The 57,671-nt window shown below is 34.7% G+C and carries 49 protein-coding genes and 3 pseudogenes (1 of these 52 only partly in view); 48 read left to right on the top strand and 4 right to left on the bottom strand.

Annotated elements, in window-relative coordinates; translation table 11 throughout:
• Nucleotides 1–1,382: the 3' portion of an NEAT domain-containing protein gene (locus tag ACMZ42_RS18735; RefSeq protein ID WP_415732357.1), read on the top strand. 2,197 nt of this gene lie to the left of the window's left edge; only the last 1,382 of its 3,579 coding nucleotides appear in the window; its start codon lies off the left edge, out of view; its stop codon occupies nt 1,380–1,382.
• A 653-nt stretch (nt 1,383–2,035) separates the two neighbouring features.
• Here the strand turns inward: ACMZ42_RS18735 and ACMZ42_RS18730 are convergent.
• A complete protein-coding gene (locus ACMZ42_RS18730) occupies nt 2,036–2,362 on the bottom strand; it encodes an antibiotic biosynthesis monooxygenase (RefSeq protein WP_415732356.1) in 327 nt (108 codons plus the stop codon).
• A gap of 206 nt (nt 2,363–2,568) precedes the next feature.
• On the opposite strand from ACMZ42_RS18730, the gene ACMZ42_RS18725 reads away from it, so the two are divergent.
• The 4 genes from ACMZ42_RS18725 to hemH all read left to right on the top strand — a co-directional run bounded on the left by ACMZ42_RS18725 (nt 2,569) and on the right by hemH (nt 6,510).
• A complete protein-coding gene (locus ACMZ42_RS18725) occupies nt 2,569–3,543 on the top strand; it encodes an ABC transporter substrate-binding protein (RefSeq protein WP_415732355.1) in 975 nt (324 codons plus the stop codon).
• Between the two features lie 23 nt (nt 3,544–3,566).
• Complete coding sequence (locus ACMZ42_RS18720) at nt 3,567–4,595, top strand: FecCD family ABC transporter permease (RefSeq protein ID WP_415732354.1); 1,029 nt, start codon at nt 3,567–3,569, stop codon at nt 4,593–4,595.
• Entirely contained in the window at nt 4,582–5,373 is a 792-nt protein-coding gene (locus tag ACMZ42_RS18715) for an ABC transporter ATP-binding protein (RefSeq protein ID WP_415732353.1), read from the top strand. Before ACMZ42_RS18720 ends, ACMZ42_RS18715 begins: the two co-directional genes overlap by 14 nt.
• A gap of 222 nt (nt 5,374–5,595) precedes the next feature.
• Nucleotides 5,596–6,510: a ferrochelatase gene (gene hemH, locus ACMZ42_RS18710; protein WP_415732352.1), complete on the top strand. Its 915-nt coding sequence runs from the start codon at nt 5,596–5,598 to the stop codon at nt 6,508–6,510.
• Between the two features lie 92 nt (nt 6,511–6,602).
• On the opposite strand, the pseudogene ACMZ42_RS18705 reads toward hemH, so the two are convergent.
• Nucleotides 6,603–6,831, bottom strand: a pseudogene (locus ACMZ42_RS18705) (IS30 family transposase); the annotation flags it as partial.
• A gap of 666 nt (nt 6,832–7,497) precedes the next feature.
• On the opposite strand from ACMZ42_RS18705, the gene ACMZ42_RS18700 reads away from it, so the two are divergent.
• The 14 genes and pseudogenes from ACMZ42_RS18700 (at nt 7,498) to ACMZ42_RS18635 (ending at nt 19,966) form a co-directional block, all read left to right on the top strand.
• The gene (locus tag ACMZ42_RS18700; protein ID WP_415732351.1) at nt 7,498–8,028 is read left to right on the top strand and encodes a hypothetical protein; all 531 of its coding nucleotides are present in this window, start codon (nt 7,498–7,500) and stop codon (nt 8,026–8,028) included.
• A gap of 962 nt (nt 8,029–8,990) precedes the next feature.
• Nucleotides 8,991–9,668, top strand: a complete 678-nt coding sequence (locus ACMZ42_RS18695) for a response regulator transcription factor (protein WP_415732350.1) — start codon at nt 8,991–8,993, stop codon at nt 9,666–9,668.
• A 400-nt stretch (nt 9,669–10,068) separates the two neighbouring features.
• Nucleotides 10,069–11,100 (top strand): siderophore ABC transporter substrate-binding protein, encoded by a 1,032-nt coding sequence (locus tag ACMZ42_RS18690; protein ID WP_370076778.1) that lies wholly within the window; start codon nt 10,069–10,071, stop codon nt 11,098–11,100.
• Nucleotides 11,101–11,119: 19 nt separating this feature from the next.
• A complete protein-coding gene (locus ACMZ42_RS18685) occupies nt 11,120–12,136 on the top strand; it encodes an ABC transporter permease (protein WP_370076780.1) in 1,017 nt (338 codons plus the stop codon).
• Entirely contained in the window at nt 12,133–13,197 is a 1,065-nt protein-coding gene (locus ACMZ42_RS18680) for an iron chelate uptake ABC transporter family permease subunit (protein ID WP_370076782.1), read from the top strand. Before ACMZ42_RS18685 ends, ACMZ42_RS18680 begins: the two co-directional genes overlap by 4 nt.
• On the top strand, nt 13,194–13,946 hold the full coding sequence (locus ACMZ42_RS18675) for an ABC transporter ATP-binding protein (RefSeq protein ID WP_415732349.1): 753 nt from the start codon (nt 13,194–13,196) through the stop codon (nt 13,944–13,946). The genes ACMZ42_RS18680 and ACMZ42_RS18675 overlap by 4 nt, the downstream gene beginning before the upstream one ends.
• Nucleotides 13,947–14,332: 386 nt before the next feature.
• Nucleotides 14,333–15,220, top strand: a complete 888-nt coding sequence (locus tag ACMZ42_RS18670; protein WP_415732362.1) for an aminoglycoside phosphotransferase family protein — start codon at nt 14,333–14,335, stop codon at nt 15,218–15,220.
• A 139-nt stretch (nt 15,221–15,359) separates the two neighbouring features.
• Nucleotides 15,360–15,767 (top strand): GNAT family N-acetyltransferase, encoded by a 408-nt coding sequence (locus ACMZ42_RS18665; protein WP_415732348.1) that lies wholly within the window; start codon nt 15,360–15,362, stop codon nt 15,765–15,767.
• A 132-nt stretch (nt 15,768–15,899) separates the two neighbouring features.
• Entirely contained in the window at nt 15,900–16,373 is a 474-nt protein-coding gene (locus ACMZ42_RS18660) for an 8-oxo-dGTP diphosphatase (RefSeq protein WP_415732347.1), read from the top strand.
• Nucleotides 16,374–16,463: 90 nt separating this feature from the next.
• Nucleotides 16,464–17,054, top strand: coding sequence for a histidine phosphatase family protein (locus tag ACMZ42_RS18655; RefSeq protein WP_415732346.1), 591 nt, complete (start codon nt 16,464–16,466; stop codon nt 17,052–17,054).
• Between the two features lie 170 nt (nt 17,055–17,224).
• Entirely contained in the window at nt 17,225–17,827 is a 603-nt protein-coding gene (locus tag ACMZ42_RS18650; protein WP_415732345.1) for a nucleotidyltransferase domain-containing protein, read from the top strand.
• Between the two features lie 465 nt (nt 17,828–18,292).
• Nucleotides 18,293–18,445: pseudogene (locus ACMZ42_RS18645) on the top strand (ISL3 family transposase); the annotation flags it as partial.
• A 103-nt stretch (nt 18,446–18,548) separates the two neighbouring features.
• Nucleotides 18,549–18,869: pseudogene (locus ACMZ42_RS18640) on the top strand (thermonuclease family protein); the annotation flags it as partial.
• A gap of 332 nt (nt 18,870–19,201) precedes the next feature.
• Nucleotides 19,202–19,966 (top strand): SDR family oxidoreductase, encoded by a 765-nt coding sequence (locus tag ACMZ42_RS18635; RefSeq protein WP_415732344.1) that lies wholly within the window; start codon nt 19,202–19,204, stop codon nt 19,964–19,966.
• A gap of 306 nt (nt 19,967–20,272) precedes the next feature.
• Here the strand turns inward: ACMZ42_RS18635 and ACMZ42_RS18630 are convergent, their stop codons facing one another.
• Nucleotides 20,273–21,439: an MFS transporter gene (locus ACMZ42_RS18630; RefSeq protein WP_415732343.1), complete on the bottom strand. Its 1,167-nt coding sequence runs from the start codon at nt 21,437–21,439 to the stop codon at nt 20,273–20,275.
• A 93-nt stretch (nt 21,440–21,532) separates the two neighbouring features.
• Between ACMZ42_RS18630 and ACMZ42_RS18625 the strand changes: the two genes are divergently transcribed.
• The 3 genes from ACMZ42_RS18625 (at nt 21,533) to ACMZ42_RS18615 (ending at nt 24,374) form a co-directional block, all read left to right on the top strand.
• A complete protein-coding gene (locus tag ACMZ42_RS18625) occupies nt 21,533–21,907 on the top strand; it encodes a MerR family transcriptional regulator (protein ID WP_370076790.1) in 375 nt (124 codons plus the stop codon).
• A gap of 215 nt (nt 21,908–22,122) precedes the next feature.
• Entirely contained in the window at nt 22,123–23,103 is a 981-nt protein-coding gene (locus ACMZ42_RS18620; RefSeq protein ID WP_415732342.1) for an aldo/keto reductase, read from the top strand.
• Nucleotides 23,104–23,117: 14 nt separating this feature from the next.
• Nucleotides 23,118–24,374 carry an MFS transporter gene (locus ACMZ42_RS18615; protein ID WP_370076794.1) on the top strand — a complete coding sequence of 419 codons (1,257 nt, stop codon included), beginning with the start codon at nt 23,118–23,120 and terminating at the stop codon, nt 24,372–24,374.
• Between the two features lie 185 nt (nt 24,375–24,559).
• On the opposite strand, the gene ACMZ42_RS18610 is transcribed toward ACMZ42_RS18615, so the two are convergent.
• Nucleotides 24,560–25,432, bottom strand: coding sequence for a glycine betaine ABC transporter substrate-binding protein (locus ACMZ42_RS18610; RefSeq protein ID WP_415732341.1), 873 nt, complete (start codon nt 25,430–25,432; stop codon nt 24,560–24,562).
• Nucleotides 25,433–26,744: 1,312 nt separating this feature from the next.
• Between ACMZ42_RS18610 and ACMZ42_RS18605 the strand changes: the two genes are divergently transcribed.
• From ACMZ42_RS18605 to ACMZ42_RS18480, 26 genes are all read left to right on the top strand, one after another.
• Nucleotides 26,745–28,238 carry a helix-turn-helix domain-containing protein gene (locus ACMZ42_RS18605; protein WP_415732340.1) on the top strand — a complete coding sequence of 498 codons (1,494 nt, stop codon included), beginning with the start codon at nt 26,745–26,747 and terminating at the stop codon, nt 28,236–28,238.
• 36 nt (nt 28,239–28,274) lie between these two features.
• Nucleotides 28,275–29,573: a protoglobin domain-containing protein gene (locus ACMZ42_RS18600; RefSeq protein WP_415732339.1), complete on the top strand. Its 1,299-nt coding sequence runs from the start codon at nt 28,275–28,277 to the stop codon at nt 29,571–29,573.
• Between the two features lie 15 nt (nt 29,574–29,588).
• Nucleotides 29,589–30,587, top strand: a complete 999-nt coding sequence (locus ACMZ42_RS18595) for an HD domain-containing phosphohydrolase (RefSeq protein ID WP_415732338.1) — start codon at nt 29,589–29,591, stop codon at nt 30,585–30,587.
• Between the two features lie 470 nt (nt 30,588–31,057).
• Nucleotides 31,058–32,776, top strand: coding sequence for a methyl-accepting chemotaxis protein (locus ACMZ42_RS18590; RefSeq protein ID WP_415732337.1), 1,719 nt, complete (start codon nt 31,058–31,060; stop codon nt 32,774–32,776).
• Between the two features lie 211 nt (nt 32,777–32,987).
• Complete coding sequence (locus ACMZ42_RS18585; RefSeq protein WP_370076806.1) at nt 32,988–33,557, top strand: manganese efflux pump; 570 nt, start codon at nt 32,988–32,990, stop codon at nt 33,555–33,557.
• A gap of 249 nt (nt 33,558–33,806) precedes the next feature.
• The gene (gene isdC / locus ACMZ42_RS18580; RefSeq protein WP_415732336.1) at nt 33,807–34,412 is read left to right on the top strand and encodes a heme uptake protein IsdC; all 606 of its coding nucleotides are present in this window, start codon (nt 33,807–33,809) and stop codon (nt 34,410–34,412) included.
• A complete protein-coding gene (locus ACMZ42_RS18575) occupies nt 34,412–35,881 on the top strand; it encodes an NEAT domain-containing protein (protein WP_415732335.1) in 1,470 nt (489 codons plus the stop codon). The genes isdC and ACMZ42_RS18575 overlap by 1 nt, the downstream gene beginning before the upstream one ends.
• A 265-nt stretch (nt 35,882–36,146) precedes the next feature.
• The gene (locus ACMZ42_RS18570) at nt 36,147–37,421 is read left to right on the top strand and encodes an NEAT domain-containing protein (RefSeq protein ID WP_415732334.1); all 1,275 of its coding nucleotides are present in this window, start codon (nt 36,147–36,149) and stop codon (nt 37,419–37,421) included.
• Nucleotides 37,422–37,436: 15 nt separating this feature from the next.
• The gene (gene isdE / locus ACMZ42_RS18565; protein WP_415732333.1) at nt 37,437–38,354 is read left to right on the top strand and encodes a heme ABC transporter substrate-binding protein IsdE; all 918 of its coding nucleotides are present in this window, start codon (nt 37,437–37,439) and stop codon (nt 38,352–38,354) included.
• 132 nt (nt 38,355–38,486) lie between these two features.
• On the top strand, nt 38,487–39,452 hold the full coding sequence (locus ACMZ42_RS18560; RefSeq protein WP_415732332.1) for a FecCD family ABC transporter permease: 966 nt from the start codon (nt 38,487–38,489) through the stop codon (nt 39,450–39,452).
• Between the two features lie 6 nt (nt 39,453–39,458).
• The gene (locus ACMZ42_RS18555) at nt 39,459–40,229 is read left to right on the top strand and encodes an ABC transporter ATP-binding protein (RefSeq protein ID WP_415732331.1); all 771 of its coding nucleotides are present in this window, start codon (nt 39,459–39,461) and stop codon (nt 40,227–40,229) included.
• Between the two features lie 12 nt (nt 40,230–40,241).
• On the top strand, nt 40,242–41,000 hold the full coding sequence (gene srtB, locus ACMZ42_RS18550) for a class B sortase (RefSeq protein WP_415732330.1): 759 nt from the start codon (nt 40,242–40,244) through the stop codon (nt 40,998–41,000).
• A 387-nt stretch (nt 41,001–41,387) separates the two neighbouring features.
• Nucleotides 41,388–41,915 (top strand): YceI family protein, encoded by a 528-nt coding sequence (locus tag ACMZ42_RS18545; RefSeq protein WP_415732329.1) that lies wholly within the window; start codon nt 41,388–41,390, stop codon nt 41,913–41,915.
• A gap of 142 nt (nt 41,916–42,057) precedes the next feature.
• Nucleotides 42,058–42,984 (top strand): NAD-dependent epimerase/dehydratase family protein, encoded by a 927-nt coding sequence (locus ACMZ42_RS18540; protein WP_415732328.1) that lies wholly within the window; start codon nt 42,058–42,060, stop codon nt 42,982–42,984.
• 356 nt (nt 42,985–43,340) lie between these two features.
• On the top strand, nt 43,341–44,624 hold the full coding sequence (locus tag ACMZ42_RS18535) for an AAA family ATPase (protein WP_415732327.1): 1,284 nt from the start codon (nt 43,341–43,343) through the stop codon (nt 44,622–44,624).
• Nucleotides 44,625–44,760: 136 nt separating this feature from the next.
• A complete protein-coding gene (locus ACMZ42_RS18530; RefSeq protein WP_415732326.1) occupies nt 44,761–45,336 on the top strand; it encodes an RloB family protein in 576 nt (191 codons plus the stop codon).
• A gap of 672 nt (nt 45,337–46,008) precedes the next feature.
• A complete protein-coding gene (locus tag ACMZ42_RS18525) occupies nt 46,009–47,652 on the top strand; it encodes a glycerol-3-phosphate dehydrogenase/oxidase (RefSeq protein ID WP_370076830.1) in 1,644 nt (547 codons plus the stop codon).
• A gap of 56 nt (nt 47,653–47,708) precedes the next feature.
• Nucleotides 47,709–48,272, top strand: coding sequence for a glycerol-3-phosphate responsive antiterminator (locus ACMZ42_RS18520; protein ID WP_370076832.1), 564 nt, complete (start codon nt 47,709–47,711; stop codon nt 48,270–48,272).
• A 156-nt stretch (nt 48,273–48,428) separates the two neighbouring features.
• Nucleotides 48,429–49,232, top strand: a complete 804-nt coding sequence (locus ACMZ42_RS18515) for an MIP/aquaporin family protein (RefSeq protein WP_370076834.1) — start codon at nt 48,429–48,431, stop codon at nt 49,230–49,232.
• Nucleotides 49,233–49,362: 130 nt separating this feature from the next.
• Nucleotides 49,363–50,859, top strand: a complete 1,497-nt coding sequence (gene glpK / locus ACMZ42_RS18510; protein WP_415732325.1) for a glycerol kinase GlpK — start codon at nt 49,363–49,365, stop codon at nt 50,857–50,859.
• A 576-nt stretch (nt 50,860–51,435) separates the two neighbouring features.
• Nucleotides 51,436–51,702: a hypothetical protein gene (locus tag ACMZ42_RS18505; protein ID WP_370076838.1), complete on the top strand. Its 267-nt coding sequence runs from the start codon at nt 51,436–51,438 to the stop codon at nt 51,700–51,702.
• A gap of 433 nt (nt 51,703–52,135) precedes the next feature.
• Nucleotides 52,136–52,417 (top strand): hypothetical protein, encoded by a 282-nt coding sequence (locus tag ACMZ42_RS18500; protein WP_415732324.1) that lies wholly within the window; start codon nt 52,136–52,138, stop codon nt 52,415–52,417.
• A gap of 557 nt (nt 52,418–52,974) precedes the next feature.
• On the top strand, nt 52,975–53,190 hold the full coding sequence (locus tag ACMZ42_RS18495; protein WP_415732323.1) for a hypothetical protein: 216 nt from the start codon (nt 52,975–52,977) through the stop codon (nt 53,188–53,190).
• A 519-nt stretch (nt 53,191–53,709) separates the two neighbouring features.
• A complete protein-coding gene (locus ACMZ42_RS18490) occupies nt 53,710–54,276 on the top strand; it encodes a GNAT family N-acetyltransferase (RefSeq protein WP_415732322.1) in 567 nt (188 codons plus the stop codon).
• A gap of 239 nt (nt 54,277–54,515) precedes the next feature.
• Nucleotides 54,516–54,944: a cysteine peptidase family C39 domain-containing protein gene (locus ACMZ42_RS18485; RefSeq protein WP_415732321.1), complete on the top strand. Its 429-nt coding sequence runs from the start codon at nt 54,516–54,518 to the stop codon at nt 54,942–54,944.
• A gap of 494 nt (nt 54,945–55,438) precedes the next feature.
• Entirely contained in the window at nt 55,439–57,520 is a 2,082-nt protein-coding gene (locus tag ACMZ42_RS18480) for a catalase (protein WP_415732320.1), read from the top strand.
• Nucleotides 57,521–57,671: the final 151 nt, after the last annotated feature.

Genomic DNA, 57,671 nt, shown 5'->3' with positions numbered 1-57,671 from the left:
CTAATAATAATAGTGGTTCAACAAATGGAAGTTTAACTAATAACAGGACAAATACAGGGACTACAGGAAACTTTAGTCAAGAAGGAATAGTTAAATTTGAATTTGCAAAGAATGCAAAAGAGATAGCTGTATTCCTACAAAAAGCAAAAACAGTATTTGAAGATAACAAATACAAAGTTACTCTTTCATTAAATATTGAAAATAACTTACAGAATTTTATTGTGAAACAGAATGGTAAAGAGATTGCAAAATGGTCGAATAAAGTAGCTTCATTAGTACCTATTGCAATTGCAAAAACAGCAACGCTTTCATTTGAAACTGATACACTAGACAACCTTGTTTTTGAAGCCGCAACGACGGATAAGACAATTTCCACGAATGTAACAGCAACGACGACAAAGCCAAATGAAAAGAATACTCGTCAGTCAATTACGTATAAAATGGAGGCTGATCCAAACGGTAATATGGCTGATTTTATTACAAACTACTTAGCACCATACTTTACGAAAGCTGAATTAGTTACGATTGACGGTAAACGTTACATCGAAATGACACTAATTGGTAAGGCTTATGGCTTTGAAACGCTTGCTTATATTGATGGAAATGGTAAGCAACAAAATATTGAAGTGATTAGTTCGACAGGTGAAAAAATGGATCAAGTACGTGTTGTACGTTTACCATTAGTTCGAGATAGCAATGGCGTAACGAAAATATTTGTCGATTCAGGGAGCTTAGGGTATGGCGCGTACACATTATTCTTTACGTTTGATGTGCCAGCTTTAGAGGAAGAAACAAATAACTCTAATAATTCCAATAACTCTACTAATAATATTAACAATTCTTTTACAGATATCGATAATGTATTCAGTAAGGATGAAATTTTAGCTTTATACGCTGCTGGGATTACAACAGGTACAACAGCAACAACATTTAGTCCGAATAAAAATATAACTCGTGCACAATTTGCAGTGATGATTGCTCGAGCTTTAAATATTCAATCAACTAAAGCAACTGAGTTTAAGGATGTTAAAGGTCAGTGGTATGAAAATGAAGTACAAGCACTTGCAGAGGTAGGTATTGTAACAGGTGTAAATGCAACAACATTTAACCCAACAGCAAATATTACACGTCAGCAAGCAGCGGCAATGATATTACGCATGCTTGAATATAAAGGCTATAAAGTAACAGTTGATGAAAATGCTTTATCGTACAAAGATGCTAATAAAGTATTTGACTACGCAAAGCAAGCAGTATCGGAATTACAAGCACTAGACATTATGACGGGGTCTAATGGTTATTTAAACCCACAAAATAATTTAACACGTGCTCAAATGGCGAAGATTTTAAAACGATCACTAGAATTAGTCAATTTAATTGATTAATAATTAAAGTCAGGTACTATTACTATCCCATAAACTCTTTCTAAAAGTTGGATGAGGCGACTATGCTTTGTGCTCCTATGAAGTATTTAGCTCGAGCTATTGCCGCAGGAATCTTGCGCACGTTGCCTCATCCAATAAAAAATGCAATTCAAGTTGACATTGAATTGCATTTTTTAAACTTTTAAACAGCATAGTTTTTGTGAGTTTGGAAAAAACCTAAAAAAGTACACTTAAATTCATGTATGTACTTTTTTAGGTGATTTATGGAAAAAACATGTGAGCAATTTATTTTTTTATTTGCACCTGTGAAGGGGAAGCGTTCTAAACATAAAATTTGACCAATAAGATATCTTGCAAAAGTTGAACAACGCTTAATTTATTTTGAAACCTTAAGTCCGTCAATACTTAAGTAACGCTCAGTTAAAACTGTTGTCTTTGATGAAGGACCTACAATATCTATTGTAGGTGGGTTTTATAAGAGAATTTTAAAAGCGTTCTTAAACGCATCGAGTTAGGATATTAGGCCTGTAAACCCGATAAATAACGTCTGAGAACGTGTAGTTATGATTCTTGTATTTTTACTGACATGTATCTCAAAGATTGATTTAGACATTGGAACATCTTCAGCCTTTTAAGAAATTCATATACTGATATTACTTTACTAAAGTAGCAGCAATTTCAGAAATAACAACTCGGTTGCCTATTATTGGAGACGATTCGCTGTTTTCTTTGTTACCGATCTCTTCACGGCGGTGTAAATTTTTAAAGTCATCAGATTCGCGCCAAGCTTTGAATTGCTCGACTGTATCCCAGAACATCATAACGTTCATTTCATCGTGATCTTCTGGTTCTGAGCAAACGTTCACTTCAACTTTATTAAATCCTTCCCAGTTTAATAAAGTTTTATCAGATATAAATAATGGTGCCATTTTATGAGCAAAGCCTTTTTTTACTAAAAAACGGTTAGTAACTGTAATCATTATAATTACCCCTTTAGATGATTTTAATTGATAGTGATTATCATTATCAATTAAAACATACATTAATTGGCTGTGCAATAAAAAATTTAAAAACAACAAAAAAACGTTGGTTGACAATCATTCTTATTTAAAATAGAATCATAAACAATTACATGAGAATGATTATCAATTTCAGTTATAATAAAAAGAAAAGGTTGGTAGTTAAAATGAAGAAGTTTAAATTTCTGTTAGTAGGTGCGTTAGCATTATCATTAGCAGCATGTGGAGAGGAAAGTAAAACAGCAGATGTTAATACTTCAACAGACCAAGTAGAAATGGAACAACAACCACTTGAAACTGGGGAAACGGTAACATTAATAGATGATCTTGGAAATAAGCATGAGTTTGAAGCAATGCCGGGTTCAGTTGCAACGCTAAATCCAGGAATGATGAATATTTTGCTTGAGTTAGGTGCAAACGTTACTGGTCGACCAACGATTACTTCCGATATGAAGGCAGAAGTAGAAGCGATTCAAGAGATAGGTAGCCCACATGAACCATCATTTGAGCAAATTGCTGCATTGAAAGCGGAAATACTTATTGTGCCACCAAGCTTCCAGCGTTTCGCTACAACGGTAGAAGCAACAGGTACGAAAATTGTCTACTCAAACATGAATTCAGTAGATGATATTAAAAAAACGATTAAAAAGTATGGAGTGTTATTTAATAACACAGCAACAGCAGAAAAATTAGTTGCACAAATTGATGAGAAAATTACAGAAGGTGCTACAAAATCAACGTTAGATGCTCTAATCGTTTACGGAGCACCAGGTACATATTTAGCCGCGCTTGATAATTCGTTATACGGAGATATTTTAAATAAAGCAGGTGGTAAAAATATCGCAGCTGATTTACCAGCGACAGATAAATATCCAACTTACGCAAATTTAAGTGTAGAGAAAATTGTTGAGCGTAACCCAAAAGTCATCATGTTAATTACACACGCGAATCCAGCGATAGTAAAAGAAGGTTTTGAAAAACAATTGAAAGAAAATGCAACATGGAAAAATCTTGATGCAGTAAAAAATAATCAAATCATCATTTTACCAGCAGAATTGTTTGACAATCCTGGCACGCAAGTCGTAGAAGCCATTGACTATATGCGTGGCGTTTTAAAGACAGCAGACGAAGCAGTGAAATAATTTTTTATAGTGGGGAAATAACGATGATAGCAGAAGAGGAAAAATATGCACACCCTCTTGCTAAGAAACGAAGAATGGCGCTAATTGTATTACCGCTACTCTTAGTCATAGTGAGTGTCGGTAGCCTTATGATAGGGCAGGTTTCGTTTTCAGTAAGTGAAGTGTTTAGTGGGATTTTTAGTTCAGAAGATACAATGGCACGACGAATCGTATGGGAAATCCGTATGCCCCGTATATTAACGGGTATCATTGTTGGTGTTTGTTTGGCTATTGCAGGTTCGATTTTACAAGGTGTCATGCAAAATCCATTAGCTGATCCAGGGGTTATTGGGATTACTTCTGGTGCTGGAATTATGGCTGTAGCAGTTATGGTTGTGTTTCCTGGCTATATTATCTATTTACCTATTGCAGCTTTTTTAGGTGCTTTTGTAGCTGCAATGATTGTATATTCATTATCGGTGAAAAAAGGCGGTACATCTCCAATGCGAATTATTTTAGTAGGGGTAGCCATTAATGCACTTTGCGGTGCAGGAACAAATGCACTAATGATTCTTTATAGCGATCGTGTACAATCCGTACTGCCATGGTTGTCTGGAGGTTTAACAGGTATTGGGTGGGTGCAATTTAATATGATTATTTACTATGTCATTGTAGCAATTATATTATCAATTTTTGCAATCAAGCATATTCGTATAATGCGTCTAGGAGATGAAATGGCAAGCCTTTTAGGACACAATGTTGAACGAAGTCGATTCTTTTTAATTGTATTGAGTACGTTATTAGCAGGGATTGCAGTAAGTGTTGCTGGTTTAATTGGTTTCGTTGGTTTAGTTGTACCGCATATTTTACGACTGATTATCGGTGGAGATCATAAGTATCTAATACCTAGTTCAGCTTTGGCTGGTGGCTTCCTTGTTGTTTTCGCTGATACAATTGCGAGAACCATATTTGATCCTATTGAGGTTCCTGTTGGCATTTTACTAGCATTTATCGGAGGACCGTATTTCCTCTATTTAATTCATAGAAAGGGGAATTCCATTGCTACGAACTGAGCACATTAATTATCAACATGAGTTCACCAATTTTCGGTTAGATAATATTACCTTGAAAATCCATGAAGGAGAAGTTGTTAGTTTAATAGGACCGAATGGCTCGGGGAAATCAACCTTATTACGTGTGATTTCACGTCTTTTAAAACCGAATAGCGGTACAGTATATTTAGATGAGCGAAACATTCATGAAATGAAGTCTAAAGAAGTGGCTAAAACACTAACGATGCTTCCACAAATGAATAGTCATCAATTAGATTTAACTGTGCGTGAGTTAGTAGAGTTTGGGCGTCATCCGCATAGCGGAGGGAAAACGGTCCTGTCAAAAGAGGATATAGAAATTGTCGATTGGGCAATTGAAGTAACTGGATTGAAACACATACAAAACCGGGTATTGCCTTCTATGTCTGGAGGAGAACGCCAACGTGCTTGGATTGCAATGACTGTAGCACAGCATCCCAAAGTGTTGCTACTAGATGAACCAACAACATATCTAGATATTGCACACCAATTAGAAGTGATGGAGCTCATAAAAGAGTTAAATCGTAAATACAAGATGACCGTTATAATGGTGTTACATGATATTAACCAAGCTGCACAAAATAGCGAACGTCTGATTGTACTAAAGAAAGGGAAAATACATTATGATGATTCACCACATTGTGTATTATGTAAAGAAATGTTCCAATCAATTTTTGAAATTGATGCTGAAATTTATATGCAAGGCGGAAATCCAATCTTTACCCCGGTAAAATTGTACTCAAATCCTCCTTGTAAATAATGTGTTTCCTATGATCAAAGGATATTTCTGTATAGAAATAGTATCCTAAAATCTATTGAGCAACTGCAACAAACATCACCTGAATTAAAGTAAAAGCTATTTTAGCCAGGTCTATATACACGAATATAAATGCTGCACTAAACAATATTTTTAGTTTATTAAGAAGGAATAGGAAAAAAGCTTAAAAATCAACTTAGTACAATAAAGTAAAGGAGCTTATAAATGATAGGTATAATTTATTACGCTTATGGCGCCCCGAAATCTTTAGACGATGTTACACCTTATTTTTCACATATTATGAACGGTAAAACGCCACCACCCCAAATGATTGAAAAAATTACAACACAATTTAAAAAATTAGGTGGTGCTGATCCATTAGCAGCAAATACCAGCCGTATTGCTAAAGGGTTGGAACATGCTTTACAGCAGCGCTTAACACAGACTGTAAAAGTATATAACGCATACAAACATACTGAACCTTACATTCCAGAGGTTGTTGAAACAATGATTGAAGACGGAATCACAACATTCATTACGCTACCTGTGAATCCGATTATGTCTTTGACAGGTGCTGGCGCGTTTTATGATGAAGTAAGTACGTTACTAGCCTCTCATGATGTTACTGTCATTCATGCGAAAAGTTGGCATTTAAACTCTGAATTACTGGCTGTTTATAAAGATCGCATTCAACGTGCTTACGAATGGATTCCTGCTGAAAAACGATCTCAGACTCATGTTTTATATACTGTGCATAGTCAGCCTATTAATCCTGAACGTAACGAAATATACGTACGCCAGTTTTCCGAATTATCAGAAGCCATTTCAAAAGCCACTCAAATAGACAACTGGCATATTACATATCGAAGTGGTCATGGTAAAGTTGACTGGCTTAGCCCAGATGTAAAAGATATGATTTATACATTATATGAAGAGGGTGCTCAGGGTTTCGTCACATGCGAACTTCTTTCGCTTTCTGCAGATATTGAGACCTATTTTGAAATCGGAATTGACTGTCAAAAAATTTGTGAAGAACTTCAAGTTGACTTTGCCCAAGCAGAATTTCCAGCTGATAGCTACGATACCATTCAAGCTTTAGCTGCCATTGTCGAATCATTTATTCCAGCAGAAATGCGCTAAAAAGCCAATCATGTCTGGCAGCTGCTAAATAAAGTTCGATAATTTATAAAAAAGACTGACCATTTAATATTGATTGATAATTTGTAAAAAGTAGATTGAGCTGAGCGATCCGGTATCAAAAAGCCCAACATACCACCGTGTCATTCGCTCAATAAATGTTGCTACACAACCTTTTGCTTTCCCACGTCTAGATACAACTGTATCTAATTCCCAATGTCCAAAGGTTTCACGTTTACGTACTTCTTTTGGGCGTTTAGAAATGGGTGTACCAATGTTAAATCTTCCTCTTGTTTCACGGGGCTTTTGGCGCTTTCCTTTTTTGACGGAGAACGGTTGATAGAGTGACTGTATATGGGGGACAATCGTTGCTTGGTATATGAAAAGTACCCCCTTTGATTGATAGGTTCATCATACTAGGAGGTGCTGCGTGATTAAATATGTTAATCAGGATTAAGGTGCTGGATGGATTTGAACCAACGATAAAAGAGTTGCAGTCTTTCGATTAATAATACCTTTATTTTCCTTTACCGAAAGAGACTCACAGGATTTTCACAGAAGATATGGCTATACTTCTCCATAGAGCATTCAAACTGATATTGAAACTGGTACAAAGACCATTATTGAAAGTGATGTCGTTCAGAAAAATGCAGCTAATAATGGAAAAATATATTACTTAGATCTAGATGCTTAGTATCAAGCAGATAGTGGTATCCAATCTTAGAAAATGAAAATCGCAAAATAAATTAGAAGCGTTTAATTAATTCAACTTCACTTAAGTAGAAAATCCATGGGGTATTAACTCGTGGATTTTTTTCCAAAAACATTGATTTTATGAAGGTTTATTAAATGCTTGCAGTATAGTTTCATTTATTTGAAAGTTTTGTATAGTTAAAAGTCAAATAAGTTATTTATATTTTGAACTTTTTACTGCTGTTCATTATAACTCGAAAGAGAACTAATGTTCTTGTTGTTTTAGGAGGATTGATTATGGGTGGTATAAAGTGGTTGTATATTTCTGAAGAAAATAAAATTTTTAAGGTTCCCAATCCTAAAAATGGGAGATTCAAAGAAATAAAGGAGCTTTCAGAGCAGGATGTTTTAAAGGTTATGCTGTACTACAGAACGAAAAATAGAAAACCAGATAAACTAGTAATGGTTGAATTTGACCGAATTACTCTTGACTCACAAGGGGGGTATGAGGTGACTGATGAAAGGAATAGAAGGATGCTACAAAATGCCTTTCAGTTTATATATAATACTCCTCAACAATTGGCAAATAGCAAATCACCATTCGAGTTGCCTCTAGCACCTAGCGTTCCATCCAATATTGAAAAAAAAGCTTTATATGAATTTTTAAATCAAAATTTCCCTAACTTAGGAAACGATGCTCCGGCAATTGTAGAAAATGCAATAAGCTCACTAAAAAAAATACATCAAAAAAAAATTGACTTAATTAAAGAGGCCAATAAATTAAGAAAAAGTAATTTAAAATTGTACTTTGAATCAAAAAAGGTTTAATGAAATTACGGATGATTTAGAAGTGGTTATTTGGCTTACAAAATATTTTAGAAGAGAAATTCGGGAAACCTTTAAAGAAAAATATAAAAGAACTATCCAGGCAGTTGGGACATGTCAGTAATAGAGATCACATGGAGAACTGGGATGTTAGAGTCATTTCTTAATTTTTGAAAGTGGTAAATTAAACGATCAATATATGTTTGAAGCAAGATATTTAAAGTGATTTATATTAAAATATAATTATATTAAATCGAACCCACTCATTTTGATTAGGCTATTTTCAAAACGACGGGTTTTTTAATTTTAAAAGTAAATTTCTACATTTTAAACTTAATGTGTTTGCAGTAAACAAACTTTGAAAAGGTGTACGCCATTCTAAACAATGGTCAAATATTACTGTAGAAGTTATTTGTTTAAAGGTTTCATTCTGAATTTAATGTAAAAATTCACCAATAAATCTAGTTTTGCTTCACGCAATTCTTTTAATTGTAAAGCCAATCTTCTCTCATAATCGTCTTGTCCATCTCCTAGTGTTTATAACAATCAACTACTGCTACTAGATTAACTTGAAGTCTAAACCTTGGAGCAATACCAATTTTAAATCAGTTTCTTTTGACATATACTATTGGCGGTATTCCGGTTACTTTATTAAACAATCTAGTAAAGTAAAATTCACTATTATAATTGAAGTAACCTGATCTTTAATGGATAGTCCAGCTCCAAGCATATTGAAAGTCTAATAAACTTCTGTCAAAAGATTCGCCAATATTTTGGTTAAATAACTGAAGCTTTTCTTCGGTTCAATTCCGTAATTTGTTATTTTATACATATTTATTGTAAATTCCCCCGAATATATCCTGATAAGTTGTTATAATAGTTTTTTTAGAAATTTAAGATTTATAAATTCGATATTCTTTTTTGTAATAAATTATTTTATGAAATGAATTAGAGGTGAACCATAGGTGAAGCAGGTGTTGGTAATTAAGAATGAACGGTCTTTAGCAAAGAAAATCGTAAGCGGCCTAAAGCAAGAAGGCTATTTCATTTTAACACTTCACAATGAAAACAAAGGGTTAAATATAGTATATGAGCAAGATTGGGATATTATCATATTGGATTGGGATTCGTTAAGTATACCTGGACCGGAAATTTGCAGACAAATACGGGCTGTTAAAACGACACCGATAATCATTGTGACCGATAATGTGTCCAGCAAGGATTGCATAGCAGGATTACAAGCAGGAGCAGATGATTATATAAGAAAACCATTTGTGAAAGAAGAATTAGTAGCAAGGATAAAAGTTATTTTAAGAAGAGGGGACCGTATCCAGCCAATCGAGACTACTTTCTTTCGGTTTAAAGATCTCTTCGTTGATGCATCCCGCAATATTGTGACAAAAGGTGGCGAAAATCTCCCGCTTACTAAGCGTGAGTATGACTTACTTTTATTTTTAACCAAGAATAAAAATAAAGTATTAAGCCGTGAAATGCTTTTGAATCAGGTTTGGGGATATGACGTAGCAGTCAATCCAAATGTAGTGGATTTATATATTGGGTATTTAAGAAAAAAGCTAAGGTGCGAGAAGAAAGACCGGTATATTCAAACAATCCATGGTAGGGGCTATTCAATGATTGAATAGTAAAAATAAGATAAGAGGTAAAGTACAATTTGTCACAATAATCAATATCTAACATAATCGAGAAAACACGAGTATAAACAGTTTCATCCTGTTTTGCTCGTTTTTTTGTTCTATTAAATCTGATAATCAAACAGTTTCTAGTAGATATTTTAAAGAGACGGAAACTATAAAAAGGATACTTCACGTATTACTTTTTTTGTAGCCAATTCATGCTTGAAAGCAACTTTCTTTATAAACTTATATCTTTCACAAGATTTTCACATAATTAAAGACTATACTGATTCACAGAACGATTAAATGAAAATGATTATCAATAGCAATTGAGATGGTTAGCGATTATTATCCAATTCAATCTATAGACTTCATCGTTTTCAAAATAAATTACATAAGGAGTATATGTATGAAAAAATCTATGTTTTTAAAATTAGTTGGAATTTTAGCAGTTTTGACTTTGATGTTAGCAGCTTGTTCAAGTAATAAAACTAATGAAGAGTCAAAGTCTAATGAAGATAATGGAAGCGAAGAGGTTGCTAAGCCTACGACAGTTGAAATCACTGATGCTCATGGAACTGTTACTGTCCCTGTAAACCCAAAGAATGTAGTTGCTTTGGATAATAGAACTTTTGAAACTTTAGCTGATTGGAACATTGACTTAGTAGCTGTTCCAAAGGATGTAATGCCTGCGGATTCACCATATGTAAAGGACGATTCAGTTAAAAATATTGGAAATCACCGCGAACCAAATCTTGAAATTATTGCAGCTGCAAACCCTGAACTTGTAATCGTTGGTCAAAGATTTGCTGGTTATTACGAAGAGATCAAAAAATTAGTACCAAATGCAGTTGTTATTGATCTTAATGTAGATGTTTCTGAGGAAACTGCTACGCCTGGGGAAAACTTAGTAAATGGACTTAAAAATTCTACAATTGCTTTAGGAAAAATTTTCGATAAAAATGAAGAAGCTAAACAAGTGGTAGCTGATTTTGATAAAGTTATCGAAGATGCTAAATCTGCTTATAATGGAAAAGATAAAGTTATGAGTGTTATCGTTGGTGGTGGGGATATTGGTTTCTCAGCTCCTCATTCTGGACGTGTTTGGGGACCGATGTATGAAATTTTCGGTTGGGCTCCAGCATTAGAAGTTGCTGATTCTACATCAGATCATAAAGGTGATGAAGTTTCTGTTGAAGCTATTGCACAAAGTAATCCTGATTGGCTTTTCGTATTAGATCGTGATGCTGCAATATCTGGTGAAGAAGATTCAGTTCCTGCTCAGGATGTTATTGCTAACGCACCTGCTCTTCAAAAAACAACTGCTGTTTCTAAAAAACATATTGTTTATGCACCAGCAGATACTTACACAAATGAATCAATTCAAACTTATACAGAGTTGTTTGAAAACCTTGCAAATACTTTAGCTAAAGCTAAGTAATGTAAAGGGGTATAAAATAGTGCTGAAAAATGTAACTTCTAGGGTTGAGATAAATTCTCAACCCCAGTTTTATAACTACAATAAGATATGGACAAAACCTTTTATATTAGCGATTATAGTTGTTATTATTCTAGGCATTATATCACTGTTTACTGGAGTGTATGATATACGTGGACAAGAGGATGGAATGGAAATGTTTTTCATAACTCGTGTTCCGAGAACAGCTGCATTAATGCTTACTGGAGCTGCAATGTCAATGGCAGGACTCGTAATGCAACTGATCACACAGAATCGTTTTGTTGAACCTACTACAACAGGGACTATTGAATGGTCAGGTTTAGGGCTGCTTTTCGTTTATTTATTATTTCCTGCTCCGACTTTAGTGCTAAGAATGACTGGTGCAATCATTTTTTCTTTTATAGGAACTATGATTTTCTTTTTATTTTTAAGAAGAGTTAAACTTCGCTCGTCTTTAATTGTCCCGATTATTGGATTGATGCTTGGAGCTGTTATTTCTGCAGTGTCCACTTTTATGGGACTTCTTTTTCAAATGACACAAAGTATTGAAACTTGGTTTGTAGGTTCTTTTGCGCCTGTTCAGGTGGGAAGATATGAATATTTGTGGCTAATTGTTATCGTTACTTTGTTTATTTTTATTTATGCTAATAGATTGACTTTAGCTGGACTAGGAGAAGATGTCGCAACAAGCCTTGGCGTTAATTACAACAGGATTGTTCTTTTTGGTACTGTTCTCATTTCTTTTGCAGTTGGAATTGTTGCAGCTGTCATTGGAAACTTACCTTTCCTGGGTTTAATTGTCCCAAACATTGTTTCAATGTATAGAGGTGATGATCTTAGGAGTAATTTACCTTGGGTATGTTTGATAGGAATGGGGACTATAACTGCCTGTGACATAATTTCTCGAACAATTATAATGCCTTTTGAAGTACCTGTTTCTTTAATACTTGGAACAGTGGGGTCAGTCGTGTTTATTATTATCTTATTGAGACAAAGAAAACCAAGGAGGCTACGATGAGCACATTGGAATATAGAAATAAAGAAAATGTCGAAATCGATTCTAGCCTTCATAATAAAAATAGATCAGCTAGGGCTTTTCGTTCTAAGAAGGAAGAAAGGCGTTATTGGATTTTGCTAATAACATTGATTGCTTTTGGCATCCTTTCTTCATATGGACTTTTAGTTTATAACAATCCAGTTCCGATTGATTCACCTTCTTTTATCCCAGTTGTTAAGAGAAGGATAGTAGCTCTTGTTGCAATGATTATTGCTGCAGTTTGTCAGAGCTTGTCGACTGTTGCTTTCCAATCCATTACGCATAATAGGATTATAACTCCTTCGCTTTTAGGTTTCGAATCACTTTACTCAACAATTCAAACTAGTACTATATTTTTCTTTGGGGCTAGTGCATTGATAAATTTTACTGGGATTGGATCATTTTTATTTCAAGTTGTTGTTATGGTCTTAATGAGCTTGATCCTTTATGGATGGCTACTTTCTGGTAAATACGGGAATCTACAACTTATGCTTTTAGTTGGAATTATTATTGGCACTGGGCTAAATTCTGTGTCAACTTTCATGAGAAGACTACTTGCGCCTTCTGAATTTGATATTTTACAGGCAAGATTGTTTGGTTCTGTTAATAATGCAGATTCTGCATATTTTCCTATTGTAATTCCTATAGTAATAATTGTAGCAATATTACTTCTTGCTCATTCTAAGAATCTAAATATATTGTCACTAGGAAAGGATGTTTCTACTTCTTTTGGAGTTAAATATCAATCTAATGTAATTTATACTCTTGTATTAGTTGCTATTTTGATGTCTATTTCAACAGCTTTGATTGGACCACTTACTTTCTATGGCTTTTTAGTAGCAACTTTGAGCTATCAGGCGGCGTCAACTTATGATCATAGATATATTTTTCCAATGGCTCTTGCTATAGGATTTTTGATAATAACGAGTGCATACTTTTTGATGTATCATGTATTCCATGCTCAAGGTGTAGTATCAGTTATTATCGAATTATTTGGTGGAATAATATTTTTAACTGTAGTTTTAAGGAAGAGGGCTTTATGATAAAAATTGATAATGTTAAAAAGTTCTATACGGATGAGGTAAAAATAGGACCTTTGGATATTGAAATACCAAAAGCGGGTTTTACTTCTTTAATTGGCCCAAATGGCGCTGGAAAGTCTACGACACTTTTGATGATTGGAAGACTGTTGGATATGGAGGAAGGTCAAATTCAGGTGGCAAATATGGATGTTTCCGAATCCAAATCGAAAGACTTATCAAAAATTTTGACTATATTGCGCCAAGAAAATCATTTTGTAACTAGGCTTACTATTAGACAACTAGTTGGATTTGGACGTTTTCCTTATTCAAAGGGAAGGTTAACTATAGAAGATGAAGTTATTATTTCTAAATATATCGATTTTTTAGACTTAACTGATTTAGAGAATAGATATTTAGATGAGCTTTCTGGTGGTCAAAGACAAAGGGCATATGTAGCAATGGTTTTGTGCCAAGAGACTGAATATGTACTTTTGGACGAGCCTCTGAACAATCTTGATGTTGCTCGTTCTGTTCAAATGATGGAGCATTTGAGACGTGCGGCTAATGAATTTGGAAGAACAATTCTGACTGTGATGCATGATATAAATTTTGCAGCCAAATATTCTGATAGAATTTGTGCTATGAAAGATGGACAAATTGCCGCTTTTGGAACAGTAGAAGAAGTTATGGACTCGGAAATTTTGACAGATATTTTCGAAACAAAAATAGAAATTATCGAAGGTCCTTATGGGCCACTCGCTGTTTATTAGTTACGAAGTTTTAAAAAAGAAGCATCTCAAAAAATGAGTATGCCAAATAACTAATAGAGAATTAAATTATTTACTGTAGCTTGCATAGATCATAATAGCTACTCTAGTTGAAGTTGCTGTCTGTATTTTACAGGTGGCAGCTTTTTCAAATGCCATTGCTCACGATAATGAATTGAAGTATTTCATAACGAGAAGTTTAGTGATCTTAATATACTCTGACATTTTTCAAGGAGTAATCAAAAAGGATTACAAAACCAAAATAACATAATATTGATAGTCGCTCGACCGTATAGTATCATTTTCATTCTTATTTGTTGTGAGAAAGGTGGATTGACTTTGCTAATTGAAAGTGTAATAGACCTCATATCGAGCCTTAAAGGGTATTCATCTATAAAAAAGTCGAGAAAGGATACTCACTAGATGAAAAATACATAGTTATCGTCGGCCAAAATCAATACTTTATACGAGTATCTGACATACAATATCACGAAAAGCGAACCATCGAATTTTCATTGCTTCAAGCATTAGAAAAACAAGGTGTACAAACGCATAAAACAATAGAATGTACTTTATTGATTGAGGCTAATCTTTCTGTCATGGTATTAAGTTATATTGAAGGATACCCTGCTGATGAATTCATGATGAATCTTTCTGAGGTGGCGCAATTTAATATAGGTCTTGCTGCTGGAAATGAATTAAGAAAAATTCATCAACTACATGACCATGCCCTGCAAATGATACACTGGGAAGAAGCTCAAAGAAAGAAATTCAGCTTTTACTTAAATGAATATAAAAAAGATAGCTATCAACTGCCAAGAGAGCATAAAATATTAAACTTTATTGAAAACAATTTCCACCTTCTTAAAGATCGACCTATAACTTTACTCCATGATGATTTTCATCTGGGCCATATCATCGTTCTAAACAACACGTACAATGGCGTAATTGATTTTAATGGCTATGATTTTGGTGACCCCTATCATGATTTTTATAATCTTTCTTTATTTAGCAGAAGACATAGTATCCCATTTTGTATTGGACAAATAGATGGTTATTTTACAGAATCTCCAGACAATACATTTTGGCGAATATATGCCCTTTATGCAGCGATGAATATCGTCTCTACGATTGTATGGACGAAAAAATATGATGAACAATCTTTCGATGATGCATTGGAAAGAATTCATCTCATTTTAGCAGATCATGACTATTTTAATTTGGATAAACCATTATGGTATAAGTCCATACCTATTGATAATGTTACAGGTTTATAAACGGGGATATGTCTACTATTGGATATTTTTAAACTGAACTAATACTTATAAAATTTAGTTCAGTTTTTATTTATGAGCAAAATCTACTCTTAAATTATTCAACTGACGGTGCAGTTTAATGTAAGAAGGGACGTGTTTTATGAAAGATATTAAATCGACATCTATTCAACCTAATGTAAGAGAACTTTTATCCTTCGCAACCTCTGAAAAGAATGTCGAGAAAGAATATGAATTATATATGCAATCTCCAGTAAGAGAGTTATATGGATATGACCTTGAATCTGAGGTTGCTGGTTGTATTGGAATAGAATTTTTAAGTCCAAGTTGTTGTGAAATAAAACATATCGTAGTATCTCCAAATCGTAGGGGAATAGGTATTGGGAGTAAAATGATTAGCTTTATTTTGGAAAAATATTCTTTTTCTTTTATGTTTGCTGAAACCGATAAAGATGCTGTGAATTTTTATAAAAATTATGGATTTAAGATAAAGAGTTTAGGTGAAAAATATCCGGGTGTGGAACGATTTCAATGTATTTTAAAAAGTTAATAGGACTAAGTCTTCTTCAACTATCGGGAGCTTTACTTCAAATAAGGAATAGAGCCTTTTTCTACTTAACGCAGTTTAGTTGAGAAGGTCATATATTTATGGTGATGTTTATGAAAAAATATGGAGGGAATTATGTGTAATTCTATTAATTATAAAATATGGACTGTTTGTATGATTCAAAGTGAAGAGAAGGTTTTACTTCTGGATAGACAGCACGACAATTTCAAAGGATTTATTCCACCGGGCGGTAAAGTTGAGTTTCCTGAAAGTATTGTAGAGAGTGCTATCAGAGAAGTAAAAGAAGAAACCGGGTTAGAAGTTAGAAACCTCATTTATAAAGGGCTTTATGAATATGTTAATCCAGTAGCTAAAGATAGATATATGATATTTAATTACATAACAAAGGATTTCGAGGGTGAACTTTTGAAAGATGCTCCTGAGGGGAAACCTGTTTGGGTAGATATAGAGAACGCATATAAACTTCCTATGCAGACATCGATACGGAGAAGATTTCCTTTATTTTTTAAAGATGGAACATTTGAGATTCAAGTTGAATGGAACCACGAAGAAAATAAAGAAGGGAAGGTTACTATACGTAACACATAAAATTTCTTATTAGACTAACGAGGGCAATTGTTCAATAGAGCAGTTTAGTTTTATACTTTTGGGATTTAAAAGATATAGGGGGAAAAAGACATGCAAATACTATTAATTCGTCACGGGGAATCGGAAGCAGATATTTTAAACGTACATGAAGGAAGAGCTGATTTTGAATTAACGGAAAGAGGTAGAAAGCAAGTGGGAAGTTTATCACAAAAAGTAAAAAATAATTTCCCACCAGATTTTATATGGGCAAGTACGTTAAAAAGAGCACGTGAAACCGCTGAAACATTAGGAGAAACTATTGGGTGCCCAGTGCAATTGGAAGAAGAGTTAATGGAGTTTAATAATGGTGTACAAGCTGGATTATCCTTTGAAGAAGCGAAAAAGTATCCGGAGCCAAAATTTTTTCATGACCGTTTTGAAAATGGAGAATCATTCATAGAATTTCGAATGAGGATTGAAACGATATTTTCTAAGATTGTAACAGGAAATAAATATGAACGAATTGCGATTGTTGCTCATGGCGGGGTAATTAATAATATATTACGTGCTTTTTACCAAATGCCAATCAACATGGATTATTATTTTAAAATTGGAGATACAGGAATTAGTTTAATTGAACTTACTGATAAGGAAAAGGTAATTCACTTTATAAATGATACGAATCATTTAGAGAATATATAAGATAAACTTTGATAAAAATTTTGTCCAACCTTTTAATTAAAACACACTATTTAATCAATAGAATCCCACCGTTAATTTTTTTCAAAACGGTGGGTTTTTATAACGAAAATCAACTTTTGCAGCATACTTTTAATCAAGTTTTATTTCAAAGCTATGAGGAGGACATTTATATGAGGACAGATATAGATAATTGGGAATCAATCACCGTAACAGAAATTTATAAGCTCTTTTCTATTATTCCAATTAAATGGGGTATTGCAGGGGGATGGGCTTTAGATTTACATTTAGGCAAACAGTCAAGGGTACATGATGATATAGATGTAATAATACTTCGAGAGGAACAATTGACTGCCTATAATCATTTGTCAGGTGATTGGATGTTATACAAAGCAGAGAATGGGAAACTTGTTCCTTGGCAAGAAGGCGAGTTTTTAAAAACCACAAATGACATCTGGGCTACTAAAAGCAATAGTTCTCCCTGGGCTTTTCAAATTATGTTAGTAGAGACAGAGCAACAATCCTGGATATACAGGAGAGAAAAATCTATTCGAAGAAGATTAGAGGAAATATTTTTAAGAACAGATGATGAGATACCTTACCTGAGACCCGAGATTCAACTCCTTTATAAAGGTGGCAGCTCAAAGGTTAGAGAAAAAGATTTTAAAGATTTACAAATTATGCTTCCATATTTACTGCCTGAACAAAGGGATTGGCTAAAAATGACTTTGAAAAGACAATTTCCAACTGGTCATTCGTGGCTTGATTATATCTAAGTGTGAAATATGATTCAAAATATAAATTGAGCCAAATGTTAATTAAATACTTCTTGAAGTGGGAGATTGCTACTGAATAAATATAAATATCTATTTGATTATTTGTTGACATTTCAAATGAAAATGATTATCATTATCATATAAAGAGTGTTCCTTGACTACAATACAGTGTAGAGAGGATGAACTTTAGCTACTTTTCTCCAGAGGTTTGCTAGTTCATGAATACGAACCTGAACCCCCCTCATATTTCGGGAACGTGAAAATTTCAGACGACTCACCTATGATAGGTAAGTCGTTTTTTTATGTTTATGAGCAAAAAATGGTTTTTATAATATTTTTTTGGGCGATATTGCTGAAGTGAAGAACTGATTACTAGCTTTTTACCATAAAGTAAAAGAGATAAAAATTACAGCATTCTTAAAAGCCATTCAAATATTGAAAAACTGAAAAGTAGAAAGTTTAAATAGCTTTAGTTTTTATTATTCAAAAGGCTTCTTGGAAGGCATAATAATAAAACAAAAGGTGAAGGGACGGAATGCATATAGCTTTAGACGTTTCGATCACTTTCGAGCAAAAATCTTATTGAAATTAAAGTATAAAGAAATCAGAGTTTATTGAGGTAAAGGTGCTGAAAGTTTACACCCCTAAACATTTGAACTAGAAACAAAAAACAGCCTATGATCATAACACAACAAGCTGTTTCTATAACAAAGGTGAAGCTCAACCTTATGCTAAAGAGGCAAAGGACTATACGATTAAATTGTTAGAACACGCCAAAAAGGTTGAAGCGGTTTACGATGTTGGACCAGAGACAGATAACTATGATCGCTTATTAACCTATGTCTTCATTGATGATGTAATGTTGCAGGAATCATTATTAAAAGAAGGACTTGCAGCAGTGCGCTTTATTCATAAACCAAACAATACGTTGGAGGATGAATTTAGAGAAATCCAGCAAGATGCTGAGAAAGAAAAATTAAATATTTGGTCACATCAAAATTACTTCCAAAAAGATGGTTTCCATCCGGAAGTATTAAAATAAAAGTGATCGATTAAGGGACTGTCCCAAAAGGCAATGAAAAATGCCTTTTGAGGACAGTCCTTTCTTTATTCAAAATATATAATAGTAAATAAATGTTTTGGCGAAATGTATTAAAAGAAATAACTATGTTGAACAAGTATTTAAACAATATGATGCACATCGTCAAAAACGTATTCAAGATTTATATAAGCAATGCTGGCAACCAAGAGATGAACTAAGTTATCTGAAGCAATCGCCCCCTTGAAACCGAATAGGAGAGCAACATTTCAAATAATGTTCCATGATATAACTATCTATGTAATATAACTATGTTTGAACAAGGAGATGGAAGCATGAGTAAGTTAGCAGGCAAAATAGCTTTAGTTACAGGATCAAGTCGAGGAATTGGCCGCAGTATTGCATTGCGTCTGGCACAAGAGGGAGCCTTTGTCGTAGTTCATTACGGGAAAAGACGACATGAGGCAGAAGCAGTTGTTCACCTGATCGAGCAAAGCGGAGGAAATGCTTGCGCGATTGGTGCGGACCTTAGTACTCTAGATGGCATTCAAGATTTATTTACTACTTTTGATGATACTATTCGGGAATATATGGGCGGTAACGGATTCGATATTCTTGTCAACAATGCTGGAATTGGTCAAATTATCAGTTTAGAAGAGACGACGGAAGAATCATTTGACGAGGTAATGAAAATTAATGTCAAAGCGCCACTTTTTGTTACTCAACAAGCTTTGCCACGTTTAAAAGATGGAGGACGCATTATTAATATTTCATCTTTTGTGACACGTGCAGCTTCTCCAAGTGTCTTCACGTACAGTATGACCAAAGGTGCTATCGACACATTTACGCGTCTTCTAGCCAAACAACTAGGGAGCCGTAATATTACGGTAAACGCCATCCAGCCTGGAATTATTAATACAGAGATGAATGCTGAGACTTTGGAAAACCTTGATGGACAAAAATATGCGGCTGGTCTTTCAACCTTCAACAGATGGGGAGAACCCGAGGATGTGGCAGATATTGCCGCCTTTCTCGCTTCCTCAGACAGCCGTTGGGTAACTGGTCAATTGCTCGATGCAAGTGGCGGATCTCATCTATAGAACCTGCAAGATAACGAATTTATAAGGATCTTCAAATGAAGTGACCCCAAAAAGTTAGACACATATTTTAAGCAGTTACTGAGGAATGAACTCTGTATTGGACAGGGTTCATTCCTTTTTATTTTCCTTTAATTCGTTTGTTATTGTAAATAGGGGTCCTGCCGCATTGCTAGCAAGTTAAAAAATCTGTTGTTCCCCAAAACGATAAAAATAAACTTCGGTAATATAAAAACACAAAATTTCCATTTAGGGGGTACTTTAAAATCTTAGCTTAATGGGCATGAGGGCGTCCTCCTATCCTTTTAGTTATAGCCCCTGAATTGAAGAATTTTCTCTACGGTTTATTGTTAGCGAATAAATAGCAGAGATTAAGGCTAAAACTACCATAATACCAGCTACCCACGTGTTGATAGTTACAGAATAGTAGTCTACAAGTAAACCACCCAAACCAGAACCTAAAGCTACTCCAAGATGTAAAAATGAAGTATTTAAACCTAATTGGATATCTGAGGAATCGGGAGCAGACTCAGCTAGATAATTTTGTACAGCTGGACTAAGAGCCCAAACCATCACACCGTATAGTACGACAACAATCAATAAACTGATCATTGATCCTGTAGAATAAGGTAATAGGAACAAGGAAACTGCAAAAAGTATAAGAAATGTGAGTATAGTTTTTGCTCCGCCAAATTTATCGGATGCCCAGCCACCTATCCAACCACCTGTTATTCCAGCTATACCAAAAACAAGTAAGACCATGCTAATCATATTTGTTGATAAGCCCATTGTTGTTTTAAGAAAAAGCGTGAAATAAGTATAAACTATGAAATGACCAGTCAGCTCCAAAACTGATATGAGCTGGATTGATGCGATTTTTTTACTTTTTAATGTGGCTATTTGCTTAAGTAAAGGAATGGCTGGTTGTGGTGGAACCTTAGGTAAAAACTTAATGATTCCTACCATAGAAACAATACTTAAGACTGAAACTAATACAAATGTCATTCTCCAACCGAAATTTTCACCGATAATAGTTCCTAATGGTACACCTAACACTAATGATGCACTTAAACCCATAAAAATTAATCCAATAGCTCTTCCTCTTAATTCCGTTGCAACAGTATTGGCAGCCATTGTTACGGAAGTGACAACCACGATAGAGCAGCTAGCTGCAAGAATAATTCTAGCTATTAATAAGGTTGTAAAATTCGGACTAACTACAGATAAAATATTACCTCCTAGAAAAGTTAACATTGCTATGAGCAGTAATTTACGTTTTTCTACTTTAGAAGTTAAAGCAATAAGTACTGGAGCCCCAAAGGCAAAAACCAAAGAAAAAACTGAAACTAACTGACCGACTGCTCCTACAGAAACATGTAAATCTTCTGCAATCATGTTGATTATCCCAGCGATCACCAACTCCACTGTACCAGCAACAAATGTGGCAAGTGCTAAAACAAAAATCCCAATATTCATTAAAAATTCCTCCTAAAAACTATTAAAAAATGAATCTGGAATCAAAGATACTCCTTAGAGTGCACTATAAAGCAAGTGTGTTATAATAAAAATATGGAAAAATTATTAACTATTCAGGATATATCCTCAATCACGGGTCTTAGTTCTTACACTCTACGCTACTATGAAAATATTGGTCTTTTATGTGAGATTGAAAGAGATGAAAATGGATATCGTAAATACTCAAAGAGCGATATTTTATGTATAGACTTTCTTATTATGTTACGTAACACAGAAATGCCTGTAAGAGATATGAAAAAATTTGCAGACCTAAGACGTCAAGGCGATTCTACCGTTACTGAAAGACGAGAACTATTAGAAGCTCATCAAGAGAACGTTCTTAACCAAATTAAGCAATTAGAAAATAGTTTAATTAAGGTTAATGAAAAAATTGACTACTATAAAAATTTGGAGGAAAAAGTTAAGTAATATAATCAGGCGTGTTGATTAGGGAAATCAGCGTCTTCTAAACAATTAAATGGATAAAAACGGTTAATCAACACATCTGTAATATAATTATATAAGTTTCTAGAGACCTTTCTAAAAGGTCTTTTTTTTTATGAGAAATGGGAAAAAATACATTTGCCTTAGAGTGCACTCTAATCGATATAATTTCATGCTGAAGAAAGATTGGAGGAGAAAAAATGAAATATCGATCTATTGGAGATTTAAGTGTTTCATCCTTAGGATTAGGATGTATGGGAATGTCAGAATACTATGGAACTCAAAATGATGAGGAATCGATTGCTACATTGCATTACGCCTTAGAACTCGGTGTTAACTTTTTTGATACAGCTGATCAATATGGAGTGGGGAAAAACGAAGAATTAGTCGGTCAAGCATTAAAAAATGTCAGACAACAGATAAACATAGCTACCAAATTTGCTTTTGAAAGAGATGAGAGTGGGAAGGTAATTAAAATTAACGGTAGCCCGGAATATGTAAAAAAGGCCTGTGAAGCAAGCCTAAGACGGTTAAATACTGACTACATCGATATATTTTATCTACACCGTGTAGATCCCAGCGTTCCCATAGAAGAGACAGTTGGTGCTATGAAGGAATTAGTTGAGGAAGGTAAAGTACGACATATTGGGCTTTCAGAAGTATCTTCTCAAACGATAAAACGAGCACAAAAAGTACATCCTATAGCTGCATTACAGACAGAGTATTCAATATGGACTAGAGATATTGAAGAGGAAATACTACCACTTTGCCGTAAACTAAATATCGCTGTTGTACCATATAGTCCTCTGGGACGAGGTTTTTTATCTGGAAAAATTAAGTCAGTCGATAAATTCGTAGAGAACGATTTTAGAAGGAACGCACCTCGATTTCAGGGAGGCAACTTCAATCAAAACCTTGCTTTGATTCGACAGCTAGAAGAGATAGCAAACCAACTGAATATTAGTCCGGCACAACTAGCATTAACATGGTTAATGTCTAATGGATTAGATATCGTCCCTATACCAGGGACAAAAAGGAGATCCTACTTAAAAGAAAATATTGCTGCAATAGATTTTGAATTGCCAAAGGATGTAAAGGATTTCATAGATAAAGCTATACCGGTAGGTTCAGCAGCTGGTGATAGATATCCTGTACATTCTATGAAACTATTAAATCAGTGAGAGAAGGTATATAATTGGAAGTTTGGAAAAAGAATATGTATATTTTGAGCATTGCACAATTTTTAGTCATGTCTGCATTTAGCTTAATAATACCTTTTATTCCAGTGTATCTTAAAAGTGATTTGGATGTTCACTCTCAAGCAGATATTCAGCTTTGGACAGGGATGATTTTTGGAGCTACTTTTTTATCCGCTTTTCTTTTTCAGCCGATATGGGGAAAGATTGCAGATCGAACGAGTAGGAAAACTATACTAATCCGTTCAGCAATTGGAATGGCATTTGCCACATTCTTAATGACCTATAGCACAACAGCTTGGCACTTATTAGTTCTACGTTTTATCTTAGGGATTTTTGGTGGTTTTATCCCTGCCTCTTCTCCATTCATCACAATGAATACGCCTAAAGAAAAAATAGGTTATGCGCTCGGTATAGCTCAATCTGGTGCTTATACCGGGAATATTTTTGGGCCGTTAATAGGTGGAGTTTTGGGACAGTGGATAGGATTTTATAAAATCCTTTATGTGTCTAGCGCTATGTTACTGATTTCAGGGGCACTTATATTATTTTTTTTAACAGAAATTAATAAACCTGAACCAAGTACATTGAAAATTCCGACGCCTAAGAGAGGACGTATTAATTTTTTCTCCGAATTACGGGAAATTACGAAAGGACCTCTAATTGGAACTTTGTTTCTAGTTGGATTTCTTATTCAGTTTTCAACGATGAGTACTTCACCATTTTTGGCTACATATGTAGAAAGTATGTGGAACAATGATGTCTTTTTAACAACGATGGTAGGTTTAGCGGTTTCTATCTCGGGTTTCTCTATTATAATCTTTTCTCCCATTTTAGGAAGGAAAGCAGATCAAGTGGGTTCTGAAATTATTTTGTTAATTTCGTTGTTAGGTAATTTTATTTGTTATGTTACCCAAGCTTTAGTTTCTTCTATATGGCTATTTCTGCTCGCTCGGTTCTTAATGGGAATATTTATAGGTGGTCTGCTTCCATCGGTCATAAGTTTAATACGAAAAAATGCACCTGAAAAAATGGAAAGTTTAACATTTGGTTATTATCATAGTGCTCTATTTTTAGGAAATCTAATTGGTCCTTTACTTGGGGGATATTTAAGTGGAATAATTCATATAAAAGGGGTTATTTTTTTGGCTGGTCTCCTCTTTTTAGTAAATAGTTTAATTTTAAAATTCCATTTGTTTAGACAAGAGTCCTATGTATCTTTACTTAAGAGAGTCATTTCCATCCGGAGGTATTAACATAATATAAAAAGCTCCATTTACTGATTGCTCAGTGAATGGAGCTTTTTATGTTAATTACGTGCATCGCTAGTGTACTCCAACTTTTTGCGTGAGCTTTTGTACGATATTATATGTAGGGCCTGAAATTCATATATCTCAAAGTCGAATTGTTGGACAGAGTATATAAAAGTCTATCATGTGTATTATTTTACATCTTTTGTCCACTCTGAAACTTTATCCTCATTATCTTTAATCCATTTTTTTGCGGCCTCCTTAGGATCAGCGCCTTTCATAATATCAAACATTACACTTTCAATATCTTCCGGAGTCCAATGGAAGTTATTAAGAACACTATACGCTCCCTGATTATCCTCTTTTAATCCTTTACGTGCAAATGTACCAATATATTCTTCGGCTCCGTATATGCCTTTAGGATCGTCTAAATATTTTAAATCAAAAGCGTTAAATTTCCAGTGTGGAGACCAACCTGTAACGATGATTTCTTCATTTTTCGCAATAGCTTGAGTAAGGGCTGCTGTCATTGCACCTGCTGATGAGGTAACTACATTCCAACCTTCAAGGTTACTATATTCTTTATAAGCATTTTCCGTTGTAGCTGTCATATTTGCTCCTGGATCAATACCAGTTATCGTTTTACCAGCTTCATCTGTTAAATCTGCGATAGAATTTACATCCATATAACTAGGGACAACTAAGCCAATTTTTGCACCTTCAAGGTTTTTACCTAAATCTACTATTCTATCTTTGTACTTTTCAACTTGTGGGGCATGTGTTTGTGGTAACCAGGCTGACACCATACCATCAACTTCTCCTTTTGCAAGAGCTTCCCACATAATTCCGTTATCTAGTGGTGTTAGTGTTACATCATACCCTAAATCCTCTAGAACTTGTCCTACTACGTTTGTTGAGGCAATTTCAGTATCCCATTCAACATAGGCTAAGTTCACGTCCTTTTTTTCTTTGTTTTTCGTGCCTTCATCATCTGAGCTACAAGCAGTTAATACGAACATTAATGCTAAAGCCAATCCTATCTTTAATAATTTACCGACTTTCATAAAATCTCCCTCTCTTTATTATAGGATGAGATATATCTAAATATTAACAAGTAACAACTTAAAGTTATCAAAAGGTTGTTACTTTTGTCAAATCGGCTTCAATAGAAAAATTGTTTAAACTCTCATTGTGAAGGGGGGAAATTATCCAAATCTACCTCGAATCTATGGAAAATGCGGAAATATATTAGGTTGCTTTACAGGTGAATTCAGATGAGTAAAGCGAGTATTTAATGTTTATTGCTATGGTTGATACATTTCGAGGTTACTAAAGTAAATAAAATATCATTGGGCTTTAGTTAGTGAAAGGCCCAAATGGCGCTGATTCTGACGAAACTTAATATTGCAACAAAAAAGATTATCAAAATTTGCTCGAAAACTAACAAATTTTGATTTTATCAATTTTATAATTAGTGATAGTTGAGTAAAATCTCATATGTGTAGTTTCAAAAGATATAACGCTATGCGATAAATGATTGGAAGCAGTTTCATCGTTACTTTTGATTCAAACGACAGCAGTAAAATTCCGATACCAACAAATGCTCATAAAACACGTGCCCAAATGGCAAAAATGATGTTGCTCGCATTTGGTGTAACGCCAGGAAGTTAGTAGAGATTAGAAATCAAGACATTGCATTAGGCGATGTAAACGATACTTTTTTGACCAAACGAAAACGTAACACGCGCACGGATTTACAGTGTTTATGTACAAAGCACTTGGTTTGTAAGTATTACCATGATGGGAGATGTATCATAATTTGATACATCTCTTTTCTGTTTGACAACGTGTTCAATTCTATATTTAACCTTGAAAGTCTATGGACGAAATTTCAGGAAAAAGCGTAAAGAAACACCCCCTTTCACGATAGAAATCCAATAGATGAGCTCAAAAAATGAAGTCTTAAGATGAAAAACTAGAATTGAAACACCCCAAAAGATAGATGTTTTGAATGGAAATATAGGATTATCAAGTTTTGCTTGAAATCGAACAAAAAGTGATTTTGTTTGTTGTAAAATGCTTGTTATAGTGTAAATAACCTTGAAAACATGAGGCTATATTCACAGTTTCCCAAAATGAGTGAATATGATGAAAATAAGCTGTAATTGTTGTTTAAAAGAGTATTAATGAAGTGTTTATTGGCAATATGTAGTAACTATAGTAGTTATAAAGTATCGAGAATATTGCTTTTTAATGTTTAGTGTCTTAAAAAACGGGGAATAGAATGTATTGATAAAAGATATATAAGTTAATCTAATACAAACTGTTAGTATGACACAGCTGGGTTTTACTGGTGGAAGACATTGAGGTGTTTTTATGTATAATTTTTTGGATCGTTCATCTTTACAAAAGGTGAATATTCTACATCATATTTATAAAGAACATAGGCTATATTCAAGTTTAGAGTTATCTCAAATGATGGATTTGTCTGAAAGAACAATTTTGAAAATAGTAGATGAAATAGCTATTGATTTAGAATTTATTACAAAATCTGCTGTTATCCAAAAAGAAGAGCTTAAGTGTTTTCAATTAATTTATAAAGATAATTTTTCTATGAAGACTATAGAAAGATATTATTTACAAAACTCATTAACATATAAAGCTTTTGATGAGATGTTTTACAATAAATTTTTTGATATTAACATGTTTGTTTTGGATAATTTCACAAGCCCTGCATCCGTGTATCGACGAATAAAAAAAGTTAAGCCTTTGTTAGATCAATTTCACTTGAAGTATACATCTTATGCGGAAGTCAGTCTTGAAGGGACAGAAAAGCAATTTCGTTATTTTTATTTCTTGTTCTACTGGAATTCGTGTTGGGGAGAGGAATGGCCATTTGCTCTAGTTTCTAGAGAAGAAATACTAGAATTAGTGGAGGAAGTAGACATCGCCTATTCCGAACAACTTTTATATTGGCTCGCCATTTGCTTATCACGCGCAAAACTAGGTTGCTTAATTGAATATCATCCAATGTATGCAAACTTTACGAAACATCATTATAACTATGAGTCATTATCGGAAAAAATCAAGTATATATTTAGAGAATGTACTGATTTATCAGATGAAGAAATTGAATTAGAAACAATGTTTTCATTTTCCATCATTAGTTGCATGCGTCATTATCAAAAAAAAGATAGTGCAGTAAGTTTATTGATGAACTTTGCACAGCATCATAATCAAGAATTATTTATACAAGCGACTATATATTGGATGGAGATATTCATGGAGCATTTTTCAGTTACTTTAGATTTAGAAGAATATGGGGCACTCTTTGTAAACTTACTGCATCTTCATTATGGTATTTTATCTTTTTCTGGTCCAGCTAATTTATTTAAAGAAGATCTTTATAAAAAGCGATTAGAAATGCATGAAACGGCTCAAATAGAAATCATGAATCAGTTTTATAATCGACTATTGGAAAATAAGTCTTTCGCCATCGTATTTAAACGCAAAGAAATATTAATTGGTCGATATCATAAATTACTCAAACAAACAATTGATTTTGTAGATAGAGACAAGATCAAATTAAAAATATTTTCAATGATAAATGACGTTCCTTATCTATTCAGTCAAATAAAACGTGTTTTTATTCATGTAGAATTATGTGCTGAAGATGAAGAGGCGGATTTAATTATAACAGATCGCTTATATTTAAATATTAACAAAGACATAGAAGATATATTTGTTTGGAATTCAGTTCCGGACAGAGAAGACTATGATAGATTAGCAAGAAATCTACAGGAAATCTATTTCGATAAATACCAACAGCCAAATAAGCTATTATTGAAAACTTTATTAAGTGAAGTTTAAAGAAATTAATCGATATTTTGGGGATGGGGGTTATTCATGTTTTGGAAAAGTAAAGAGAAAGAGATAGGTAACGGCCATTTATTACTCGACAGTAATATAAAAATGAATATTCAATATGGCAGTGATATAGAGAAACAAATAAAAATGATTAATTTTTCAATGGCAGAGTTACAAGTAATAAAAAACTTGCAGCCATTTATTAAAGAAGAAATAGATGACATTGTTGATCGTTTTTACAGGAATCTCAGCTTGGAAGAATCACTACAAACACTAATAAATAAAAATAGTTCAGTAGATGCTTTAAAGAGAACTTTAAAATCACATATTTTAGAAATGTTTTCAGGAATAATTGATGATGAATATTTTTTAAAAAGGGCTAGAATAGCACAAATGCATGTGAAAATTGGTCTACAGACAAAATGGTATTTATGTGCTTTTCAAAATTTGTTTATAACAATTATGGAGATTACCGAAAAGAATCTTTCTGAAAAGGAGCTTTATTCTACTAGTGTAAAGGCACTCTCAAAATTATTTAACTTAGAACAACAAGTCGTTCTTGAAGAATACGATAAAGAGATAAGTAGAATTAAAGAAAAGTTAGACGAACAGGCAGAAAAAACTAAAATTCAAGTGATGAATTCAACTGAAAATTTAGCAGCAATTTCAGAGCAAACTAATGCAGCATTCCAGGAATTACATATTCATTGCACAGAAATGGTAGAAAACGTGAATGCCGGAAAAGAGTTATCTGCGTTAGCAGAGGAGAGAGCGGAACATGGGAAGTTTCAAATAAATGAACAGGATCGTAATATGAGGAATGTTCATGAGGCAGTTCAAATAATCTCCAATGATATAGAAGACTTGTTAAAGATAACAAAGGAAGTTCAAGGCATTATTGATATTGTAACGAAAATAGCGGATCAAACTAATTTATTATCTTTAAACGCAGCAATTGAAGCTGCAAGGGCAGGTGAACATGGAAGAGGATTTGCAGTTGTAGCAGACGAAGTTAAAAAATTATCAGAAGTAACAAAAAAATCAGTCTCGAATGTAGCTCATTTAATTTTATCTACTGTATCTAAGGTAGAAAAGTTAGCTGCCTCACTTGACTTGATTAATCAATCTGTTCAAGACGGAAAACAAACAATGGAGCAAACTGACATATATTTTGAGCAAATTTTACAATCTATGAAAGAAACACAAGAACATAATGAACATTCACAAGAAAAAATTGATATTTTCGCTAATGTTGTCAATGAGTTAGGTAAAGCATTTGAAGAAGTTGCATTGTCGGTTGACCGGCTTGCTAGTTTTGCTAATGAATTAAACAATTGATGAGGAGTTGTTTAAATGTGTAAAAATATACCAAATGAATTAACGTATTATTTAAAATTGGGTGATGCTGTTGTAATCGTTGATGAAGATCAATTAATTATCGATGTAAATCAACAATATGAAACGATCACCGGCTATAAAAGAGAATTTCTTATCGGATTACCGGTAGAGTGTTTAAAATCGAGTGTAACACCATTCGTTATGTATAAATCGTTAAACAGTACATTAAAAAAAGGACAACCATGGTCTGGGACAATGGTGAATGTCAACAAATCATTAGAGCTAAGGTACTCATTTATAACGATTACGCCAATTGAAATAAAAGAAATTGTTTATTATGTAGGAGTAATGCGCTTAGCGGAACAATTATTGATAGAAGAAGTGAAGCAGAACCAAATAGACAAAAAGGAGCTATTTAAGTTGTTAGCTCTATCAAGTGAAATGCGCGATGTAAGTATAGCAGAACACCTTTTAAATGTGCAAAAGTTATTAGAGGAATTCTTACTAAGCCTCTTTGAAGATAGAACATATAATTTATCGTTAGAGTATATTAATAAAGTTATAGAATACAGCGTTTTACATGATATTGGAAAAACAAGTATACCAGAATCGATACTGTATAAAACTGGGCCACTAACAGTCTATGAAAAGAAAATTATGAAGATGCATCCTCTTATGGGGGTGGATGTATTGAATAAACTATCTGATGAAATGAACAATAAAGTTTTTAATGACAAAAAAATAGCTGAAAATATTATTAAATATCATCATGAGAATTGGGATGGAACAGGATATCCAATGGGTTTAAAAGGAGAAGAAATTCCTTTTGAGGCGAGAGTCATCTCAATAGTAGATGTATACGACGCTTTAATAAGTAATAGAGCTTATAAAAAAGCTTGGACAATAGAAGAAGCTCTTTCTTATTTAAAAGAACAGAAGGGTATTAAGTTTGATCCTAATTTAGTAGAAGTGTTTGTCGAAAAAGTTATTCATAAAAATAGTATTTTTCTATAAGTCCAAAACTTTGAGTTATAGGGGAAACTACAATATTTAATTTCCATAATTAATCTATATTGTAAAAAAGATGTCATTACCATAACGTGTGGGATTGATTCCCGGGCGCTAGGGGCGTCCGATGAGCTGCTTGGGGCAACAAATGTTTTCTGTGCGAAAGCGAAGCGGCAGCAACAAATGTTTTCTGTGCGAAAGCGAAGCGGCAGCAACAAATGTTTTCTGTGCGAAAGCGGAGCGGCAGCAACAAAAGTTTTCTGTGCGAAAGTGTAGTGCTAACGTAGCGGTAGCAACAGGATGTAGGTCACGAAGGCGTTTATCAGAGGACATGATGGTTTAACCTTCGTTCTCCTCCCCCCCAAGGAGTCGTCCAGTCTTCACTCCAATCAACTTATTTATGGCACGTTTAAACAATTGTTATCCACAACTTTTGGTGATGAGCCAAAATAATAATAAATATAACGGAGGATCATATGAAGTTTTTTAAAAATTCATCATTGGTTGGGAAATTCGGAATATTGAACACTGTTATGTTGATTGCAATTGTCATCATAGGGTTTACTGGAATCTATGGCGTTAAAGAAATGAATGATAATGCAAAGCATATTTATGAAGAAAATTTAACATCTGTCTATTTATTAAGCAAGCTTTCAATTAACCAGCAAAAAATAACTAATTTAAAGTTCAAAATTTTTTATAATTCACAAGATAACGACGAAAAAATGGAATATTACGAAAAAATAGCTGCTTTAGAAGAAGAAAATAGTCGCACATTTCAAGATTTAAAAAATACAAAAATGAGTAGCGAGGAAGAAAAGTTAAGTAAGAATTTAGAACAAGTACTTGAAAGTTATAAAGGTACATTAGAATCCATTTTTCAACAAGTTATCTCTGATGCAGATATAGAAGATGCTGATTCATTACTAACACCTCTATTAGAAATAGAGAAGCAAAGAGATGCTCTTATGGAACAAATAGAAAAAATTAATATTAAAAGTGCTGAAATAAAAAGCGAAGAAAATAATACAGCATATTCTAAAACTCTTTATAGAAACATCGTTATTATGGCTATTGTTTTAATATTTAGTGTAAGTTTCTTAATTTATTTAAGCAGATATGTTAAAAAGGCAATCTCCAATATTAAGGATGTTATATCTGCACTTGAAAATGGTGATTTATCACAACATGCCCCGGTGATATTTTCTGATGACCTTGGGAAAATTACTGAAGGGTTGAACAATTCTGTTTCGCATATTCAGGAACTTGTTTCTAGTGTTAGTAGCACATCAGCACAAATGAGTATTTTAAGCGAAGATTTAACTGCAACTATTGAGGAAATTACTGCTTCAATGGATGAAATTGATACAACTACAAAGGATGTTGCTATGGGTAGTACTACACTAGGTGCAACAACCGAGCAATTAAATGCTACTGCAATTGAGGTACTAGATAGTGCGGAAAAATTAAATGAGAAAACAGAATATAGTCTTGGTTTCTCGCAAAAAGTAAAAGAGAGAGCAATTGATATTAAGGAAACAGCTGTTCAAGCATACAGTACAGCTCGTAATCTATATGATGAAAAACAAAGGTTAGTTTTAGAGGCAATTCAAGCCGGAAAAATCGTATCCGAAGTAAAAGTAATGTCTGACACAATAGCAGATATTGCAGATCAAACCAATTTATTAGCATTAAATGCAGCTATTGAGGCTGCGAGAGCAGGGGAGCAGGGTAAAGGTTTTGCTGTTGTAGCTGATGAAGTACGGAAATTAGCTGAACAATCATCTGAGACTGTTCAAAAAATACAAACTGTTACTAGTGAAGTAGAAGAAGCATTTACGAATGTGTCTATTAATGCGCAAGAGCTTTTACACTTTATAGATAATAAAGTAACACCTGATTATGAGCTTTTCCAAAACAGTGGAATTCAATATGAAGAAGATGCTATGTACTTTAATAAATTAATAACTGAAGTGACAACATTTGTTGGAACGATGAAATATTCTATGCTAGAAATACAAAATGCAATTGAAAATGTATCAAATGTCGCAATAGAGTCATCTGATCAGTCGAATGATATAGCAAAGAGTATTTCAGAAACTTTACAAGCAATACAGCATGTAGCAGAGTCATCCGTTGAAACCGCAAATATTGCTGAAAAGATTTCCAAACAATTGAATAAGTTCAAACTATAGGATAACAGTACCCGCGGGTAAAAGACGAAAAAACGTAAGTAATATCAAGTCTTCCGCGGGTTAAAAGTGTTAAAGCATGTGAAATAGTCATTGTATCAATGGCAATCCTAATTTCTCAGCAATTAACTCTGTTCAAAACATAGATGAACAAAAATTTTATTCCTTCATATCCTATGTGAGAATGGATTTTACGTTATTGAGGAGGAAAAAAATGCATTGGATAGCCATCATTCTTATTGGGATAGCTGCCAACTTAGATAATTTAGGAATTGGTCTCGCCTATGGTATTAAGCGAGTGAAAATACCCATATTATCCAATGCGGTTATTGCCCTTATTTCAATGATCGTCACTTACGCAGCAGTAACAGCTGGAAGTGTAGTTATTAATTATATCTCTCCAGATTTCGCAAATTTAATAGGAAGTCTTTTACTTTGTGCCATTGGGATATGGACGTTATTATCTAGTCGCTTTTCTAAACAAGGAATATTGGGAAACCCGGAAGTATTTGATGAGGATAAAAATTATATAATTTCAATTCGAGAAGCAATGACGCTCGGCTTTGTCTTATCAGCCAACTGTTTAGCTGGAGGAATAGCGCTTGGAGCCAATGGTATTTCTGCAATCTGGACAGTTATTTCTATCGGTTTTTTTTCGTTCATCACAGTAGGCGCTGGTGTTCATTTTGGAGTCTTACTTACCAAGACTTTTATTGGAAAACACTCAACCGCTATTTCTGGTTGGTTGCTTATACTTATAGGGGTCATTGAAATAATTTCTTAAATTCAGTAGATGTCTAGTTGAGATGAATAAATAGAAAGAGGCTATTCTATATAATAGGAAATATCACATGTTTTTTTCGTGATATTTTCTTTTTTTGAGGCAATTTTGACATGTTGAGGACAAATTTGATTTTGTTATTGACATACACTGGCAATAACGATTATTCTTGGTAACAGAAGTATAATTGAGAATGATTTTCGTTTTCAATAAAATACTTTCAATTATGTTTTCATAGGAGGCGTACAACACATGAAGAAATTGATGATGCTCGTTATGCTTATAACTTTGCTTGTATTTAACATTGCGCTACCGCAAGCATCGGCTCAACTAGCTGACGGCACTCATTCGATAAAATATCAGGTCAATAAACCAGAGAACAACTCTGTATCCATTGCAAACGATTATTTTATAAAACCAGCAAAGGTCACATTGAAGAATGGGACAGCTACTGTTCAAATTACATTAAAAAATAGTGCATGGATCACAAAGTTCCAACCACCAGGTGGAGCAACTGTAGTAAGTGAAGATAAAGCAGCTGATACTCGTACTGTACAATTTACTGTTAAAGATTTAACGAAACCAGTTGTGACTTCTATGAAAATTGATATTGACGATATTAATTATCATCACGAATACAGCGTTTCACTAGTATTTGATGCAACATCTGTAGGAAGCACAACCATAACGGAAGCATCTGATTCGAAAACTACTAATGCTCCAGCAAATTCTTCTGAAAGTCATGTGCCAAATCCACAAACAAGTGATACGACTCCATATTTATTAATTGGAGCATTAGTTGGATCAGCATTTTTACTTTATAGAAAAAAACTACAAACAAAAACGGAGGGTCAATAATGGCTAAAAAACGACAATCACGCGCAACAAAAATAGTACTAGCTTCATTGCTAGTAGCATCACTTTCAGCACCATCATTTGCGTCTGCAAAGGCTGAAGTAACGACTACAAATACTGAACTAAAAGTAGAGGCTGTTAAATCAGAGAATACTAGCACTATTGTTGATTTCCAAATTTTTAAGCCTGGTACGACAGAACCACAACCTGCAATTAGCTCTCATCTTGTAACCCAAGGAACAATCGTTGAGAAGGATGGAAAATTTGAGGCGAAACTAACGGTAACAGCAAAATCTGCCCCAATGATTGCAGGCTTACAAACAAAGCAAGGTGATAAGTTTGTAGATGCTACTGAAGTGAAAAATACAGATGGAACAATTACATACAGTTTCCCAGTTGTAGCTGGTGAAGTATTACAAGCAAAAATTCACGTTGCCGTAGCTTCAGCTAATATGGATAAGTGGTATGATTTTGATTTAAAAGCAGTTGAAAATAAGGAAGTAACTACTACAGAGGAAAATGGTAAATCTGAGGAGGTTAAAGAAGAAGTTAAAGTAAATGAAGTAGCTGTCACGGTTTACAAAAACGGTACTTCTGAAGAATCTATGATGAAGCAATATATTAACCCAAAAGTAGACGTATCAGTAGTAAATGGTAAAAACATAGTTACTATGACATTTCCTCAAGGTCAATATGTTAAAGGATTCTCAGTAGAGGGAAAAGAAGCAACTTTAGTAAGTAAAGACGATGCAACAAATATAAGTAAGTATTCATTTGAAGTGGCAGACTTAAAAAAACTTGTGAATGCCCAACTGCATATTGTTGTGAATGAGCCGGACAAAGGCGTGAGCTATGACTCGAACCACCAAGTGCAATTTAGTTTTGCTGTGGAAGGCGCAGTGAGACCAGTGGTGAATCCATTTAAAGATATTAGCAATGATGCTAATAAAGAAGCAATCTTAGCATTATACAGTAAGGGAATTGTTAAGGGGCAAGATAATTTTAAACCATATGACAATATTACACGCTCTCAATTTGCGTTAATGATTGCACGTTCATTAAATTTATCTACTACAACAGATGCTGGATTTAAAGATACAGCGAAACTTGACACAGAACGTGTACAAGCAATCAATGCTTTAGCTAATGCTGGAATTGTTGTGAAAGCAGAGAACTTTAATCCAAATGGAACACTTACTCGACAACAAGCTGCAGTGATGATTTATCGTGCAGTAGCACATGTTGCAGGAAAAGAAATGAACTATGGTGATCCAAGCTTATCTTATTATGCAGATGGTGCAACTGTCACAAGTGAAGAAGCTAAAAAAGCCTTTGCGTTTCTATACGCAGGTAAAATCATGACTGGATCTGTAAATGCTGAAGGTAAAACTGTTATTAATGCAAGTAGCCCATTGAAACGCACACAAATGGCAAAAATTTTAAATGGTTCATTACAATACATGAATAAATAGCGCGGTTACAGCAACTTCCTTTCTCGCTTATTTGAGGAAGGAAGTTACTGTTATGTTAACTTCTTTCAGCAAGTGTTTTATGTAATGAAAGTGAAACGGCAGTTACAAGTGTTTTATGTAACGAAAGCGAAGCGACAGGTACAGTAGTCTCCCACCTCTATGATGGTGAGATGAATGCGGTTTTAAGTCACTTTTCAGCGGTTGTCCATACATCCACTGAACTTATGCCGAGGCATAATTGATAGATATTGGAGGGATTTAAACATTGAATAGAAAAATATTTCGAGGATTCATTTTCAGTACTATCTTACTGATGTTTTTTTCTCCATGTTTTTCGTTTAAGGCAAAAGCTGAAGAATCTGTATTAGTAAATGGGAGCTATCAAGTTGAACTAAGTTTTTCATCTCTAGATGGAGCAAAAGACAATATTTTTAGCGAATTGGCGACAGTTGATGTAAAGAACGGTCAGTATAAATTAAATTTAGCTATAAATAAGCCATTGAGTATAAGAGATATACATATCGAACAGTTGGAAAATGAGCTTTCGTTAAACATTCAGACTGAAAATTTAGTTCAATTTGATGTCAAGGATTTACAACAGCCTATTATCATTAAAGGCGAGATGGCACTTCCATCCTCTGAGGAATATTTCTTTTTTTTACAGGAGATTCAATTACAGTTAACAACCCTTTCAACAATTGTGCCAAAGGATGAGGAAGCTATTCCAGAAAGTGAAACCAAAGAATCTACTTCAGAAGAAACCTATGATAAGGAATGGTCATTAAATTACATATTGTTAGTAGATGGAAATGACGAACAATCTATTATGAATACATATGTAAATCCTGTTGCAAAAATAAAAGAAAAAAACGGCAAATATTATGCCCATATGACAATTTTAAAATCTATGTGGATAACAGGCTTAACCGTAGATCAACAAGGAAAACAGGTAGAGCCAAAGCTTATTTCACTTGAAGACGATGTCCGAATTGTCGAATTTGAAATTCACAATTTCGAACAGCCAATACGAATGTGGGTGAAGGTAGATATTCCTGAGATTTCGTATCATCATCAATATTTTGTAAATCTAAAATTTGATCAACAGCAGGTAGCAAAGTTTTTAAATACGCCTGCTGTGACAGCACCGGCTAAGCAAGTAACGAGTGAAAAGCCTTCCGTTATTGTTAAAGAAGAAGTGAAAAAGGCACCAGTGGTAGCACAACATGAGACGGTGGTAAAACCAACTCAGCTGACACGGCCAATTCCATCATTTCAGACTACTTTAACTGTGCCAAAGGAGGAACCGTTAGCATTTGATCGTACACTTGACGCGTCTATTGAGGATGCTGTTAAAGATGAAGCCAAGAAATCTGATGTTAAAGAGGAAACTACTGAAAAAGTGGTGAAGAATACTAAAGTCGATCAGCAGCTTGCTCAGCTGAATATCATAAAGATAGTTTTGCTTGTAGTAATCTGTCTTTTGTCGGGCTGGTTGCTCGTTCGTCGTATCAGAAATTCTAAAAAAGATGTGACTGAATAAGTAGGAGATGACTTTATGCAAAAGAATTGGAAATGTTGGTTGCTTATAATGGTGCTTATGTCATTACTTTTAGTAGTTGCTGGCTGTAATAATGGAGATAAGCGAGAAGAAACAGAGACATCTACTGAAAAGCAATCAGTTAAAACAGCTGAAGAGAATGAACATCGTATTATTGCAGGTACAGTTGTTATTGCAGAAATTTTAGATAAGCTTGATTTAGATGCTATAGCAGTACCTGAAACAGAAAAAACATTAGCAAAACGCTTTGATGGTCTCCCTACTATCGGTAATGCAATGGAGCCGGATATGGAGATTGTTAAATCATTAAATCCAACAGATGTGTTATCGGTGTCAACGTTAGAATATGACTTACAGGATAAATTTGAGCAGTTAAAAATTCCAGTTGATTTTTTAAACTTTCAAAGTGTAGATGCTATGCTTTCCGAAATTAGAACTCTCGGTGAACGTTATGATCGCGAAGCACAAGCCGAGGAGTTAGTGAATGGCCTGCAAAAAAATATTGATGCTGTACAAACAGTTGCTGGTAACAAAAAGGGACCTCGTGTACTAATTTTACTTGGCATTCCAGGTAGTTATTTAGTTGCAACTGAAAACTCCTATGCAGGTGATCTTGTGAAACGGGCAGGCGGTATTAATGTAATGGAAGGGCAGGATGCTGAATATTTGGCTTCAAATACTGAGTATCTGCACAACAGCGATCCTGATATAATTTTACGTTTATCACACGGTATGCCAGATGAAGTTGTAAAAATGTTTGACGAGGAATTTAAAACGAATGATATTTGGAAACATTTTGACGCAGTAAAAAACGGTAAAGTGTATGATTTAGAGGAAGAGTTGTTCGGTACTACAGCGTCTTTAAAAGTGCCACAGGCTTTAGGACAGCTAATGGAAATCTTTTATCGTGAATAGTCATTAGAAAGTGTCGCTCATATCGCAAGCATAGTCTTGCTATAGAGCGATCTTCTATTTAGTAGGGGATCACTTTGGGAGTGAATTGTACAAATAACATGACGGAATTTGAAAAGAAAAAGGAAGTCTAATATGACAAAAAAAATTATAAGCTTTTCAATTGTAATTGTATTATTACTAGTTTCAACAGTTTATGCAGCAACAACAGGTAGCATTAAAATGGGGTTCTTTGAATTTATTGGTGCATTATTTGATAAAGAAAATAGTCAAATGGATGCTATCCGCGATTTGAGATTTCCAAGGATCATTGTTGCGCTATTTGCTGGTGCAGCACTTTCTGTTTCAGGGGTCCTGTTACAATCTGTGATGCGTAACCCGTTAGCGGATGCAGGTGTTATTGGTATATCTTCAGGAGCGGCATTTGTACAGCTCTTAATTATTTCTTTCTTTCCAACATTATTTTTTATGACACCTGTATTAGCATTTATAGGTGGAGCATTTGCCTGCGCACTCGTCTTTGCGTTGTCATGGAAGTCAGGCTTAAGTCCATTGAAGCTTATTTTAGTCGGAATTGCTATTAATGCAATATTCACTGGGTTAACAGAGGCTTTCATTAGTTTAGGTGGCTCATTGAATACTTCAGCTACCAGCGTTGTAGGTTCAAACTTAACGATGCGTACATGGAAGGATGTATCAACAATCGTTACTTATGGTACTGTCGGATTAATAGCTGCCTTTGCGTTATATAGCTGGTGTAATCTCCTAGTATTACAAGATAAAACAGCGAAAAGCCTAGGCTTTCATGTAGCTCGTGCTCGTCTATTAATAGCTGCTGTTGCGGTATTATTATCGGCTGTTTCTGTTGTCGTAGCAGGGGTTATTTCGTTCGTTGGTCTGTTAGTGCCACATATTTCTCGTCGTTTAGTTGGGCACGATCATAAGGTACTCATACCTTTTACAGCTTTAGCTGGAGCATTATTAATATTAGTGGCAGATACGATTGGTCGCACAATTGCTACACCGATTGAAATACCAGCTTCAACCATTATGGCGATTATCGGTGGACCATTCTTAATATTCCTATTACGAAAAGAGTGAGGAGACATGGAAATACAAGATATTATCGTATCGCATGATAATACTCGAAATCATTTAGATGGAGTATCGACAATAATTCAAAAGGGCAAAATCACAACGATTATTGGTCCAAACGGCTGTGGAAAATCAACATTATTAAGTGTTATGTCCCGTAACAATAGGCCGATTTCGGGGAATGTATCATTAGAAAACAAGGATTTGGTGCACTACAAGCCAAAAGAGTTTGCAAAAAAACTAGCAATTGTCTACCAACAAAATGATGTACCAAAGGATTTAACAATAGAAAAATTGGTGAGCTTTGGACGTTTACCGCATCATACAATGCTAAAAAGAAATGAAGAAGAAGATACCAAAGCTATTGAATGGGCACTTGCTTGTACGAATTTACTAGAAAAACGAGATACCGATTTAGAAGCTTTATCAGGTGGGGAACGTCAGCGAGTGTGGATTGCTATGGCTTTAGCCCAACAATCTGAAATTTTATGTTTGGATGAGCCGACAACGTATTTGGATATTTATTACCAAATCGAGTTATTGGAACTTGTAAAATCATTAAATGAGGAGCATGGCTTAACAATCGTTATGGTGCTTCACGATATAAATCAAGCGATTCGCTATAGCGATCAGATCATTTTGATGAAAGCAGGACAAATAATAGCTGAGGGAGCACCACGTGACGTCATTACTAGGGAAGTTATTAAAGAAGTCTATGGAGTAGAAGCAGTTTTTAATGAGGATGAGCTGCTTGGATTTTACATGGTCCCTCTTGGAATATAAATAGGTGATATGATGAAAAAATGGACATCTAAGTTTTTAACATTTATATATTTAGCTATATTCTTATACTCAGGATTTTCATTAGCCAAATACTTATACACGTACTATGAGACTTCAAAATCACTGGAAGAAGTACAAACAATTTATCAATCAACATTGGCTACCCTTGAAGATGAAGCTGTGGAAACCTCATCAACGCCTTTTACGATCCGTCCACAATTCAAAGATTTAATAACTGTCAATAACAATATTGTTGGATGGATTTCTACAGACGGAACAAAGCTCAATAATCCAATACTGCAAGCTGAAAATAACGATTTTTATTTGAATCATAATTTTAAAGATCGAGAAAGCCGTGCGGGCAGTGTATTTATGGATTATCGTAATGATGTGCAGGATATAAACCGAAATACTATTTTGTACGGCCATGCCATGAAGAATAGTACGATGTTTGGGAGTCTTAAAAATTACTTAAATCAGCAATACGCAGATGAGCATCCTATCATTTATTTAGACACACTGTATGAAGGCTATGACGTTGAAGTCTTTGCTGCTTATGAAACTACAATTGATTTTTATTACATTGAAACAGAATTTAAGAGCAATGATGCTTTCCTAAAATTTTTGGACGAGATCCAAGCACGCTCTGCAATCGAAATGAATGTAGAGCTTGGACCAGAAGATAAAATTCTTACACTATCCACTTGTAAGGATTCTGTCATGAGTAACGACCATCGTTTTGTCGTCCAAGGTAAATTAGTGAAACGTTAATAAGATAGGCAGTATCCTATTTCATTGGAGAGCTTCTTTTTATATAGCCAAAAGTAGTTAGTGTATTTCTGTAGTCGAGAGAAATCAGTCGGGTAGCCTATAGAACTGCTAAAGTAGAACTCGCTACCTGTGAAGAAAACGCTTGGTATTATTGATTTTAAAAAAACTTATTAAAAATTACTTGACGCAATAAACTTATTAATATATAGTAAGTTACATAAAGTAATCAATTACTTTTCGTAACTGTCATTAACTAAGATGTACGCAAGAAGTAACTACAAATGTTTAACCCTTTAAATTTTAGGGGACATAATTAATGTAGTTACTTCATATTTTAAAATATATCTCGAATTCGAGATAAAAACAACCTAATTGGAGGAATTTAAAATGACAAAATGGAACATTGATTTAGGACACTCAGCAATTAATTTTCAAGTAAAACACATGATGGTATCAAAAGTAAAAGGTGTATTCGATACTTATTCAGCAGATATTGAAGCGGCAAATCTTGCAGATTTAACAACAGCAAACATTAGCTTTACAATTGATCCAGCTAGCATTAATACACGTAGTGAAGATCGTGATAATCACTTAAAAGCAGCAGATTTCTTCGATGCTGAAAAATATCCGACAATTACATTCAAGTCTACAAACATTGCAAAAAAATCAGATGATGAATATGCGGTTACAGGTGATTTAACAATTAAAGACGTAACGAAATCAGTAACGTTTGATACTGAATTTAATGGTAAAGGTACAAATCCATGGGGCCAAGAAGTTTATGGCTTTGAATCTACAACATCAATCAATCGTGAAGATTTTGGCTTAACTTGGAACGCTGCATTGGAAACTGGCGGTGTTCTAGTTGGGAAAGATATCAAAATTACAGTTGAATTGGAAGTAAACCCAGCTTAATTTTGTAAATGTGCTCGTTTTCATATCGAGCACATTTTTTTAAGTTAAAAAGTTGTTAAAAAATTCCACCTCAAATAAGTTGCTTGCATAATTTTAGTAATTACTGCATATAAAACATCATATTGTTTTTGGGGGCGATGGGATGAATGTATTAGTGACAGGTGGTTATGGTTTTATTGGTAGTGCAGTGGCGAGGCGTTTTTTTAAAGAGGGTGCAAATGTTTATATTATTGATAATTTAAGTACAGGTCATTTACGCAATGTCGACTTTGAGCATAAATCTTATCTATTGAATGTGGAAGATGAAGTTTGTGAGCATCTCTTTAAAGAAACATCATTTGATGTAGTCATCCATTGTGCAGCGCAAACGAGTGTTCAAAAATCGATGCAGGAGCCAGTGAAGGATGTTTTAACGAATATTGTAGGGCTTAGTCAGATGCTCTTCTTATCGTCAAAATATAAGATAAAGCATTTCGTTTTTGCCTCGTCAGCAGCTGTTTATGGAGATAGTCACTATCCACCGTTAGAAGAAACAGATGTTAGTGAGCCGATTTCGATGTATGGATTAAACAAAAGTATAGGTGAGACATACTGTGAAAAATGGCAAAAAGATTATCGTTTACCAACATTAATTTATAGATTTGCTAATGTATTCGGTCCAAGGCAATGTATGCAGGGGGAAGCGGCGGTTATTCCTAGCATGCTAAGAAGTAGTATTGAAGGAAAGCCCTTTACGATTTATGGAGATGGAGAGCAAACACGAGATTTCATATATGTAGATGACATTGCAGATGCTATTTACGCTGGTGTACAGGCTAGATTACAGGGCATTTATAACGTATCAACGAATGAGGCATGGTCGATTCATCAAGTTATTTTATTGTTACAGCATTTAAATCATCCTTTAGAAATTCAATATGCTCCTGCGAGAGAGGGAGATATTGAGCATTCATTTTTAAATAACGCTAAGTTGGCGAAGGCGATAGGATGGAGACCAAAAACTACTTTTGCGGAAGGCATAGAGCGTACATTGCAAGCATTTCAAAATGAAAAGATAGTGGGAATTTAATTAAATTGTAAAAGTATGTCCGTGTTGTCAAAATGTAAGTTTATCATTTAGCGACACAGATGAGATCCTGGAGAAGCGTAACGAAGGGATATCAACCCCAAGTTATAGTGATGAATTCATTATACCTTGAAGATTTATCGGAACAATTTTAGCTTTTATCAATATGGGCAAAATATGTAGATGGATATTTGACGATTTACCCTATTGTAAAGGGAAAATCGTCTTTTTATATTTTCGATTACGTATCATTCATCAGCAAATGCTCCGCATTATTGGTATTACGCGGAGTAATAGGTGTTTTTTTACGCCTATAGTATAATTAAAGGAATGTTGCGGAATTGAACGGAGGCTTACAAATGCTGGTAGATTTCAGAGTGAAAAATTGTTTAAGTTATAAGGATGAAACACTATTTTCGATGGTGGCGGGAAGCCGTATTCGAAAATTAAAGGATACACATACGATGAAATTTGACTCATTTCACCTTGTAAAAAGTGCCTTTATTTTCGGACCAAATGGAAGTGGAAAATCAAACTTATTCACTGCTATTAAAATTTTACGTTCTTTATTGTTTAACTTTGAAAATCTAAATAATGTTAAACAACTACGCTTGCCCTACCAGCCGTTTAAGTTAGGAAGTCAGCAGGAACAACCGACAGAATTTATGATTTCGTTATTACTAGATGGGGTACTGTACGATTATGAGGTACAGTATAATGCGTCACAGGTTCTTTATGAAAGTCTAACTAAAATGACAAAGTCTATGAAAGAGCAGCTTTTTAATAGACAATGGGATGGGACAGAATATTTGTATGAAACTGCCCACAGCACATCGCTAGAATTGACAAAATATACGCGTAATAATACAGCTTTCTTATCGGTATTAAATGTCTTTAATGATCCAGATGCTAGGAAAATATTTGATTGGTTTTTACATAAAATAATGTTTTTAGATGAAGCAAATCGGTTATCAAGTCATCCACTTATTCGTAAACTTGAAGAGGAGCCTTTTAAGAAAGAAGTTATAAAGTTACTAAAGATTGCAGACTTTTCTATTCAAGATGTAACGGCAAGACGCGTTGAACGAAGAGAGAAAAATACTATTGGCTATGACTTTGACACTCCAGAGGTTATTCAAGAGGTGGATATCGATTTGCACTATTTATCGTTCGATGAAGCAGGCGCGCCAATCGGAACAGAAACGATCAATTGGACCATGGATTCAAAGGGGACAGTCCGTATGCTGCATTTAGCATGTGCCATGGTCGATGCATACAATAAAGGGAAGACGATCTTTATAGATGAATTTGACACAGCATTTCATGTGTCCATCTGCGAATTTTTAATGGCCATTATGAACAGCAAGCGTAATGGTACGAATCAATTTGTTGTCACAAGTCATGAAATTGATTTATTAGATCAGCCACTACGTTCCGATCAAATATGGTTTGTGAATAAAAGCTTTAAAAATGAATCCGAGTTATACTCCTTATTTGATTTTACAGATTTACAGAAGAAACGTGGGGATATTTCCTATGCCAAGCGTTACTTAAAAGGAGAATTTGGAGCTACACCGGTTATTAATGAATATTTATCAGATCAATATTTAACTTCTTTCAGCGGGAATCCAAACACCCGCTGAAATAAAGGAACTCAGTCTAAGACGCCACGTCCTGTGACAATTTATCTGCAAAAACATCTGCCGGCCTAAGTACAAAGCCGATTCCGGAGGCAATTATGCTGAGGCAAAATTGATAGGAAATGGAGGTATCTGAACAGTGAGAGTGCGTCAACAAGGGAATCGAACACTGCGTAAAACCGTGTTAATTTATTGTGAAGGTGAAACCGAACGTATTTATTTTGAGCAAATGCGTATTTTAAAGCGCTCAAAAATGGTAAGTGTCAAAATAAAAAACGTCAAGCGTTCAGCAATTAAGCTAGCCCAGCATGCCTATCGAGATTCAAGCTATCAATATTTTGATGAGGTATGGATTGTTTTTGATAAGGATGATTTAACCGAAAAGCAATTAGAGGAAGTGAATGATTTTTGCGAGGAGAATAATATTCATATCGCCTATTCAAATGAAGCGTTCGAATTATGGCTACTGTTGCATTTTGAAGAAGTCGATATTTCCGAAAAGTATCCTCGAGCTGTATTAAATGACAAGATGGAGCAGCATCTTGGGGTAACACGTTATTTTCGTCATAAAGCGGATGAGTCAGTCATTGCACCTATCGCACTTCGACATGAGGTCGCTATTAAAAATTGCGCAGATATGATGGCACTTCGCAAGTCGGAAAGTCGTGACAATCCTTATTGCAACATACATGAAATGATAAAATACATATTTTAACTTCTTTCAGCAAAAAAGTCGTTCTTAGAGGATGTTAGCCTAAAATCATCGCATCCATGCGATAACGGCTAACTGACCTGCATCGGTGCTGCTGTCGCTGCGTTAGCACTACGCTTTCGCGCAAAAAACATCTGCAGGGCTAAGTACAAAGCCGATTCCGGACGCGTTGTTTATCTGCGCGAAAGCGAAGCGTCAGCTACAGTTATGCCGAGATATAATTGATTGCCATCAGCAGGTTTTCCGTCACTTAATGGAGGACCTACTGTTTTTATATCTCAAAAGATGGGGATAACAATTATTAAAAGTATGACATATATTAAGTTGATTGGAGTGGAACTTTTTCTATACGACGATTACAACTAAATTTATTTTATTCTCCACTCAAAAATGAAGATAAATAAATTTTTCGTATTTGGGAATAATATCTGAAGCCATGACAATTGAACAGTACATATGATACGCCCTTAAACCTATAAATGATTGAAAAGTGTATGTTGTATTCGTAATTTTTCCAGACGGTCTACCTTGCCTTTTCTTTCTAAACAGATTACAATGAAATTAAGTTAATATACTAGGTTTGAGCGATTGAGAGACCATTAAAAACATATGTACAGTTGTACATGTGCTTTTAATGGTCTCTTTTTTTCGCTTTAAATAAGGAGGAAATTCATTATGAGCACAGCTTCAGCAATACAACGTCAACAAACGATTGAAGAATTACAAAGTAAAGAATACGATTTATTGGTAATCGGTGGTGGGATTACAGGTTGTGGTATCGCACTTGATGCAATTGCTCGTGGACTATCTGTAGCGTTAGTTGAAATGCAAGACTTCGCAGCTGGTACTTCAAGTCGTTCGACAAAATTAGTGCACGGTGGACTTCGCTATTTAAAACAATTTGAAATAAAAGAGGTTGCAGATTTAGGAAAAGAGCGTGCGATCGTTTATGAAAATGGACCGCATGTAACAACTCCTGTTTGGATGCTACTACCATTTCATAAAGGTGGCACATTCGGTAAATTTTCAACGAATATTGGTTTACGTGTCTATGATTTTTTAGCAGGGGTTAAACGTTCTGAACGTCGATATATGTTAAATGCTACAAAAACAATGGAAAAAGAACCTTTAGTCAAAGGTGAGGATTTACGCGGCGGTGGTGTATATGTAGAATATCGTACAGATGATGCACGTCTGACAGTCGAAGTTGCCAAAGCTGCCATTGAAAAAGGTGCTACACTCATTAACTATACAAAGGCAGAAAACTTTTTATACAATGACCAAAAGAAAATTAATGGTATCGTAGCACAAGATTTAATTGCCCATAATACGTTTAATATTCGTGCAAAAAAAGTTGTGAATGCTGCAGGCCCATGGGTAGATGAGGTTCGTAATATTGAAGGGGAACAAAATGGTAAGCACTTAATTTTATCAAAAGGTGTGCACATCGTTTTTGATGAATCTAAATTCCCATTACGTCAAGCAGTCTATTTTGATACCCCTGATGGCCGTATGGTGTTTGCGATTCCTCGAAATGGGAAAACATATGTTGGAACGACAGATACATTTTACGAAGGCGATGCCAAGGAAATGAATATCCAACAAGAAGATCGTGATTATATAATGAAGGCAATTCATTACATGTTTCCAAAAGTTAACGTCACTGATGCAGATATCGAATCAAGCTGGGCAGGCGTTCGTCCATTAATTCATGAGGAAGGTAAAAATCCATCTGAAATTTCTCGTAAGGATGAAGTGTGGGAATCTGCTTCGGGACTTGTGACAATCGCTGGCGGTAAATTAACAGGTTATCGTAAAATGGCTGAAACGGTTTTAAATATGATTGCGCAAGATTTAGAACAACGATTTGGCATTGCATCAAAACCATGTTATACAAAGAATATTCATATTTCTGGTGGAGATGTTGGGGGCTCCCAAAACTTACAAGCCTTCGTGTCAAAACGAACAAAAATGGGTGTTGATATCGGATTATCAGAAGAGGAAGCAAAACATTTAGCACATCATTATGGTTCTAATGTGGATACTGTTTTTGAATATGCTAAAGAAGAACATCCTGTTTTACCACAAGGGCTATATGCTCAGCTACAGTACGGTATTCATCATGAAATGGTTGTTCATCCAAACGACTTTATGATTCGTCGTACAGCGTATATGTTCTTTAATATCGCCCTTGTAATACAATATAAAGAAGCGATATTAGATGAAATGGCAAAACAATTACAATGGTCTACTGAACAACGTACGCAATATGAAAAAGATTTAAATTTAGAAATAACAAGAGCTACAACTGCATTATAATAAAAAGGAAGGTCGTCTTAATGGCGGCCTGACTTTTTGAATAAAGGGGAAATCAAATGAATTTCAATGATCAACAAATTATTCCCGCAGCACGAACAGTAAAGCAATTTGATGAAATATTAAATAGTCGATTCGAATACATTGTTCTATTAGAAGTGCATATTAGTTTGCTCATGTCCATAAAACGAGAAGCAGATCGTAACGGTAAAAAATTAATTATTCATGCAGATTTAATTCATGGCTTAAAAACGGATAACTTTGCAGCAGATTTTTTATGTAATGATATCCGTCCAGCAGGTATAATTTCCACTCGATCTAATATGTTAATAAAAGCAAAATCTCGTGGGATTATTGCCATTCAGCGCGTCTTTTTAATTGATACGATTGCACTTGAAAAAAGCTTTTCAATGATTGAGTCAGCAAAGCCTGATTATATTGAATTATTACCAGGCATCATTCCTTCAATGATTTCAGAAGTACACCAGCGAACAAAAATTCCAGTTATTACAGGTGGACTAGTTCGCACTGTTGAAAGCATAGAGGAAGCGTTATCGGCTGGAGCAATAGCGATTACAACATCAAATAAGAATTTGTGGGAAAATTTCCAAAAATATCGTTGACTATGTATATTATTTTCTCTACAATGTACATAAGTTAAAAAGCGCGTGGTTAGGAAAAGGAACCCACATTTATTCATCTGCATTACAACATGCAGTTTGTTTAAGTGTGGGTTTATTTTTTTACTAAGTGCAATATTACAAAGGGGGGCTTTTTGTATGTCAACATTTACAGCTGAACTTGTCGGCACGATGATTCTTATTTTATTCGGTGGTGGCGTTGTTGCAGGTGTATCACTGCACAAATCGAAAGGTTTTGGCGGTGGATGGGTAGTGATTACATTCGCTTGGGGTCTAGGTGTGGCTATGGCTGCATATGCTGTTGGTGGTATTAGTGGGGCTCATTTAAATCCTGCTTTAACGATCGCGCTTGCTACAATCGGTAATTTCCCGTGGGAAGACGTACCTACTTACATTGCTGCACAATTGATTGGTGCATTTTTAGGTGGGGTACTCGTTTATTTTATGTATTTACCACATTGGAAAGGTACGAAAGATCCGGAAGCGAAACTGGCTGTATTTTCTACGATGCCTGCTATTAAACATCCATTATCAAATTTAATCTCAGAAATGATTGGTACATTTATACTTGTTTTAGGTATTCTAGCATTAGGAACAAATACAATTACGGATGGTTTAAATCCATTTCTAGTTGGTATGCTAATTGTAGTCATTGGGATGGCATTAGGGGGTCCTACTGGTTATGCAATTAACCCTGCACGTGACCTAGGTCCACGTATTGCTCACTTCTTCTTACCAATCCCAGGTAAACGTGACTCAGGGTGGTCATATGCATGGATTCCAGTTGTAGGTCCAATTATTGGTGGTACATTTGGTGCCCTATTTTTCCAACAAATTTTTGAAGGGGAAAATAGTATCGCATTTTGGGTATTTGCTATTATCGTAGTTATTATTTTTATCAGTGCTCAAATGACAGTGAACAATGTTAAAAGTGAAGAGTAAATCAATTATGCCTCGGCATAATTGTAGCTGTCGCTTCGCTTTCACACAGAAACAATGAGTCTGGAATCGGCTTTGTGCTTGCACAAAGAAGACGCTGAAAGAAATTAAAAAATTATTGGAGGTATGACCGATGTCAGAAAAAAAATATATTTTAGCTTTGGACCAAGGTACAACAAGCTCACGTGCTATTTTGTTTGATGAAAAAGGGAGCATTCTCCACGTTGCACAACAAGAATTCCCGCAATATTTCCCACAATCAGGATGGGTTGAACATCATGCAGAAGAAATTTGGTCTTCTATTCTTTCTTGTATCGCTACAGTGCTTTCTGCAAAAAATATTGAATCACATCAAATTGCTGGGATCGGTATTACAAACCAACGCGAAACTACTGTTGTTTGGGATAAACATTCGGGGAAACCAATTTATAATGCGATTGTCTGGCAATCACGTCAAACGAACGCTATTTGTGAGGAATTGAAAGAAAACGGTTACAATGATTTATTCCGTGATAAAACAGGTTTATTAATCGATGCATACTTCTCAGGTACAAAAGTAAAATGGATTTTAGACAATGTTGAAGGTGCTCGTGAAAAAGCAGAAGCAGGCGATTTATTATTCGGTACGATTGATACGTGGTTAATATGGAAGTTAACAGGTGGTAAAGTCCATGTAACAGATTATTCAAATGCTTCTCGTACGTTAATGTACAATATTTATGATTTAAAATGGGATGAAGAAATATTAGACATTTTAGGCGTTCCAGCTTCTATGCTTCCTGAGGTTCGTCCTTCTTCAGAAGTGTATGGATATACGGAGGAAGCGCTGTTCTTTGGTTCTGCTGTCCCAATTGCAGGGGCTGCGGGTGATCAACAAGCTGCTCTATTCGGTCAGGCTTGCTTTGAAGAAGGTATGGTTAAAAACACTTACGGTACGGGCTGCTTTATGTTGATGAATACTGGTGAAAAGGCAGTAAAATCAGAGAATGGTTTATTAACTACGCTTGCATGGGGCTTAAATGGTAAGGTTACTTACGCTTTAGAAGGAAGTATTTTCGTAGCTGGTTCTGCTATTCAATGGTTACGCGACGGCTTACGAATGTTCCGTTCTGCTTCAGAATCTGAGCAATATGCTGCGCGTGTAGAGTCGGCTGACGGCGTTTATGTAGTTCCTGCATTCGTTGGTCTAGGTACACCTTATTGGGATTCAGATGTACGAGGTGCAGTCTTCGGTTTAACGCGCGGTACTTCTAAAGAACATTTTGTACGTGCAACATTAGAATCGTTAGCGTATCAAACAAAAGACGTACTTGGTGCAATGGAAGCGGATGCCAATATTCCACTAACGAAATTACGTGTAGATGGTGGTGCAGTTGCAAACAATTTCTTAATGCAATTCCAATCAGATTTATTAAACGTTCCTGTTGATCGTCCGGTCATTAACGAAACAACAGCTTTGGGTGCTGCATATTTAGCGGGCTTAGCAGTTGGCTTCTGGAAATCACCAGATGAAATTAGTGAGTATTGGAATTTAGATCGCCAATTCACACCTAATATGGATGACTCACATCGTGAAGAAATCTATGCAGGCTGGAAAAAAGCTGTATCAGCTGCTCAAGCATTTAAATAATAGTAGTAACTAGTAAAGATAGCTAAATAGTGATGAAAAAAACCTTGATAGGCAAATTTGAAGCGGATCCGGTTGTTAGACAAAAATCTAACTGGGGTCACTTCAGTCGCCGATCAAGGTTTTGTTTTAGATAAACGATTTAGAGTTGCATTATGAAATGAATTTGGTTAGAGCCAGTTGTTCGCGATTTAACGATTACGGTAATTTTTTAGACTTATTATACCCAATGTCAGAAATGAAATCTCAGAAATATCCCACTTCCAATAGGTCCAATTTGAGATTTGAAAAAAGTCTGATACATTGCATAGATACATATAAGCAATATCGATGATCCTGACATAATTAAAAACCAAGGTTTCTTCATATCTCACCACGCAAACTTCGTTTTGGATAAATTAAATCTTTAAATTAGGCCGTTTTCTAAAAGAGTGTTGCTATTCAACTAACGGTGCAGTTTAGTTCAATAAGCAGTAATGGATTCTGTATATTTTAAATGGTAAAATTAATTAAAATTGGAACTGATGTTCATTTCGTTCGTCCTTATAGTAATTGTAGAAATTAAGGAGGCGGTAAACAATGCTCAGAAAAAAAGGGATATTATCAACATTATTTTCAGTAGTAGGACTTATTTGTGTAGCGTGTTTTTATTACTTTCAACTTAATACTGCTTGGCTATTCTTCGTTGGGGCTATTATGTTCGTCATAGGAATAATATTTAGTGTTCAGAGCTTTAAAAAAAGAGAAAAAGGATTTTGGAAGTATTCCCCTATGATTGTTTTTGGGATTTATGTCATTGGCGTTTCATTGTCAATCGTACTACTTGTGTTTATGGGCGAAACTTGAACTACTCACACTTATAGAAGTGGGAGTTTTCTGTCGGAAAATGATAAAAGGTTATATTATTTTTTTAATTTTCCTCTTAAACTAATGGGGTGCTTTAGTACGGGATTACCATGGTAATCCCCGAAAACGCTGTTTTTGGCTTGGTAGGAGATTCCTACGACCTTTACAAATATTTAGCTTTTATTTTCCAAAATAAGCAGCTATATTTGTTGTCGCTTCGCTCGAGTTTTAAATTAAAAAACAGGAAAGAATTGTTACCAAACGGCGCTTTGGGAACTAATGTTATACTTAAAAGTGTTTCGTGATATTAAAGTTGTTTAATTCATAAAGTCATTTGAAATTACAATGTATTAAGTTGTTCCGCAAACGGGTCATTTAACGGAGTAAGGATTATTTTACTCATGATCGAGATTGGAGAGGGCAGGTGGTTTAATTGTTTAAGGCAGCAGTATACTTGGTACACGGATTGATATTCATATTAGTAACTCTTATTGGTTTAGGCCCAGCATTTAGCGTTGCTGCACCAGACCTAGATCAAACTTATGGGGTTTGGGTTTCAATGATTGTGATTTTTAATATTCTTGTGTTGGTATCTGCTTTTGTACAGTTAAGGATAAAAAAAGTTTGGGTGTTTTTAATATCCACAATAGGCTTGATTGTTCTTTTTATTCTGACTATACAATACATATACCCTAACGTTTTGGATTTGTTTTAGAATGAATAAGGTAACAAATGTTTAATTAACGGGCCGCGATTGTTGAATATGTTTAACTTTTCTTTTTCAACTAATGGAGGATTTAGTGCAACCAGGATTTATAACGTATACATAACTAAACCTAATAACGTTTCTCCAAATGGAAGTTTGGGCACACATTAAAAAGTCATGAATGTTGTTAAATCAACGTTTTGGGCTTTTTGTATGAACATTAATTATGCAGCATTTTATGGAAAGGTATATAAACATAGCTACAATAAGACTTTTCAAAAATTTGCAGAAAATTCTACAGATATGCTATATGAATAAAAACGTGCATATATAGACAATATATAACGCTGTAAATCATTATTTTTTAATCGGTACTTCAATTTAAACTAACAAGAACTTTAGTTGAAGAAGCGTCGCTGTTCTTATTGAACTAACGGAGAAGGTTAGTTCAATAATGGGAGTTTTGTTTTTTTTTTTTTTTTGAAAAAAATGGAAATTCTATTACTTTTAAGCGTAATAAGGTAAAGGAATAGATTAGTTCAATTAAAATTTAGGAGGGGATGAAAATGAGTATCTTTAAAAAAAAGGATTTAAAAGGCATTTTATGGCTTTTCGTTATCGCTTTATTTGGAGTGTCTTTTATAACGTATACCTATAGTTATTTCAATACTAAAGAAATAAATTTACTCATCACTGGCTGTTATGAAAATGGTGGAGAAGTCATATTAGAAATTCGTAATAATCTCACAAGTAATTATTCTTTTGAGTGTAAGCCGAAATAGATTTAATTGTAAATATTCATAGTAACGGAGGAACTTAATTTAATTGAGTTCCTCCATTTCTTATTAAACTAACGGGTGCAAGAGTTAAACAAGATGTTGCTGCGGTAGCATCTTTTTTCTTATTGAGCTAACGGGGCAGGGTAGTTGAATAAGAAATCTGTTGACAATAATTACATTTTTAGATAAAGTATTGAAAAATTCTAAATATATCAAGCGTTGATGAGAAGTAATTAAGAGTTGATTATTTACAGAGAGCTCCTATTTTCTGAAAAGGAGTAATAGTGATAAATCTTAATAAAAAAGACTCTGAGTATCTTACCAATCTAATGAAAAATCAGGGATTGTGAGACGGGTTCAAAGATAGGATATGAACGTACCTGAAGAGGTTGATATGTTGACATATCAACAAACTGAGGTGGTACCACGAAGTTATAACTCTCGTCCTCAAGACGAATGTCTTGGGAGGGATAGTTTTTATATAATTTTTTAGTAATCAAAAATTTAAAAGGGGAAAATGAAATGCATAATCCTTTACTATTAGATATCCCAACACAATTAACAACGGAAAGATTAATTCTTCGTGCTCCAAATCATTCTGGAGATGGAAATATTGTTAACCAAGCAATTAGAGATTCCTTCACTGAATTAAAAGCGTGGATGCCCTTTGCTCAAGAAATTCCTAGTATTGAAGAAACAGAGATTAACCTAAGAAATGCTCATATCAACTTTTTAAAAAGAGAAAGCTTTCGTTTTCTTATCTTTCATAAAAATACTGATGAATTTATTGGAGCAACGAGCTTTCAGGGGATTGATTGGAATATTCCCAAATGTGAAATTGGATACTGGATTAATTCAACTTTTAGTGGCAATGGGTATATGACAGAAGCTATAAATGAGTTAATTAATTTCGGATTAAATCAAATCATATTTAGAAGAATTGAAATTAGGTGTGAATCAACAAATTATAAGAGTCGTTCCATCCCTGAAAAACTCGGATTTAAGTTAGAAGGAATACTAAGGAATGAGGATTTGTCAGCAGATGGATGTCGATTAACAGACACTTGCATTTATTCAATAATAAAATAACTTTGTGAATAAGTTCACTTAAACTATCGGGGGCATTACTTTAATTAGGAGTAGCCTTTTTCTTATTGTACTAACGGGGTAGGATAGTCGAAGAAGGAATTATCAATTCTTAGGAGAACTAATATATTTATTGGGAAAATTAGTAAGATTGTTTTTCGATTGTGCTAACGGAGCAAGTTAGTGAAAGAAGGACTTAGAATATTGTTGCGATATGGTCGCAAAGCAATGGGGGGAGTAGTATGTTTATAGTTAGAACAGCTATTTTATGGATTATTATATCAACTATCATTAATGCATATTTAATGACATTACCCATACCTGTTTTACGAAAAAGAGATTATCCGACTAACTTTCTAATTAAACGAAATAATAGGATAGATATACAAAACAAAAGGGAATGTGCAGCATTTTCAACATCATATGTGTTGCGTCATTTTGGAATGGAGGCCGATGGTGAAGAGTTATATACTAATTTCCCTAGTAAAATGAGATCAGGCAATGTATATCCAAAGGGAATCCGTACGGTGTTAAGAAAAAAGGGATTTAAAACAAGCTATTATAAAGGAAATGTAAATACATTAAAGTCCGAAGTTAGTAAAGGAACTCCCGTAATTGTTTTTATTAAAGTACATAAGAATCGTAATAATTTGCATTTTGTCCTGTCGTAGGGTATGACAAAGAGCATGTCTACCTTTCAGAATCATTAAGGCAACTGGTGAATTGTAATGATGATAACAATGGCTATAATCGAAAAGTTCCTATTGATGAATTTAAGAAATTGTGGAATGTAAAAAATATTAATATGCTTCTTTATAGCAATACTTACATAACCGTAGACGCCATACAGAGCTAATATTAATGACGAAGAATTTTATCCGGATACACGGTTAAATGATACCAAAAATTGATGTGGTCGTCTTATTATTTTTCTGGAACTTTTGTTGAAGATATTTTTACTCTTGCTAGTTGTGCTAACATTTCATATTTTTCTCTCCTCTTTTAATTAAAATGCTATATTACCTTCACTACATTTACAAATTAACTTCAAATCACTTTTTGTCGTAAATTAAGAAAAAATTGATAAAGTTCTTCTATAGCAACGCCTTGAAGCATGTTTATTCCAGACAAACATATAGTGTTATTGAGAATGATGAGTATTGGAATGAAAGGGGATTGCGTGGATAAATCTAAGTCGAATCAGCGCAAAGATTTGGAGGAGAATGCAAAGGATCAGCAGTTAGAGCGGTTTCGTGTCGATAATGAAGGGCAAAAGATGACGACGAATCAGGGGCTAAAAGTTTCGAATGATGAGAATTCGTTGAAGGCTGGAGTTCGTGGGCCAACTATTATGGAGGATTTTCACTTTCGAGAGAAAATAACGCATTTTGATCATGAACGTATTCCTGAGCGTGTTGTACATGCTCGGGGCTTTGCGGCACATGGAGAGTTTGAATTGTATGAATCGATGGGGGAATATACGAAAGCAAGCTTTTTACAGGACCCTAATAAGAAAACACCTGTATTTGTCAGATTTTCAACTGTAGTTGGAAGCTTAGGTTCGATGGATACTGCACGTGATGTTCGTGGTTTTGCGACGAAATTTTACACGGATGAGGGCAATTATGATTTAGTTGGTAATAATATACCGGTCTTTTTTATTCAGGATGCCATTAAGTTTCCTGATTTAATTCATGCGGTAAAGCCTGAACCTCACAATGAAATGCCACAAGCAGCCTCAGCTCACGATACGTTTTGGGATTTTGTGGCGAACAATCAGGAAATTGCGCATATGATTATGTGGCATATGTCTGATCGAGCAATACCTAGAAGTTTTCGCATGATGGAAGGTTTTGGTGTTCATGCTTTTCGTTTCGTCAATGATAAAGGAAAATCGAGGTTTGTAAAATTTCATTGGAAGCCTGTGTTAGGTGTTCATTCACTCATTTGGGATGAAGCGCAAATCATTGCTGGAAAGGATCCAGATTTTCAGCGACGTGATTTATGGGAATCAATTGAGATAGGTAATTATCCAGAATATGAGCTCGGTGTACAAATGCTTGAACCAGAGGACGAATTTAAATTTGATTTTGATATTTTGGATGCAACAAAGCTATGGCCTGAGGAGATAGTGCCAGTTAAAAAGATTGGGAAAATGACCTTGAATCGTAATGTGGATAATGTTTTTGCTGAAACAGAGCAAGTCGCCTTCCACCCTGGAAATGTTGTACCAGGGATAGATTTCACAAATGATCCACTTTTGCAGGGGCGGCTATTTTCTTATTTAGATACACAGTTAATACGTCTAGGGGGACCAAACTTTTCTGAAATACCGATTAACCGATCCATTTGTCCATTTCATAATAATCAGCGCAATGGCTTTAGTCGTCAAACAATTAATATAGGAAAAGTGAGCTATCATAAAAATTCCTTGGCCAATAATACACCATCAACTTCAACGGCAAGGGAAGGTGGCTTTGTCCATTATGAAGAAAAGGTAGAAGGACGAATCACACGAGCACGTAGTAAATCGTTTGATGATCATTTCTCACAGGCAAGGTTGTTTTGGAATAGTATGTCACCTCCTGAAAAACAGCATATCATTGATGCCTTTAGTTTTGAGGTAGGAAAGGTGAAAAGTAAGTCTGTTCGTCAACAGGTTGTCGATATGTTCGTCCGTGTTGATAAAGCAATGGCAACAACTGTGGCCGATAATGTTGGTGTTAATCGTCCAAAAGGAGAGCAAATAAATGTCACGTTATCATCACCTGCACTTAGTCAAGCAAATACTATAAAAATGCCCCAAACACTTAAAGTAGGCGTGCTAATAGGTGATGGATTTGATGCAAATGAAGTTGGAGAAATACTAAAATATTTAACAAGACAGGGAGTTCGATACAGTATTATTTCTGACAGATTAGGGGTTGTTACTAGTAGTGACGGTGTACAGCTAACAGCAAGTGACACATTTATTACTACGGATGCGGTACTATTTGACTCGTTATATGTTGTAGGCGTAAGAGCAAAAAATCAGGCAAAGTTTAATTCACATATTGTAAATTATATCAATGAAGCGTATAGACATTACAAACCGATTGGAATAGCTACATCAGGAACGACATTTTTTAATATGTCTAATGCCAATGTAGGGCCAGGAATGGTGCTAGCAACTGGCGACAAAGATTTCGCTAAAAAATTTGTGAAAGCAATAGCTCAACAACGCTTTTGGGAACGGAATATTTATTAACTAACGTTGTTTTGCAGTATATACCCGCGGGCAGAGAGAATACTCGCGGAAGCAGAGAGAATACTCGCGGAAGCAGGGAGAATACTCGCGGAAGCAGGGAGAATACTCGCGGAAGCAGGGAGAATACTCGCGGAAGCAGAGAGAATACTCG

Origin of the sequence: Lysinibacillus sp. NPDC056185, from assembly GCF_047737915.1 — a bacterium.
Lineage (GTDB): Bacteria > Bacillota > Bacilli > Bacillales_A > Planococcaceae > Lysinibacillus.
This window is presented reverse-complemented; position numbering and strand designations above follow the sequence as displayed.

Excerpts from the sequence above, each read along its gene's own strand:
- srtB (WP_415732330.1), top strand. The coding sequence starts at position 40,242 with ATGAAAAAATGGACATCTAAGTTTTTAACATTTATATATTTAGCTATA.
- ACMZ42_RS18555 (WP_415732331.1), top strand. The coding sequence starts at position 39,459 with ATGGAAATACAAGATATTATCGTATCGCATGATAATACTCGAAATCAT.
- ACMZ42_RS18545 (WP_415732329.1), top strand. The coding sequence starts at position 41,388 with ATGACAAAATGGAACATTGATTTAGGACACTCAGCAATTAATTTTCAA.
- ACMZ42_RS18635 (WP_415732344.1), top strand. The coding sequence starts at position 19,202 with ATGAGTAAGTTAGCAGGCAAAATAGCTTTAGTTACAGGATCAAGTCGA.
- ACMZ42_RS18605 (WP_415732340.1), top strand. The coding sequence starts at position 26,745 with ATGTATAATTTTTTGGATCGTTCATCTTTACAAAAGGTGAATATTCTA.
- ACMZ42_RS18675 (WP_415732349.1), top strand. The coding sequence starts at position 13,194 with ATGATAAAAATTGATAATGTTAAAAAGTTCTATACGGATGAGGTAAAA.
- ACMZ42_RS18630 (WP_415732343.1), bottom strand. The coding sequence starts at position 21,439 with ATGAATATTGGGATTTTTGTTTTAGCACTTGCCACATTTGTTGCTGGT.
- ACMZ42_RS18665 (WP_415732348.1), top strand. The coding sequence starts at position 15,360 with ATGAAAGATATTAAATCGACATCTATTCAACCTAATGTAAGAGAACTT.
- ACMZ42_RS18660 (WP_415732347.1), top strand. The coding sequence starts at position 15,900 with ATGTGTAATTCTATTAATTATAAAATATGGACTGTTTGTATGATTCAA.
- ACMZ42_RS18690 (WP_370076778.1), top strand. The coding sequence starts at position 10,069 with ATGAAAAAATCTATGTTTTTAAAATTAGTTGGAATTTTAGCAGTTTTG.
- ACMZ42_RS18480 (WP_415732320.1), top strand. The coding sequence starts at position 55,439 with ATGAAAGGGGATTGCGTGGATAAATCTAAGTCGAATCAGCGCAAAGAT.
- ACMZ42_RS18650 (WP_415732345.1), top strand. The coding sequence starts at position 17,225 with ATGAGGACAGATATAGATAATTGGGAATCAATCACCGTAACAGAAATT.
- ACMZ42_RS18585 (WP_370076806.1), top strand. The coding sequence starts at position 32,988 with ATGCATTGGATAGCCATCATTCTTATTGGGATAGCTGCCAACTTAGAT.
- ACMZ42_RS18560 (WP_415732332.1), top strand. The coding sequence starts at position 38,487 with ATGACAAAAAAAATTATAAGCTTTTCAATTGTAATTGTATTATTACTA.
- ACMZ42_RS18575 (WP_415732335.1), top strand. The coding sequence starts at position 34,412 with ATGGCTAAAAAACGACAATCACGCGCAACAAAAATAGTACTAGCTTCA.
- ACMZ42_RS18515 (WP_370076834.1), top strand. The coding sequence starts at position 48,429 with ATGTCAACATTTACAGCTGAACTTGTCGGCACGATGATTCTTATTTTA.
- isdC (WP_415732336.1), top strand. The coding sequence starts at position 33,807 with ATGAAGAAATTGATGATGCTCGTTATGCTTATAACTTTGCTTGTATTT.
- ACMZ42_RS18600 (WP_415732339.1), top strand. The coding sequence starts at position 28,275 with ATGTTTTGGAAAAGTAAAGAGAAAGAGATAGGTAACGGCCATTTATTA.
- ACMZ42_RS18625 (WP_370076790.1), top strand. The coding sequence starts at position 21,533 with ATGGAAAAATTATTAACTATTCAGGATATATCCTCAATCACGGGTCTT.
- ACMZ42_RS18725 (WP_415732355.1), top strand. The coding sequence starts at position 2,569 with ATGAAGAAGTTTAAATTTCTGTTAGTAGGTGCGTTAGCATTATCATTA.
- ACMZ42_RS18720 (WP_415732354.1), top strand. The coding sequence starts at position 3,567 with ATGATAGCAGAAGAGGAAAAATATGCACACCCTCTTGCTAAGAAACGA.
- ACMZ42_RS18700 (WP_415732351.1), top strand. The coding sequence starts at position 7,498 with ATGGGTGGTATAAAGTGGTTGTATATTTCTGAAGAAAATAAAATTTTT.
- ACMZ42_RS18730 (WP_415732356.1), bottom strand. The coding sequence starts at position 2,362 with ATGATTACAGTTACTAACCGTTTTTTAGTAAAAAAAGGCTTTGCTCAT.
- ACMZ42_RS18620 (WP_415732342.1), top strand. The coding sequence starts at position 22,123 with ATGAAATATCGATCTATTGGAGATTTAAGTGTTTCATCCTTAGGATTA.
- ACMZ42_RS18540 (WP_415732328.1), top strand. The coding sequence starts at position 42,058 with ATGAATGTATTAGTGACAGGTGGTTATGGTTTTATTGGTAGTGCAGTG.
- isdE (WP_415732333.1), top strand. The coding sequence starts at position 37,437 with ATGCAAAAGAATTGGAAATGTTGGTTGCTTATAATGGTGCTTATGTCA.
- ACMZ42_RS18680 (WP_370076782.1), top strand. The coding sequence starts at position 12,133 with ATGAGCACATTGGAATATAGAAATAAAGAAAATGTCGAAATCGATTCT.
- ACMZ42_RS18535 (WP_415732327.1), top strand. The coding sequence starts at position 43,341 with ATGCTGGTAGATTTCAGAGTGAAAAATTGTTTAAGTTATAAGGATGAA.
- ACMZ42_RS18485 (WP_415732321.1), top strand. The coding sequence starts at position 54,516 with ATGTTTATAGTTAGAACAGCTATTTTATGGATTATTATATCAACTATC.
- ACMZ42_RS18655 (WP_415732346.1), top strand. The coding sequence starts at position 16,464 with ATGCAAATACTATTAATTCGTCACGGGGAATCGGAAGCAGATATTTTA.
- ACMZ42_RS18610 (WP_415732341.1), bottom strand. The coding sequence starts at position 25,432 with ATGAAAGTCGGTAAATTATTAAAGATAGGATTGGCTTTAGCATTAATG.
- ACMZ42_RS18595 (WP_415732338.1), top strand. The coding sequence starts at position 29,589 with ATGTGTAAAAATATACCAAATGAATTAACGTATTATTTAAAATTGGGT.
- ACMZ42_RS18520 (WP_370076832.1), top strand. The coding sequence starts at position 47,709 with ATGAATTTCAATGATCAACAAATTATTCCCGCAGCACGAACAGTAAAG.
- ACMZ42_RS18490 (WP_415732322.1), top strand. The coding sequence starts at position 53,710 with ATGCATAATCCTTTACTATTAGATATCCCAACACAATTAACAACGGAA.
- ACMZ42_RS18505 (WP_370076838.1), top strand. The coding sequence starts at position 51,436 with ATGCTCAGAAAAAAAGGGATATTATCAACATTATTTTCAGTAGTAGGA.
- hemH (WP_415732352.1), top strand. The coding sequence starts at position 5,596 with ATGATAGGTATAATTTATTACGCTTATGGCGCCCCGAAATCTTTAGAC.
- ACMZ42_RS18525 (WP_370076830.1), top strand. The coding sequence starts at position 46,009 with ATGAGCACAGCTTCAGCAATACAACGTCAACAAACGATTGAAGAATTA.
- ACMZ42_RS18495 (WP_415732323.1), top strand. The coding sequence starts at position 52,975 with ATGAGTATCTTTAAAAAAAAGGATTTAAAAGGCATTTTATGGCTTTTC.
- ACMZ42_RS18590 (WP_415732337.1), top strand. The coding sequence starts at position 31,058 with ATGAAGTTTTTTAAAAATTCATCATTGGTTGGGAAATTCGGAATATTG.
- glpK (WP_415732325.1), top strand. The coding sequence starts at position 49,363 with ATGTCAGAAAAAAAATATATTTTAGCTTTGGACCAAGGTACAACAAGC.